This window comes from Siminovitchia acidinfaciens (assembly GCF_003605385.1).
In the GTDB taxonomy this organism is placed as follows: domain Bacteria; phylum Bacillota; class Bacilli; order Bacillales; family Bacillaceae_C; genus Siminovitchia; species Siminovitchia acidinfaciens.
This window is the reverse complement of sequence record NZ_QYTV02000003.1, coordinates 1-57346: the sequence shown is the minus strand read 5'-3', so window position 1 is coordinate 57346 and position 57346 is coordinate 1. Positions and strand designations below refer to the sequence as shown.

The 57346-nt window shown below is 43.0% G+C and carries 57 protein-coding genes, 13 tRNA genes, 2 rRNA genes and 1 riboswitch; of the genes, 14 read left to right on the top strand and 58 right to left on the bottom strand.

Translation table 11 applies throughout. From position 1 onward, the window contains the following. The first annotated feature begins 70 nt into the window (after positions 1–70). Positions 71–1429 carry an FAD-binding oxidoreductase gene (locus tag D4T97_RS07645; protein WP_126049325.1) on the top strand — a complete coding sequence of 453 codons (1359 nt, stop codon included), beginning with the start codon at positions 71–73 and terminating at the stop codon, positions 1427–1429. Between the two features lie 212 nt (positions 1430–1641). Here the strand turns inward: D4T97_RS07645 and D4T97_RS07640 are convergent, their stop codons facing one another. The 4 genes from D4T97_RS07640 to D4T97_RS07625 all read right to left on the bottom strand — a co-directional run bounded on the left by D4T97_RS07640 (position 1642) and on the right by D4T97_RS07625 (position 5800). Further along, positions 1642–2481 (bottom strand): STAS domain-containing protein, encoded by an 840-nt coding sequence (locus D4T97_RS07640; protein WP_126049323.1) that lies wholly within the window; start codon positions 2479–2481, stop codon positions 1642–1644. Positions 2482–2861: 380 nt separating this feature from the next. Beyond that, positions 2862–3071, bottom strand: a complete 210-nt coding sequence (gene copZ, locus D4T97_RS07635; protein ID WP_126049321.1) for a copper chaperone CopZ — start codon at positions 3069–3071, stop codon at positions 2862–2864. A gap of 21 nt (positions 3072–3092) precedes the next feature. Next, the gene (locus tag D4T97_RS07630; RefSeq protein WP_126049319.1) at positions 3093–5486 is read right to left on the bottom strand and encodes a heavy metal translocating P-type ATPase; all 2394 of its coding nucleotides are present in this window, start codon (positions 5484–5486) and stop codon (positions 3093–3095) included. A gap of 17 nt (positions 5487–5503) precedes the next feature. Next, positions 5504–5800, bottom strand: a complete 297-nt coding sequence (locus D4T97_RS07625; protein ID WP_126049317.1) for a metal-sensing transcriptional repressor — start codon at positions 5798–5800, stop codon at positions 5504–5506. Between the two features lie 164 nt (positions 5801–5964). Between D4T97_RS07625 and D4T97_RS07620 the strand changes: the two genes are divergently transcribed. Then, a complete protein-coding gene (locus tag D4T97_RS07620; RefSeq protein WP_126049315.1) occupies positions 5965–6057 on the top strand; it encodes a YjcZ family sporulation protein in 93 nt (30 codons plus the stop codon). 98 nt (positions 6058–6155) lie between these two features. Then, entirely contained in the window at positions 6156–6455 is a 300-nt protein-coding gene (locus D4T97_RS07615; RefSeq protein ID WP_328588765.1) for a hypothetical protein, read from the top strand. Between the two features lie 31 nt (positions 6456–6486). Here D4T97_RS07615 and D4T97_RS07610 read toward each other — a convergent pair whose 3' ends face one another. Both D4T97_RS07610 and D4T97_RS07600 read right to left on the bottom strand, forming a co-directional pair. Beyond that, on the bottom strand, positions 6487–6888 hold the full coding sequence (locus D4T97_RS07610) for a hypothetical protein (protein WP_235872185.1): 402 nt from the start codon (positions 6886–6888) through the stop codon (positions 6487–6489). A gap of 723 nt (positions 6889–7611) precedes the next feature. Further along, the gene (locus tag D4T97_RS07600) at positions 7612–9024 is read right to left on the bottom strand and encodes a SpoVR family protein (RefSeq protein WP_126049311.1); all 1413 of its coding nucleotides are present in this window, start codon (positions 9022–9024) and stop codon (positions 7612–7614) included. Between the two features lie 179 nt (positions 9025–9203). On the opposite strand from D4T97_RS07600, the gene D4T97_RS07595 reads away from it, so the two are divergent. From D4T97_RS07595 to D4T97_RS07585, 3 genes are all read left to right on the top strand, one after another. Continuing rightward, positions 9204–9485, top strand: coding sequence for a YhdB family protein (locus tag D4T97_RS07595; protein WP_126049310.1), 282 nt, complete (start codon positions 9204–9206; stop codon positions 9483–9485). Positions 9486–9617: 132 nt separating this feature from the next. Beyond that, a complete protein-coding gene (locus D4T97_RS07590; protein ID WP_126049308.1) occupies positions 9618–10067 on the top strand; it encodes a disulfide oxidoreductase in 450 nt (149 codons plus the stop codon). Continuing rightward, a complete protein-coding gene (locus tag D4T97_RS07585) occupies positions 10064–10531 on the top strand; it encodes a thioredoxin family protein (RefSeq protein WP_126049306.1) in 468 nt (155 codons plus the stop codon). The genes D4T97_RS07590 and D4T97_RS07585 overlap by 4 nt, the downstream gene beginning before the upstream one ends. A 220-nt stretch (positions 10532–10751) precedes the next feature. Here D4T97_RS07585 and D4T97_RS07580 read toward each other — a convergent pair whose 3' ends face one another. After that, positions 10752–11156, bottom strand: a complete 405-nt coding sequence (locus D4T97_RS07580; protein ID WP_126049304.1) for a DUF5365 family protein — start codon at positions 11154–11156, stop codon at positions 10752–10754. 246 nt (positions 11157–11402) lie between these two features. Next, positions 11403–12239 carry an aldo/keto reductase gene (locus tag D4T97_RS07575; protein ID WP_126049302.1) on the bottom strand — a complete coding sequence of 279 codons (837 nt, stop codon included), beginning with the start codon at positions 12237–12239 and terminating at the stop codon, positions 11403–11405. A gap of 161 nt (positions 12240–12400) precedes the next feature. Between D4T97_RS07575 and D4T97_RS07570 the strand changes: the two genes are divergently transcribed. Genes D4T97_RS07570 through D4T97_RS07560 form a run of 3 tightly spaced genes read left to right on the top strand, consistent with a single transcriptional unit; the run spans position 12401 to position 15389 of the window. Beyond that, positions 12401–13021, top strand: coding sequence for a DUF47 domain-containing protein (locus D4T97_RS07570; protein WP_126049301.1), 621 nt, complete (start codon positions 12401–12403; stop codon positions 13019–13021). A gap of 14 nt (positions 13022–13035) precedes the next feature. Continuing rightward, positions 13036–14034 (top strand): inorganic phosphate transporter, encoded by a 999-nt coding sequence (locus tag D4T97_RS07565; protein WP_126049299.1) that lies wholly within the window; start codon positions 13036–13038, stop codon positions 14032–14034. Between the two features lie 56 nt (positions 14035–14090). Continuing rightward, the gene (locus D4T97_RS07560; protein ID WP_126049297.1) at positions 14091–15389 is read left to right on the top strand and encodes an NCS2 family permease; all 1299 of its coding nucleotides are present in this window, start codon (positions 14091–14093) and stop codon (positions 15387–15389) included. Between the two features lie 228 nt (positions 15390–15617). Here the strand turns inward: D4T97_RS07560 and D4T97_RS07555 are convergent, their stop codons facing one another. The 17 genes from D4T97_RS07555 to queG all read right to left on the bottom strand — a co-directional run bounded on the left by D4T97_RS07555 (position 15618) and on the right by queG (position 34137). Continuing rightward, positions 15618–16616 (bottom strand): alpha-ketoacid dehydrogenase subunit beta, encoded by a 999-nt coding sequence (locus D4T97_RS07555; protein WP_126049295.1) that lies wholly within the window; start codon positions 16614–16616, stop codon positions 15618–15620. Beyond that, on the bottom strand, positions 16613–17683 hold the full coding sequence (gene pdhA / locus D4T97_RS07550; RefSeq protein WP_126049293.1) for a pyruvate dehydrogenase (acetyl-transferring) E1 component subunit alpha: 1071 nt from the start codon (positions 17681–17683) through the stop codon (positions 16613–16615). The genes D4T97_RS07555 and pdhA overlap by 4 nt, the downstream gene beginning before the upstream one ends. Positions 17684–17714: 31 nt before the next feature. Beyond that, complete coding sequence (locus tag D4T97_RS07545) at positions 17715–18824, bottom strand: Leu/Phe/Val dehydrogenase (protein ID WP_126049291.1); 1110 nt, start codon at positions 18822–18824, stop codon at positions 17715–17717. Positions 18825–19029: 205 nt separating this feature from the next. Then, positions 19030–19827, bottom strand: a complete 798-nt coding sequence (locus D4T97_RS07540; protein WP_126049289.1) for an ABC transporter ATP-binding protein — start codon at positions 19825–19827, stop codon at positions 19030–19032. Next, positions 19805–20854, bottom strand: a complete 1050-nt coding sequence (locus D4T97_RS07535; protein WP_126049287.1) for an ABC transporter permease — start codon at positions 20852–20854, stop codon at positions 19805–19807. Before D4T97_RS07535 ends, D4T97_RS07540 begins: the two co-directional genes overlap by 23 nt. Positions 20855–20868: 14 nt before the next feature. After that, a complete protein-coding gene (locus D4T97_RS07530; RefSeq protein ID WP_126049285.1) occupies positions 20869–21900 on the bottom strand; it encodes an ABC transporter substrate-binding protein in 1032 nt (343 codons plus the stop codon). Positions 21901–22020: 120 nt separating this feature from the next. Next, positions 22021–22794 (bottom strand): enoyl-CoA hydratase-related protein, encoded by a 774-nt coding sequence (locus D4T97_RS07525; RefSeq protein WP_126049283.1) that lies wholly within the window; start codon positions 22792–22794, stop codon positions 22021–22023. A 13-nt stretch (positions 22795–22807) separates the two neighbouring features. After that, entirely contained in the window at positions 22808–23584 is a 777-nt protein-coding gene (locus D4T97_RS07520; protein ID WP_126049281.1) for an enoyl-CoA hydratase/isomerase family protein, read from the bottom strand. Then, positions 23577–23882 (bottom strand): EthD family reductase, encoded by a 306-nt coding sequence (locus D4T97_RS07515; RefSeq protein ID WP_126049279.1) that lies wholly within the window; start codon positions 23880–23882, stop codon positions 23577–23579. Before D4T97_RS07515 ends, D4T97_RS07520 begins: the two co-directional genes overlap by 8 nt. A gap of 229 nt (positions 23883–24111) precedes the next feature. Further along, positions 24112–24486: a 1,2-phenylacetyl-CoA epoxidase subunit PaaB gene (gene paaB, locus D4T97_RS07510; protein WP_126049277.1), complete on the bottom strand. Its 375-nt coding sequence runs from the start codon at positions 24484–24486 to the stop codon at positions 24112–24114. Positions 24487–24516: 30 nt separating this feature from the next. Next, positions 24517–25458, bottom strand: a complete 942-nt coding sequence (gene paaA, locus D4T97_RS07505) for a 1,2-phenylacetyl-CoA epoxidase subunit PaaA (protein WP_126049275.1) — start codon at positions 25456–25458, stop codon at positions 24517–24519. Positions 25459–25943: 485 nt separating this feature from the next. Further along, positions 25944–27110 carry a sporulation protein YhbH gene (yhbH, locus tag D4T97_RS07500; protein WP_126049273.1) on the bottom strand — a complete coding sequence of 389 codons (1167 nt, stop codon included), beginning with the start codon at positions 27108–27110 and terminating at the stop codon, positions 25944–25946. Positions 27111–28345: 1235 nt separating this feature from the next. Next, positions 28346–30238 carry a PrkA family serine protein kinase gene (locus tag D4T97_RS07495; protein ID WP_126049271.1) on the bottom strand — a complete coding sequence of 631 codons (1893 nt, stop codon included), beginning with the start codon at positions 30236–30238 and terminating at the stop codon, positions 28346–28348. Between the two features lie 591 nt (positions 30239–30829). Further along, the gene (gene trmL / locus D4T97_RS07490; protein WP_126049269.1) at positions 30830–31303 is read right to left on the bottom strand and encodes a tRNA (uridine(34)/cytosine(34)/5-carboxymethylaminomethyluridine(34)-2'-O)-methyltransferase TrmL; all 474 of its coding nucleotides are present in this window, start codon (positions 31301–31303) and stop codon (positions 30830–30832) included. An 84-nt stretch (positions 31304–31387) separates the two neighbouring features. Next, on the bottom strand, positions 31388–32260 hold the full coding sequence (locus tag D4T97_RS07485; protein ID WP_126049267.1) for an amidase domain-containing protein: 873 nt from the start codon (positions 32258–32260) through the stop codon (positions 31388–31390). Between the two features lie 188 nt (positions 32261–32448). Further along, positions 32449–32841, bottom strand: coding sequence for a KGG domain-containing protein (locus D4T97_RS07480; protein ID WP_126049265.1), 393 nt, complete (start codon positions 32839–32841; stop codon positions 32449–32451). A 147-nt stretch (positions 32842–32988) separates the two neighbouring features. Continuing rightward, positions 32989–34137 (bottom strand): tRNA epoxyqueuosine(34) reductase QueG, encoded by a 1149-nt coding sequence (gene queG / locus D4T97_RS07475; RefSeq protein WP_126049263.1) that lies wholly within the window; start codon positions 34135–34137, stop codon positions 32989–32991. 111 nt (positions 34138–34248) lie between these two features. Between queG and D4T97_RS07470 the strand changes: the two genes are divergently transcribed. Further along, positions 34249–34926 (top strand): B3/B4 domain-containing protein, encoded by a 678-nt coding sequence (locus D4T97_RS07470; protein WP_235872184.1) that lies wholly within the window; start codon positions 34249–34251, stop codon positions 34924–34926. Between the two features lie 212 nt (positions 34927–35138). Here D4T97_RS07470 and D4T97_RS07465 read toward each other — a convergent pair whose 3' ends face one another. The 4 genes from D4T97_RS07465 to D4T97_RS07450 all read right to left on the bottom strand — a co-directional run bounded on the left by D4T97_RS07465 (position 35139) and on the right by D4T97_RS07450 (position 40527). Further along, positions 35139–36353: a dihydrolipoamide acetyltransferase family protein gene (locus D4T97_RS07465; protein WP_126049259.1), complete on the bottom strand. Its 1215-nt coding sequence runs from the start codon at positions 36351–36353 to the stop codon at positions 35139–35141. A 72-nt stretch (positions 36354–36425) separates the two neighbouring features. Further along, positions 36426–37460, bottom strand: coding sequence for an alpha-ketoacid dehydrogenase subunit beta (locus tag D4T97_RS07460; RefSeq protein WP_126049257.1), 1035 nt, complete (start codon positions 37458–37460; stop codon positions 36426–36428). A gap of 22 nt (positions 37461–37482) precedes the next feature. Continuing rightward, the gene (locus D4T97_RS07455) at positions 37483–38469 is read right to left on the bottom strand and encodes a thiamine pyrophosphate-dependent dehydrogenase E1 component subunit alpha (protein ID WP_126049256.1); all 987 of its coding nucleotides are present in this window, start codon (positions 38467–38469) and stop codon (positions 37483–37485) included. 204 nt (positions 38470–38673) lie between these two features. Continuing rightward, a complete protein-coding gene (locus tag D4T97_RS07450; RefSeq protein WP_235872183.1) occupies positions 38674–40527 on the bottom strand; it encodes a sigma-54-dependent Fis family transcriptional regulator in 1854 nt (617 codons plus the stop codon). 220 nt (positions 40528–40747) lie between these two features. Between D4T97_RS07450 and D4T97_RS07445 the strand changes: the two genes are divergently transcribed. The 3 genes from D4T97_RS07445 (at position 40748) to D4T97_RS07435 (ending at position 45278) form a co-directional block, all read left to right on the top strand. After that, entirely contained in the window at positions 40748–42076 is a 1329-nt protein-coding gene (locus tag D4T97_RS07445; protein WP_126049254.1) for a Na+/H+ antiporter family protein, read from the top strand. Between the two features lie 420 nt (positions 42077–42496). After that, a complete protein-coding gene (locus tag D4T97_RS07440) occupies positions 42497–43687 on the top strand; it encodes an MFS transporter (protein ID WP_126050208.1) in 1191 nt (396 codons plus the stop codon). A gap of 196 nt (positions 43688–43883) precedes the next feature. After that, positions 43884–45278 carry a M28 family peptidase gene (locus D4T97_RS07435; protein ID WP_126049252.1) on the top strand — a complete coding sequence of 465 codons (1395 nt, stop codon included), beginning with the start codon at positions 43884–43886 and terminating at the stop codon, positions 45276–45278. Positions 45279–45496: 218 nt separating this feature from the next. Here D4T97_RS07435 and D4T97_RS07430 read toward each other — a convergent pair whose 3' ends face one another. The 13 genes from D4T97_RS07430 to D4T97_RS07370 all read right to left on the bottom strand — a co-directional run bounded on the left by D4T97_RS07430 (position 45497) and on the right by D4T97_RS07370 (position 53639). Continuing rightward, complete coding sequence (locus D4T97_RS07430; protein ID WP_126049250.1) at positions 45497–45664, bottom strand: serine protease; 168 nt, start codon at positions 45662–45664, stop codon at positions 45497–45499. A 20-nt stretch (positions 45665–45684) separates the two neighbouring features. Then, on the bottom strand, positions 45685–47469 hold the full coding sequence (gene thiC, locus D4T97_RS07425) for a phosphomethylpyrimidine synthase ThiC (protein WP_126049248.1): 1785 nt from the start codon (positions 47467–47469) through the stop codon (positions 45685–45687). A gap of 132 nt (positions 47470–47601) precedes the next feature. After that, positions 47602–47717, bottom strand: a riboswitch (TPP riboswitch). 86 nt (positions 47718–47803) lie between these two features. After that, complete coding sequence (locus D4T97_RS07420; RefSeq protein ID WP_126049246.1) at positions 47804–48580, bottom strand: sulfite exporter TauE/SafE family protein; 777 nt, start codon at positions 48578–48580, stop codon at positions 47804–47806. Positions 48581–48720: 140 nt separating this feature from the next. Continuing rightward, positions 48721–48948 carry a sulfurtransferase TusA family protein gene (locus D4T97_RS07415; protein ID WP_126049244.1) on the bottom strand — a complete coding sequence of 76 codons (228 nt, stop codon included), beginning with the start codon at positions 48946–48948 and terminating at the stop codon, positions 48721–48723. A 23-nt stretch (positions 48949–48971) separates the two neighbouring features. Further along, entirely contained in the window at positions 48972–50096 is a 1125-nt protein-coding gene (locus D4T97_RS07410) for an MBL fold metallo-hydrolase (protein ID WP_126049242.1), read from the bottom strand. Between the two features lie 40 nt (positions 50097–50136). After that, positions 50137–50367: a glutaredoxin family protein gene (locus D4T97_RS07405; protein ID WP_126049240.1), complete on the bottom strand. Its 231-nt coding sequence runs from the start codon at positions 50365–50367 to the stop codon at positions 50137–50139. Positions 50368–50381: 14 nt separating this feature from the next. Then, positions 50382–50951 carry a sulfurtransferase TusA family protein gene (locus D4T97_RS07400; protein ID WP_126049238.1) on the bottom strand — a complete coding sequence of 190 codons (570 nt, stop codon included), beginning with the start codon at positions 50949–50951 and terminating at the stop codon, positions 50382–50384. A gap of 17 nt (positions 50952–50968) precedes the next feature. Beyond that, entirely contained in the window at positions 50969–51265 is a 297-nt protein-coding gene (locus D4T97_RS07395) for a rhodanese-like domain-containing protein (RefSeq protein WP_126049236.1), read from the bottom strand. Between the two features lie 29 nt (positions 51266–51294). Next, complete coding sequence (locus tag D4T97_RS07390) at positions 51295–51657, bottom strand: rhodanese-like domain-containing protein (protein ID WP_126049234.1); 363 nt, start codon at positions 51655–51657, stop codon at positions 51295–51297. A 19-nt stretch (positions 51658–51676) separates the two neighbouring features. Then, positions 51677–52156: a DsrE/DsrF/DrsH-like family protein gene (locus tag D4T97_RS07385; protein ID WP_126049232.1), complete on the bottom strand. Its 480-nt coding sequence runs from the start codon at positions 52154–52156 to the stop codon at positions 51677–51679. 115 nt (positions 52157–52271) lie between these two features. After that, on the bottom strand, positions 52272–52535 hold the full coding sequence (locus D4T97_RS07380; protein ID WP_126049230.1) for a metal-sensitive transcriptional regulator: 264 nt from the start codon (positions 52533–52535) through the stop codon (positions 52272–52274). 48 nt (positions 52536–52583) lie between these two features. Beyond that, on the bottom strand, positions 52584–52916 hold the full coding sequence (locus D4T97_RS07375; protein ID WP_126049227.1) for a rhodanese-like domain-containing protein: 333 nt from the start codon (positions 52914–52916) through the stop codon (positions 52584–52586). Positions 52917–53024: 108 nt separating this feature from the next. Next, positions 53025–53639 (bottom strand): AmiS/UreI family transporter, encoded by a 615-nt coding sequence (locus D4T97_RS07370; RefSeq protein WP_126049225.1) that lies wholly within the window; start codon positions 53637–53639, stop codon positions 53025–53027. A 233-nt stretch (positions 53640–53872) separates the two neighbouring features. Between D4T97_RS07370 and D4T97_RS07365 the strand changes: the two genes are divergently transcribed. Further along, complete coding sequence (locus D4T97_RS07365) at positions 53873–54727, top strand: STAS domain-containing protein (RefSeq protein ID WP_126049223.1); 855 nt, start codon at positions 53873–53875, stop codon at positions 54725–54727. Positions 54728–54785: 58 nt separating this feature from the next. Here the strand turns inward: D4T97_RS07365 and D4T97_RS07360 are convergent, their stop codons facing one another. The 16 genes from D4T97_RS07360 to D4T97_RS07285 all read right to left on the bottom strand — a co-directional run. Then, positions 54786–55367, bottom strand: coding sequence for a DUF6241 domain-containing protein (locus tag D4T97_RS07360; protein WP_126049221.1), 582 nt, complete (start codon positions 55365–55367; stop codon positions 54786–54788). Between the two features lie 437 nt (positions 55368–55804). Further along, positions 55805–55888 (bottom strand) — tRNA-Leu (locus D4T97_RS07355). 12 nt (positions 55889–55900) lie between these two features. Beyond that, positions 55901–55974, bottom strand: a tRNA-Cys gene (locus D4T97_RS07350). Positions 55975–55979: 5 nt separating this feature from the next. Continuing rightward, positions 55980–56054 (bottom strand) — tRNA-Gly (locus D4T97_RS07345). A gap of 3 nt (positions 56055–56057) precedes the next feature. Next, positions 56058–56129: transfer RNA gene (locus D4T97_RS07340), tRNA-Gln, on the bottom strand. Between the two features lie 33 nt (positions 56130–56162). Then, positions 56163–56237: transfer RNA gene (locus D4T97_RS07335), tRNA-His, on the bottom strand. 6 nt (positions 56238–56243) lie between these two features. Then, positions 56244–56317, bottom strand: a tRNA-Trp gene (locus D4T97_RS07330). A 5-nt stretch (positions 56318–56322) separates the two neighbouring features. Next, positions 56323–56407, bottom strand: a tRNA-Tyr gene (locus D4T97_RS07325). A gap of 17 nt (positions 56408–56424) precedes the next feature. Continuing rightward, a tRNA-Phe gene (locus D4T97_RS07320) sits at positions 56425–56500 on the bottom strand. Between the two features lie 16 nt (positions 56501–56516). Next, a tRNA-Asp gene (locus D4T97_RS07315) sits at positions 56517–56592 on the bottom strand. Between the two features lie 37 nt (positions 56593–56629). Then, a tRNA-Met gene (locus D4T97_RS07310) sits at positions 56630–56703 on the bottom strand. 11 nt (positions 56704–56714) lie between these two features. Continuing rightward, positions 56715–56789, bottom strand: a tRNA-Glu gene (locus tag D4T97_RS07305). Between the two features lie 9 nt (positions 56790–56798). Then, positions 56799–56891 (bottom strand) — tRNA-Ser (locus tag D4T97_RS07300). 2 nt (positions 56892–56893) lie between these two features. Beyond that, positions 56894–56968: transfer RNA gene (locus tag D4T97_RS07295), tRNA-Asn, on the bottom strand. 16 nt (positions 56969–56984) lie between these two features. Then, positions 56985–57100: ribosomal RNA gene (rrf, locus tag D4T97_RS07290) — 5S ribosomal RNA — on the bottom strand. 111 nt (positions 57101–57211) lie between these two features. Continuing rightward, positions 57212–57346: ribosomal RNA gene (locus tag D4T97_RS07285) — 23S ribosomal RNA — on the bottom strand; the annotation flags it as partial.

The following is a 57346-nucleotide window of genomic DNA, read 5'->3' as shown; positions in this document are numbered from 1 at the left end:
AAGCCCTTGCAGATTCCTGATGTTATAATAAATTAATATCAATTTTTACGAAAGAGGGAATTTCCAGCTTATGTTAAAAGATGATTTATTAAAATTTATACCAGATCATTCGCGGGTTACAGAAAATGAAACAGTACGGTTAAACCACAGCAAGGGGATTACATATCACGCACCGGTTCTTCCGGATATTGTAGTGTTTCCAAAAACCGAAGAAGAAGTTCAAAAGGTTGTCCAGTATGCGATAGACAAACAAATCCCGATTGTCCCTTTCGGTGCAGGCAGCAGCCTGGAAGGCCATATCATTCCCCTAAAAGGCGGCATCACAATGGATTTTACCCTGATGAATAAAATTATAGAGGTCCGCCCAGAGGATTTTCTTGTAAAAGTACAGCCGGGAGTTACAAGAACACAATTGAACCTTGCATTGAAAAAACACGGCATGTTTTTTCCGATTGACCCGGGAGCGGACGCTACGATCGGCGGAATGGCTGCCACGAATGCAAGTGGCACAAACGCTGTTTATTATGGAACTATGAAGCATAATATTCTTGGTCTGCGTTCGGTAATGGCAAATGGAGCGGTCATCTCCACAGGAAGCGAAACTGTTAAGACGTCTACTGGCTACAATTTGACTGAATTGCTTGTAGGGTCTGAAGGCACACTGGGTGTTTTCACAGAAATCACTTTGAAAGTGTATGGGATACCAGAACATATCGTTGCTGCTAAGGCAGTTTTTGAAAATGTGGAGCAAGCAGGGGCCGCGGCTGCACTCGTGCTGCAAGCAGGAATAAATATCGGTAGGATCGAGCTGGTTGATGGGAAAACAATCGAAGCGGTAAACGACCATGTCGGCACTGATTTCAAAGTCAAACCTACCCTTTTCCTTGAGTTCCACGGCAGTCGTGCTGCTGCGGAGGATGATTACACTGTTACAAAAGAATTGATGGAAGACTCTGGTGCACTTTCCTTTAAAGCGGAAGCCGATTCTTTAAAACGTGCACAGCTATGGGATGCTCGACATCAAGCCGCGTCAGCCATCGTAAGCCGTGAGCCCGGCAAGTTGCTTGTTGTGACGGATGTTTGCGTTCCAATATCCAAGCTGGCGGAATGTATAGGGAAAACGAGGGAACTTGCAGAAGAGCACAATATTGATGCAGCCATCCTGGGGCACGTCGGGGACGGGAATTTCCACGCTGCATTCTGTGTAGATTCAAATGATGAAAGTGAGATGGCGAATTTCAAAGATTTGAACACAAAAATAGTGGACCTTGCCTTTAAATTTGGCGGCACATGCAGCGGCGAACACGGTATTGGAATGGGCAAAAAAGAATTCCTGAAAGAGCAATACAAAGAAGCACTTCCATTTATGAAGATAATCAAAGAAAGCTTCGATCCCAATAACTTATTCAATCCCGGAAAAATCTTTTAAAGTTGGGAAGCCTTCTCCCGGACTTTCGAACTATCGTCTGTAAGGGGGCTTATCGTATTATCAGCTGGCTGTTGGGTCGCCAGCGGCCTTTTTGGCGACCCAATTCCAGCTTACTCGGAAAGATCTCTTCTATTTCATTCAAACCCTTACAGTTTATTCTTGACTGAACTCGCCTCTGACTGAATGCCCTGTCATCATATAGGCTTATAATCTTAAAAATGCAAGGGGTTCTTCATCGCCTCTTCAAGTGTTGAGGCAACTGATACGCTGCTGAAATCAATTCCCAATTGAACAGCAGTCTGGGCAATTTCCGGCCTTATCCCCGAAAGGGTACTAGTTACTCCAATCAACCCCAAAGCTTCAATCAGTTGGAAAATTTGTTGAGCAACCATTGTATCCACAACCACAACACCAGAAAGATCGATCAGCAAGTGGCTGAATTGGCCTTCGGCACATTGGTTCAATGCGTTTTCAATAAGATTCTGCGCTCGTTCCGTATCAATATCACCGACTAGCGGTAAAAGGGCCAGATCTTTGTTCAAGCGGATGACCGGTGAACCGAGTTCGTCGATCAATTCTTGCTGGGCTCGCAGCTTTTGTTGTATATATGTATGCTGCTCTTTTCTAAACCACGTGATGATTTTTGCAAAAGTTTGTACAACAAGCCGGTTCAAGGAATTCATCTTTTCAAAAGAATAATTTTCTTTCTGCAAATCCGCAAACTCGCTTAACAAATCCAAATATTGTTCTTGTGTTCTGAAAAATTCCCTTAAAATTAAATGAGGCGGAGTTTTAATATGTTCTTCATCACGGGCGGTCTTTGTCACCCATTCTTCCAATTCATTAAAGAAATGCGGTCCAGATTCAACAAAAACTTGGCAAAATTGTTTATGAAATTCATAGTTTCGCTGTTTTAAGCTATTGATTACATCAGTATTGGTTGAACTATAAACACCAGTTGTATCGCTTCTATCTAAGCTTTCGTACCATTCTTCCGTCAATTCCCACGTACGTTCCAATAAAAATTCATATAATTCCTGGTTTTGATTCAACGCCTTTCCCCCTTTGCCGAAAGAATACAGTTCATCTATTACATACATTTTACTATATTTACACACTATCTTTAACCTCTATTGTACTTTCAAAAACATAGAGGGTACTTGAAAATGATTTGAAACAGGATCCGGAAATAATACTTCTAAGCATACTTCCTATAAAAATGCAGATAAAGGAAAGGTTCATAGCGCCGAAAGAACTCAAAACCGGAAACGTCGTTGTCCGGGGCACTATCGTGCGGCCATGGTTACCAAGTATGCGGAAAAATTATTGGTTCAGAAACTATAAGGAGCCTTTCCTAAATCAAAAAATCCGATGACTGCATAAAGTCACCCGTAAAAAAATAACCCCCTAAAAGGAGGTTATTTCCTGTAAACTATACCACTACATCGTATCCCTGATCTTCTACAGCTTCTTTCATTTTGGCAGTATCGGTTTTGGAAGGTTCAAAGGAAACCTTTACGGTTCCTGATGCAAGCTCGACCTCAGCCTTTTCAACACCTTCCACCCCTGTCAATGCTTTTTCAACAGATTGTTTACAATGTCCGCATGTCATGCCTGCAACTTTTAAAATTGTTTCTTCCATGTGAAATCTCCTCCTGATTTATTATAATTTCACTCTTTTTAATCGAAGTGAGTTTGACACAACAGATACAGAACTGAAAGCCATGGCGGCTCCGGCAACCCACGGTGCAAGCAATCCTGCTGCCGCAATGGGAATTCCTGCTGAATTATAAGCAAGTGCCCAGAAAAAGTTCTGATGGATGTTTCTCATTACAGCATGGCTTAAGCGAAATGCCTTGGGAATCAGCATCAAGTCTCCGCCAAGAATAGTCAAATCTGCTGCTTCAATTGCAACATCCGTTCCGGTTCCGATGGCAATACCCACATCGGCCAATGCCAGAGCCGGAGCATCATTGATTCCATCGCCCACCATTGCAACTACTTTACCCTGCGCTTTTAGTTCTTTCACCTTTTCTGCTTTATATTCCGGTAAAACTTCGGCATATACTTGATCAATCCCGACTTGATCAGCGATCGCCTTCGCAGTTCTCTCATTGTCTCCAGTCAGCATGAGCACTTCTATGCCTTCTTCTTTTAAGCTGGAGATTGCCTCTTTTGCATGATCTTTGACCGTATCTGCGACAGCGACTATTCCGGCTAATGTTCCATCCACCGCTATAAACATGACGGTCTTCCCATGACTCTCTAAGTCTTCAGCTTGTTTCGCTTTTTCGTGATATAAAACTAAGTTGTCAGTCATCAGTTTTCTCGTTCCCACCAACACTTGGCGTCCATCTATCACTGCCCTGAGCCCATGACCTGCTATTGCCTCAAACTCGGTTACATCTTTCATTTCAGTGCCTAACTCTTTTCCATACCGGACAATAGCATCTGCTAACGGATGTTCAGATGCATTTTCTGCTGAAACAAGATAGGAAAGCACCTCATCGCGATCAACTTCAATATCAGTAACGGACGGTTTTCCTACTGTTATCGTACCTGTCTTATCCAAAATGACGCTATTTACTTTATGAGCCGTTTCCAAGTGCTCTCCGCCTTTAAAAAGTATGCCTGTTTCAGCACCTTTACCGGAACCGACCATGATCGATGTGGGGGTGGCTAATCCCAGCGCACACGGACAGGCGATAACTAAAACAGTGATCGATGATTCAAGAGCCCTTTCAACATTTCCAGGATCAATAATAAAGAACCAGGCCAAAAAAGTTAGGACAGCAATACCTACAACGATGGGAACAAATACACCCGATATCTTATCCGCAATCCGCTGGATTGGAGCTTTGCTACCCTGAGCGGCCTCCACAATTTTAATAATCCCGGCAAGGGCAGTATCTTTTCCAACTTTGGTTGCCTTTATTCGAACCATTCCCTGTTTATTGATCGTTGCTCCAATAACTTCATCGCCAGGACGTTTTCCTACAGGGATAGATTCACCCGTAATCATCGATTCATCGATGGACGTTTCGCCAAAAATCAGCTCTCCGTCAACAGGGATCTTCTCACCTGGACGGACGACGATAATATCCCCTTTTTTTACATCTTCAATAGGGACTTGCAGTTCCTCTTCCCCTCTTATCACGCTCGCGTCTTTTGCCTGCAAGCTCAACAAGTGGGACAAGGCTTCAGTTGTCCTGCCTTTAGCCCTCGTTTCAAACAGTTTTCCGAGGAGAATCAACGTGATTAGAACAGCACTCGTTTCAAAGTAAAGATGCGGTTCATAGCCGGGGTGCATCAAGGAACGGATCCCTTCAAGGACGCTGTAAAAGAAAGCGGCAGACGTTCCAAGGGCAACGAGCACATCCATATTGGCGCTCTTATTTTTTAATGATTTGTAGGCACCTTTGTAAAATTGTCCACCTATATAAAATTGGACTGGGGCTGCCAATATAAATTGAAGCCAAGGATTCATTAACATCGTCGGAACCGGAAGGGCCAAATTGCCTGGCAAGTGACCCAGCATCGTATAAAGGAGCGGCAATGAAAAAACAGCGGATAGTATGAATTTACGTTTTTGCTTCTCATATTCTTTTGACTTGAAATCTTCTTTTTCCGAGGGGGTTGTCTTCACTTTGGCATCATAGCCGAGTTTCTGAATTCTTTCTATGACCTCTGAAGCAGAAACGACTCCCTGCTCCAATTCCAAAGCGGCTGTTTCAGCAGCAAGATTGACTGATGCTGATTCAATTCCATCCATTTTATTGAGGACTTTTTCAATCTTTGCCGAACAGGCTGAACACGTCATTCCAAAAATATCCAAGTCAAGCTTTTCCGTTTTGACTCGATAGCCAAGATCTTCAATTTTCTTTGCAATATCCTGGGCTGTTACCTGTTCATCGTCGATAGCGACCGACGCCCGTTCCAAAGCCAGATTGACATTCGCCTCAACCCCAGGCATTTTGTTCAGCATTTTTTCAATCCGGTTGGAACAGGCAGCGCAAGTCATACCATCTATAGGTATATCCAACTTTTCTTTTGGCATTTACTCCCCCTCCTTCCTCATGTTTTTACAAGTTGATTGACGATTTTCATCAACTCTTCAATGGCTTCATCACCGTCTCCCGATTTGATGGCATCGGCAACACAGTGATGCGTATGTTTTTCAAGGAGCGATAAACCAACCTGCTTTAACGCTGAACTAATGGCGGTCAATTGAATAAGTATATCAGCACAATAACGATCTTCATCCACCATTTTTTGAATTCCTCGGACCTGCCCTTCAATCCGTTTCAACCGATTTTGGAGCATTTTCTTTTCATCCGGGTTTCTATGAATTAACCGTTGATCATTCTCCATAAAAATACCTCCGTATAAGTTCTTACCAATACTATACCCCCGTACAGTATAAAAAAACAAGGTTTTAGCTCGGAAATTCCATTTTTAACGGAGGCTATTTGTCCAATCAATAAGCCCTGCTTGTTCATACAATAAACCAGGACCCCATAAGGAGGTGTTCAGTCATGAGCCGTGGAGGCGGATTTGGAATGGGATTTGCTTTGATTGTTGTCCTGTTCATTTTGTTAATCATTGTAGGAACTTCCTATGTATACTAGGATGGTTGGGAAGTGCCGCTAGGGCGCTTCCTGTTTTGGATACAAATTAATAACATTTTCTTTTTAGGAAATACTATCGCATATCATCATGATAAGGCGTGATTCAAATAGAACATTTTCCAATCATACATACAAACTTTTGGGATGCAATTATCGCTGTACCTGCTGTACTCATTGTCACCGAGATTATCAAGCTTCTGCTCCCAATCCCGCGGTTTCTAATTCCAACCGTTGCCACGATTTTTGGACTGGTATTCGCTTTGTTCATCGCACACAAATTCAATTTTTGGGGAGCCATATTTATGGGACTATTTTATGGAAATGCCGCCGTTGGTGTATATGCCTCGTTAAAAACCAGTTGGCAAACATATAGATCCTCCGGAAACAATCAAAAATGACTGAGCGCACCATTGAGTGCGCCCAGTCATTTTAAGAGTGGAAGCCGATCAACTTAGCTTCTTTTCCTACACCCGGCATGTCTTTCTCAGGAAAGACGATAACAGAATCAACATAATCCCATTTTATCAATAAGTGTGTGGGACATTTCTCGGCAACCTGATCTGAAACAGGGACATCAGTACCATCGTCTTCCTTCACTTTTGTCCGTTCATAACATGGGTTTTCAATCCACATACCCATTGATTCAGTGAAAATAAGCTTGGCAATACACCACTTGTCCGGATGATAAATCCCCGTCACTTGGCCGGAAAGGGATTCGGGTAAATTTCTGAATTTAATTTGAACCTTTTGATTTACATAACTGTCCAAAAAAATGACAATCGCCTCCTCAATAGTATTAGGCGGAGATTCCTCACTTTTCATTTTCCTCATTTAATTCCCTTCAAAACATAAAAAACACACCAAATTATGGTGCGCACTTTAGAATGGGTCAATATTTTTTTGCTCAATAACATTAGCGATTGCTACGAACTGACTGAGCTATTTCACCTAATATTTGATAGCGCTCGTTTAACACCACCACTTCTCTATTCCAGATTGCGATCAGTGACTGCGTTTTCCTAGTACTCCAAGGCATAGGTTATCGAAGAAGTCAAAGTTGCACGGAGTTTACACGAAGAAGACTCACAAGATGTGAAAGATATCAGCTGCTTTCCTACGATAAATCAACAAAATCTGCTTTTGCGCCATTACTTATTCGGAGTAGTCCTGTTCCGCTCGCCGCGAAGCCGTACGAAATTCACAATATACACAAAGGAGCAAACTCATGATGCTTAAAAACAAGCTGTTGGTTCCGACTGACAAGACCGAAGACCCAGAATGTGGTGATCTGAGGCGGACTTCGTCACCGTGTTGTCCGGCTGCGACGCACACGATGTGCTAGTGCAAGCGAAGCGACAGGATGTCGCGTACTGAGCCTGCCGAGTGCCATCGGCTCGAGGTCATAAGCCAAATGCTTCTGAAGGCAAAGGACGCCTTCACCAGCTCTTGTCTTATGTTTGTCGCCGATAATCAGGCACTCTCGCACTTCCTTATCCTTTATCTCGTCAGGAGTCGTCCAGTCCGTACGTCGCTAAACAATCGCCTCCGCTTTTCTCATAAAAATTTCCGCTGCACATTCCTGCCATCGTAGCTAAAGATCATAGGCCGGTTTTCCACAACACTTTCCATATGAATTGACCTGCCCCAGAGCTGATAAATGTAAGGCAATACTTTTTCTAAATATTTTAAATCAAGTTCAACCCCCTCGTAGGAATGCTCAATATAAAGTTCGCCATTTTTCATGTAATCTCCATCATTGACAGTCAAGTACGGAAAGCCGCCATTAACCCTCATGTTGACAAGCTGGTCCCGTACTTCCTTCCATTCTTTATCGACGACCTTATAATCACGTCCCTGTTTTTGAAACAAGTACATATCTTCGCGTGTGACAAGATCCTTAGTAAGATAATTACGGAGAAAAGAAATGTCCGAATCAAGCTCCCTTACCTCAAACATCTTTTCCCTGCCTGAGTCTGGCTCGACTCCTTGTCTCTTCAATTCCTCATCCGGATTGTCCCACCGCTCTTCAATATCTTCAAAAATCTTTAAACCCAGGTAATAAGGATTTATGCTTGTTTTAGATGGCTGAATGACCCCGGCATTTAACTTTGCAAATTCAATTGCCTCATCGCTTTTTAAATCTAATTCCCTAATGATTCTTTGATGCCAATAAGACGCCCATCCCTCGTTCATGATTTTCGTTTCAAGCTGCGGCCAGAAATACAGCATTTCTTCACGAACCATCGTCATAATATCCCGTTGCCAGTCGGAAAGCTCCCGGCTGTATTGCTCAATAAAAAGCAGAAGATCTTTTTCTGGCTGAGGTGGAAATTTTTTCTTTCGTTTTTTTCTTTCCTTTGTTTGCTTCTTTTCATCCAAATCCCACAAATCATCGAACTCTGTTACCGTCTTCTCCTCTTCCTCCTCCCATTCATCTTCTTCATTCAAAGTCCAATCCAATGTCGGTCGGACTAATGAAGGATCGATATGTTCTTCAATGGAAAGGACAGCATCCAAAAACTCCTCTACTTCCCGCCTCCCGTATTCGATTTCATACTGTCTGATTCTTTCGGCGGTAGCAGCCATGCTTTCAACCATGTCTCTTTTTGTGTTTCTAAATCGGACATTATTTTTAAAGAAATCACAGTGTGCAAGGACATGGGCAACAATTAGCTTATTTTGGATTAACGAATTCGAATCAAGCAGGAATGCGTAGCAAGGATCCGAATTGATAACAAGTTCATATATCTTGCTTAAGCCGAAATCATAATGCAGCTTCATTTTAAAAAATTGCTTTCCAAAGCTCCAGTGGGAAAAACGAGTCGGCATTCCGTAAGCTCCAAATGTATATATTATATCTGCGGGACAAATTTCATAGCGCATGGGGTAAAAATCAAGTCCAAATCCGCTGGCGATCTCTGTGATTTCACTAATGGCATATTCCAACGCTTTCGTATCCGCACTCATGGCAATTCCCCTCCCTTATCCACAATGTATGAAAGAAAGGGCGCAATCATGAAAATCCAAAGCAATTCATTTTATTTTTCCGCAACTGAATTACTATATACATCTCATGAATTGGCAAGCCTGTTATATGCCAATGTCAACATTTACACCAAAAGCATTAGCTCCAACCGTCAATACTAATGGCAACTCCTAAAAAGGAGGGAGTTAAATTGCTGGATTATGACAAAGCTCTTTATTATACCCATCGTTCCGAATGGGATAATTTAATCGTCCTGATGGTCAGGACGAAAGACGATATGCTTTCAAAGAGGATAGAACGCTTTTTGCACGCATATTATTTTTCCCGTGACTATTCACTGATTGAGCGCCAGTTATTTTCGCTGCTCCGATTTTTGGAGTATGCTGCAACTGCAACAGACAATACTGAGATTTTCGAGGACTTTCCGCTTATTCGAATGTAATAAATACGGGCCGCCTGAATAATAATGGCGGCCTTTTTAAAATTAACAATACTGTTACAGTGATGCCATATCTTTTACACACAAGAGATATTAATACTATAATCAAGGTAATTCTTTAGATAAAGGCAGTGAATGCATTTGGAATCGAAATCGGTGAACAATAAGGAGAATATGCTATTTTTTGCATGGGCAATCTCATTGATTGCAACGCTTGGCAGCTTATATTTTTCCGAAATAAAGCAATTTGAGCCTTGCGAGCTTTGCTGGTACCAAAGGATTTTAATGTACCCCCTTACGATACTTTTAGGGATTGCAGCGGTTAAAAAAAATTATGGAATTGCATTGTATTCAAGTGTTTTATCAGGAATTGGAATGTGTCTTTCCTTTTACCATTACTTAATACAGAAGGTTCCTTTTTTCACTTCCAGTGCACCTGCATGCGGCCGAGTACCATGCACAGGCCAGTACATTAACTGGCTGGGCTTTATCACAATACCATTTCTGGCTCTTATTGCTTTTATCTTAGTTTTTATTGTAAGTATGCTGTTATTAAAAACAGCCAAGGGAGAGGACCGTATATGAAGAAATTGATTATTTTTTTAGTTATCATCATTGCTTTATTTGCCGCAATTGCAGGCATCACAAAGTGGCAGCAGTTGAAAAAATCGGAAGGTAATATCTATAAAAAGGAAAATCTTCATTCTGCAACCATAGACTTGCTGGATGATCCTTTATATCAGAACATTATTTTGCCTGAAGAATTAGAGAAAAAGCTAAATAATAAAGAAAATGTGACTGTTTATTTCTTTAGCCCGACTTGTCCGCATTGCATGAAAACAACACCAGAATTGATTCCGGCTGCAGAAAAGATGGGTGTTGATGTATATCAATTCAATCTGCTTGAATTCGAAGATGGATGGAACCAATACAGGATTAAATACACTCCTACACTGATACATTTTAAAAACGGGGAAGAAGATGCCAGACTTGTCGGGGGCAATCCGCAAAACGAAATTGAAACTTGGTTTGAGGAGCATGTGAAATAAGAGTTCTCCTCCTCTGGACTTGTTCATGACATATTGGACTGAGCAAAAATACCGAACCACCAAAGGGGACTGTATAAACAGCCCCCTTTCTACTTAGATTGAGTTACAATTAGGGGCAAACGGGTGATCTTCATTAATAGCTACCAACTAAAATGACATCCTTTGCGCTCTTAGTGACCTAAAAAAGGCCGTTTAGCAAATTATACTGAACGGCCTTTTTTCAGATCAAATATTCATTAGCTGGGCTCGTAAACATGCTAAACGCCAAGCCAGTATTATGAAGCGAAGCAAATTGGTTGTATGTAAAAGGAAAAGATAACCCATATTTTTCCAATATGCATTTATTCCTAAAGAATATTTTTTTATAATCCTCATTATCAACAGGAAGGGATCTTAACTCCAGCAATGAAATAAGCACTTGGAGTGCGACGATGATACGATATGCGTCATTTGCAGTTTCCAGCCACTCCTCCTGTTCGCTGGGAGTATTTAACACTTCCCAACGAATCAATTCCTTTGTTTCCACTTCATCAAAATATAAAGGGAATACGGAATGATAAAGATGGTCAATAAGGTCTTTGATCATCTTCTTTTGTTCCAAACTTGCCGCAAACACCACTCTCATTGCCTGAACCTGCCTTTAAATGTAGTAATAGGTCTTCTTAGAATAACATAGGTTGTATACCCGATTTCATGGGAATGGCAGGAAATTAAATGGAATTTTTATTCAGATAGACAAAGGTGCAGTGCTAATTCGGAGACTACTTCGGGTTACATACAGGTAGACAGCCGCGTTAAATCCCCCAGCGGCTGAGTCAAGTATCAACATGCTGGCATATCTTTTACAGTGGCCAGCATGTCCTCTATTTTCTCATGACGAAAAATTGAAATTATCAGGATCCGGACCGATCCTTTCATTCATATTCAAGGCATTAATTTCATTCATCTCGTTCTTCGTTAATTCAAAATTGAATAAATCGGCGTTTTCACGGATTCTTTCTTCATGAACAGATTTTGGAATAACGACAACGTCATTTTGCAAATGCCAGCGCAAGATAATCTGTGCGGTGGTTTTTCCGTGCTTTTGAGCCAGATGCTGCAATGTCGGCTCTTCTAAGAGACGGCCTTGTGCTATTGGTGACCAAGCTTCAACAGCAATTTTATGTTGCTCACAATATTCCCTTAACGGCTCCTGGTTTAATCTAGGATGCAGTTCCACCTGATTGATTACCGGCTTTTCATTGCTGTTAGTTGCCAGATCTTCCAGATGATGGATCTGAAAATTGCAGACGCCTATGGCTTTTACAACTTTTTCATCATACAGCCTTTCCAAAGCACGCCATGTTTCCTTGTATTTATCCTTTACAGCCCAGTGGATCAAATAAAGGTCGAGATAGTCCATGTCCAGTTTTTTCAGGCTTTGTTCGAAGGCCCTTAATGTAGAATCATACCCCTGGTCCGTATTCCACACTTTTGTTGTGATAAACAGCTCTTCCCTGGGAATCTCGGTTTCCTTGATTGCCCTGCCGACAATGTGTTCATTCTCATAAATGTGAGCCGTATCAATTGATCTATAACCATGATTAATGGCATATTTAATGGCTGCAATCGCTTCTGTTTCCTTTTTCATCTTGTATACCCCAAGACCTATGTAAGGAATCTTAACCCCGTTATGCAGTGTTTTCACTTCTTTTAAACTGTTAATCATTTTCCATCCCTCCTCCATTTTCTTCATTGTATCCGTTACCGCGTTTGAAAACGAATAATTTGTTCACAATATTTATTCGACAGAAACTTTTATCTTTCTTGAATATGAGCTAAAATAAAAACGTTTGATACAATAACCTTGGAAAAGGGTGGGAATTAAAAATGGTCTTTAACAGGAAAAAAGATAAGTTTGCCACATTATTGGAGAAAATTGCGGCAAACTTAAAGGTGAGCGCTGATTATTTTGCAGACTATAAACTTGGCAATGCAGATGATACAAAAATTTTCGCCGAAAAAATGAAGGAATATGAAAACATCGGAGATTCGCTTGTACATGAAATGATCACAGAATTGAACAACTCCTTCATCACCCCGATAGAACGGGAAGATCTTTGGGACCTTTCCATGGCTATGGATGATGTACTTGATGGCATGGAACATACTGCCGGTCTTTTTGAAATGTACCAGATTGTAAAAGCGGACGAATATGTAGTCAAATTTGTAGAAACCATTCGCAAATGTTCGGTAGAAATTGAAACAGCCATCGGTTTGTTATTCAGTAAAAAGCTGCCGGATGTCCGTCCTCATGCTATCAAAATAAAAGAATACGAATCCGTATGCGATGATGTATTGCGTGAATCCATGACAAACCTTTTTGCAACCGAAAAAGACCCAATTCAATTGATTAAATATAAAGAAGTGTATGAGCATATGGAGCAGATCGCGGACGATTGCCAAGGCGTCGCCAATACACTTGAAAGCATTGTGATGAAAAACGCTTAAGGGAGTCTAAATATATGGATTCATTATTACTGATTACTATACTGATCGTTATTCTTGCTCTTTCTTTCGACTTTATTAACGGCTTTCACGATACAGCAAACGCCATTGCAACGGCTGTTTCAACGAAGGCATTGAGACCGCGTGTCGCAATCGCTCTTGCTGCCATAATGAACTTTTTAGGCGCGATGACTTTTACGGGTGTCGCTAAGACAATTACAAAAGATATCGTGGACCCATTCACATTGCAAAATGGGTCAATTGTCATCATGGCAGCCCTGATTGCAGCTATCGCATGGAACTTGATTACATGGTATTTTGGAATTCCTAGCAGTTCCTCACATGCCTTAATCGGATCAATCGCGGGAGCCGCGATTGCATCAGCAGGAATAGCATCAATTAACTTTAAAGGTTTTACTAAAATACTTGAAGCGCTGATTTTCTCGCCACTCATCGCATTTGTAGTAGGATTTATCATTTATTCAATTTTCAAGACCAGCTTCAAGAACTTCAATCTTGCTAAAACGAATAAACGATTTCGCTACTTCCAAATATTAACGGCATCCATGCAAGCATACACACACGGTATGAACGATGCTCAGAAAGCGATGGGGATTATCACAATGGCTCTCATTGCCAATAACCTTCATACAACGGATGACATCCCTTTTTGGGTTCAGCTGTCCTGTGCGACGGCAATGGGTCTAGGAACCTCAGTTGGCGGATGGAAGATCATCAAAACAGTTGGCGGAAAAATTATGAAAATTCGTCCGGTGAATGGCGTTGCTGCAGATTTAAGTTCGGCCTTGATTATATTTGGTGCAACATATATTCATTTACCTGTAAGTACCACTCATGTCATTTCGTCATCCATCCTAGGGGTTGGCACATCCCACCGTGTAAGGGGAGTCAAATGGGACACAGCCAAAACGATGCTACTCACATGGGTTATCACTTTGCCGATTACAAGTTTACTTGCGGCATTTACTTTCTACGTTTTAAATTTGTTTATGTAATTGGCGGCAATCCTGAGCCCAGGATTGCCTTTTAACAGTTCACTGGAGGTCCCTAAATGTTCAAGTTAAAAGAAAATCGTACAGACGTTAAAACTGAAGTTTTGGCAGGGGTCACTACCTTTCTTACGATGGTTTATATCGTGGTAGTCAATCCAATCATTTTAAAAGACGCTGGAGTTCCTTTCGAGCAGGTGTTTACGGCCACCATCATTGCCACTGTAATTGGTACACTTTGGATGGCACTTGCTGCCAATTATCCGATTGCCATAGCGCCTGGCATGGGATTGAATGCGTATTTTGCCTACTCAGTTGTAGGAGCGCACAACATATCCTATACAACTGCGTTCGCTGCTGTATTTGTCGCTGGGGTAATCTTTATCATTTTATCCCTGACCCCCTTTAGAAAAGTATTGATCGAAGCGATACCGGCCAATTTGAAACATGGAATTACAGCAGGCATCGGGTTATTCATCGCATTCATCGGCATGAGATTAACAGGTATCATCGTAGCACATCCATCAAACCTTGTTGCTCTGGGCGATCTTCACTCTCCCGGAGTATTACTGGCTTTGCTAGGTCTTGCGGTTACTCTTATTTTGATGGCACTTAACGTACATGGAGCATTGTTCATCGGTATGATTATTACGGCCACCGTTGCTTACTTCACTGGACACTTGTCATTTGAGCATGGTTTTATCGAAAAACCGTCCTTGCCGGAAGGGTTGCTCGTCACTAACCCTATTGCAGCATTCGGCGATGTATTCGAACATTTTCTTTTTGCCGTCGTTTTCTCGTTCTTGCTAGTCACCATTTTTGATACGACCGGAACGATGATTGGCGTTGCACAGCAGGCAGGACTAATGAAAGGAAACTCATTTCCGCGTGCACGTCAGGCTCTGCTTGCAGATTCAGTGGCTACAACGGTAGGAGCAATGTTCGGTACAAGCCCGACAAGCGCTTATATCGAATCTTCATCAGGAGTCGCTGCCGGAGGCCGGACAGGCTTGACAACTGTGACGGTTGCAGTCTTATTCATTATCGCAGCATTCTTTGGACCGCTTGTCAGCGCGGTTTCCGGGCTTTCCGCCATTACGGCGCCCGCTCTCATCATTGTCGGCAGCTTAATGATCGGAACTGTCTCGGAAATTAATTGGAAAGAGATGGACGAGGCATTTCCTGCCTTTCTAATCATTTTAAGCATGCCTCTTACATCAAGCATCGCTACAGGAATCGCCCTTGGATTCATTTCTTATCCGTTATTAAAAATTTTCAAAGGGAAATGGCGCGATGTCCATCCACTTGTATATATATTTGCAGTATTGTTCTTCTACCAACTGGCGTTCATACCTCATTAAAAAATGGGATGGGAGAGTTAACAACCAGGTTGGAAATACAACGGAACGGTCATCATTTGTTTGATGATCGTTTTTTTCGTCAGCGATAAAACAGGCATATGCTGACTATTTTTTTTGACGGGGACCATTGATTTATACTGTCTTTTTATACATTCGGCCCTTGTTCTTTAGAAAAAACTGAACACAAAAAGTCTAATCTGCAGTGATTAGACCTTTTTAATATCCCCGTTAAAAACTAACTGTTTTTTCAATTGCTCTGGCTACGCGGTCGGGCGTCGGTAAATAATGTTGCTCTAAAGAGTAAAATGGAACTGGGACATCGAAACCTGTGACCCTTTCAATTGGTGATTTTAAATAGAGAAAAGAAGTGTCATTGATCAAAGCAATGATTTCTGTTCCCAGCCCGCTCGTAGCATGGGCTTCATGAACGATAACCGCCCTGCCGGTTTTTTGCACCGACTCGGCAATTGCGTCACGATCAAGCGGATACAATGTCCGTAAATCCAGAACATCGCAGTGAATCCCTTTTTCCTTCATCTTTTCGGCAGCCTGGACTGCAACTGGCACCATCGCCCCCCAAGCAATCACTGTTGCATCATCACCAGTTGCCAGTTTCTTCGCCTTGCCGATCTCCACTATATATTTTTCTGCCGGTACATCTTCTCTAAATGTCCGGTACGATCGCATGGACTCCAGAAAAAGAACTGGGTCAGGATCCTCAATACTAGCAATGAGCAACCCTTTTGCATCATATGGATTCGCCGGACAGACAACTTTTATGCCCGGCATATGCGTAAAGAATGCCTCTACACTATCTGAATGGATTTCAGGAGCCCGAATTCCCGCACCATATGGAGCGCGAATGACGAGGGGAACATGGAAATGACCATTTGTTCTCATCCTGAGTCTCGTGGCCTGGGACATGATTTGTTCAAACGCGGGATAAATGAATCCAAGAAATTGCATCTCTATTACCGGGATCAAACCGTTGACTGCCATTCCAATAGCGGTACCTGCAATTCCGGATTCGCTGATCGGGGTATCAATGACACGGCGCTCCCCAAATTCCTCAATTAAACCATCTGTCGCTCGGAAAACACCGCCATTTATTCCGATGTCTTCCCCCATTAAAATGATTTCACTGCGTTCCTTCATCATTGTCCTTAAACCATCTGTAACCGCCTGTACTAACGTCAGTTTTTGAGAAGCAGGTGCTGAAATACTCATGATTGAACACCTCGCAAATAATCAAGATATTTGTCTTTTTGCTCCTGGATGGTCCACGTCTTCTCCTCAAACACATGATCAAATAAATCATTCACATCGGCTTCTGGATAAGCTTCCATTTTCCGTACGGCCTTTTCAATCGTTTCAGCTGCCTCTTCCTTAATCGCCTCATTCCATTCCTCATCCCAAATACCTTGATTTTTCATGTATCTCTCAAGCCGCAAAATAGGATCTCCAGCTTCGCGCTTTTGCTCACTCAATGACTGATCACGGTATTTGGTGGGATCATCCGCAGTAGTATGCGCACCATAACGCCATGTAACGGCTTCAATCAGTGTCGGACCTTCCCCCGTGCGTGCTCTTTCCAAAGCTTTTTTCGTTTCAAAATACGCAGCAAATACATCATTTCCGTCAATTCGCACCCCTGGGATTTCATAAGCAACTGCTTTTTGAGCAATTGTCTTTGAATTCATTTGCCGTTCAATCGGAACTGAAATGGCATATTTATTATTTTGGTTGAAAAAGATGACTGGTGCTTTAAAAATGCTGGCAAAGTTTACTCCTTCATGGAAATCCCCTTCTGAAGTCGAGCCGTCTCCGAAATAAACGATTGCCGCATGGTCAGTTCCTTTGTATTGTTCGGCCATGGCTGCTCCTGCCGCGTGGGGCAGCTGTGTTGCAAGAGGCACTGCCGGGGGAAAGATTCTTTTCCCTTCAGGAGGGATACAGCCTTCTGCTCTCCCATTCCAATAAAGCAGTACGGTTTCCATCGGCATACCGAACGTCATTGTAGCTGCATGGTCCCTATAGGTCGGAAATATCCAATCTGCCGGCCGCAAAGCATGAGCGCTGCCAACCTGTGCAGCTTCCTGCCCTTCAAACGGTGCATAGGTTCCAAGCCTTCCCTGTCGTTGCATATTAATCGCTTTCCGATCAAAAGTCCTCATCAAAACCATCTGACGGTAAAATTTCTGAACAAGTTCTTCTGATAACTCGTTCTCTATTTCTTCCCTTACAAGATCTCCATTTCCGTCCACATAAACAACCTTAGGAAATTTCTCCTCCATGCTACTCCTCCTTTTAGATGATCACACGGATTTAATGCCTGAACTTCCATTTCGGCCGGGTATACCTTGAGAAAAAACTGCTTCCGGCTTTTCTTGCTTCGATTTTCTTTTCACAGAAACGGTTGGATGCTTCCAATGTTGAAATACTTTCACTCTCTGATACTTCGAATATTTCTAAAAGAGAATCATAAATTGCTTTCGTTTTATTCATCACACGCTGTTTGTTCGCACCGTATAACTCGTCCGTCACCTGTATTAATCCTCCGGCATTTACAATATAATCCGGAGCATATAAAATGCCTTTTTCCTTCAACTTGATACAGTGGCGATCCTCTTTCAATTGGTTATTAGCCGAACCAACGACAGCTTTCACTTTCATATTGCCGATTGTTTCATCGTTCAACACACCGCCGATTGCACAAGGAATAAATACATCCGCTGCTACTCCATATATATCTTCGCCGGACACAACCTTAATGGAAGTATTCCCGATGACTTCCCCGCGCTGAAGCAAATCAGCGACAGCCTGATCACTAGGCTCCGTCACATATAGACTTGCACCTTCTTGCAAAAGTCGTTCCGCCACTTTGAAGCCGACTTTTCCTAGCCCTTGAACCGCATACGTTTTATCACTCAAACTAATGCAACCGCTTACAATTAGGTTGGTAGCCTGGATTCCGTAAATGACGCCCAGTGCAGTCGGGATGGATGAATCTCCTCCTCCGCCATATTCCTCGGGCAGCCCGATGACGCAGCTGGTCTCCTTCATTGCATGAACAAAGTCTTCCGCTATGGTCCCCATATCTGTTCCTGTATAAAACCGTCCATTCAATGATTCAACAAATCTTCCGAATGCCCGAAATAATTCCGGTGATTTATCTCTTTTCGGGTCTCCGATAATGACCGATTTTTCCCCACCAAAATCCACATCTGCCGCGGCACATTTATACGTCATGCCCCTCGACAGCCGAAGTACATCCTCTAGGGCATCCTCGACAGTTGCGTAAGGGTACATCCTGCAGCCCCCTGTCGCAGGTCCGAGTACTGTACTATGGATGGCAATGATCGCTTTCAATCCCGTATCCGGATCGTTGCAGAAAACTACCTGCTCATGTTCATGAATTTGATCAAATAAATCCACGGGCCTTCTCCCTTTCAGGCTATTTTTTTGAAAAAAAAAGGAGTTCAGTTGAACCAAAACTCCCGTGAGGCGCTTTCAGTTGTTGAATCCGGCATGTTTGGGGCAATATAATCCATTAGTATCACACAGCCCCGCCGGCGTTTTCGGTACAGCATTCAATTGAAGACCACGTAGTATAAGTGCCGTAAATTTGAATGATTTTAATTTAGCTGGTTAACAACGCTTTGTCACTTGCAAACTGCTCACCGCGGATTCGCTGGAACTCGGCTAAAAGCTTCTCAATGGTTAATTCCTTCTTCTTTTCTTCATCCACTTCAAGAATGATTTGGCCTTTGTCCATCATGATCAACCGGTTTCCAAGATCAAGCGCCTGCTGCATGTTATGCGTAACCATCAAAGTTGTCAGGTTATCTTTTTCCACCAGTTCCTTTGTCAAGTTCGTGATCAATTCGGCTCTTGCCGGATCAAGTGCTGCCGTATGTTCATCGAGTAGTAGGATCGATGGTTGGGTAAAGGTAGCCATCAGCAAAGACAATGCCTGCCTTTCCCCTCCGGATAGCAGTCCAACTTTGGCGTTTAAGCGATTTTCCAAATTAAGATGAAGAGTCTCCAACGAAGTTCGGAAAAAATCTTTTCTCTTCCGGTCAACACCTTTTTTCAACCCGCGCTTCTTATCTCGGGAATAAGCCATCGCTAGATTTTCTTCAATTGTCATCGTTGGCGCGGTGCCCGCCATTGGATCCTGGAACACTCTCCCGATAAAGCGGGAGCGTTTATATTCCGGTAGCCTAGTCACATTTTTTGAGTCTATTTCCACTGTACCGACATCCGGGGTCAGAACGCCTGAAATCATGTTCATCAAAGTAGATTTGCCAGCACCGTTACTGCCGATCACTGTGACGAAATCGCCTTTTTTTAATGAATGATTCACTCGATCCAGGGCTACTTTTTCATCCGGTGTGCCTTCATTGAAGATTTTGCTAATCTGTTCGAGCTTCAGCAACGGTTTCTACCTCCTTGTTTTTGGCTGCTTCCAAAGCCGCCATTCGTTCGGCATGCCGCTTCACTTTTCTTCTGCCTTCTCTTCTTTTCTCAATAAATTGAGGCATGACAAGAGCTGCTATTACAATCACAGCAGTAATAAGCTTCATATCGCCTGTATCCAACAATTTAATTCTTAAAGCCAACCCTAGGACAATTCGGTAAATGATGGCACCGGCCACCACAGCAAGTGTTGTCCTTACAATCGTCTTCGTGCCGAAGATAGCTTCCCCGATAATGACAGATGCAAGTCCGATGATAATCATCCCGATTCCCATACCGATATCAGAGAATTTGGCATATTGAGCGATCAACGCACCTGATAAAGCTACCATTGCGTTGGAAATTCCAAGTCCTATAATTACTAAATTATCCGTATTAGCTGAAAAACTTCTGATCATCCGCTTATTATCCCCAGTTGCTCTGATGGCCAGCCCCACTTCAGTTTGCAAGAACCAATCAGCAGCAAACTTAATGATCAATGTGAGAATTGCCATGAGGATGAGCGTACCCCAAGTGGACGGAAGGTGCTGGATGCCGATAGCTCCCAACATATTGTTCAATGCCGCGTCAATGCCTAGGTTTCCCCAGAATGCCTGGAATTTTGAAAAAATGGTTTCCGCATTCAATAGTGGAATATTCGGTCTGCCAACAGAATTATCGGAAGTTACTCCCATAATCCGTAAATTTATGGAATATAAGGCAATCATCATTAATATCCCTGACAGTAGGGGGTTGATCTTTCCTTTTGTATGCAATAATCCAGTAATACAGCCGGCAAGGAACCCGACAACGAGTGCAACAGCCGTGGCTGCTGCTGGATGATATCCGAAGAATATCATCGTAGCAGCAACCGCAGCACCTGTTACAAAACTTCCATCGACGGTAAGATCCGGAAAATCAAGAACTCGGAAAGAAAGGTACACCCCAAGGGCCATAATCGCATAGATGATTCCTTGCTCAACGGAGCCAAACAAAGCTGCAAACATGAAGAATCATCTCCTTATTTTTCTAGATCTTTAACGTCTTCTGCGTTCCAATCATCTTTAATTTCCAATCCAATGGCTTCAGCAGTATCCTTATTAATTACAAATTTCAGATTTTGAGGATATTGGACCGGCATTTCTGCAGGTTCGCCTTCACCTTTTAAGATTTTTACAGCCATTTCCCCAGCCTCATAACCAATGTCATAGTACTCAAAACCGTATGCTCCAAGTCCGCCTCTATCAACTGAGTCGAATTCTCCGACCATCATCGGCAGTTTATTGTCATTTGCTACAGATACAACAGACTCAAGTGCGGATACTACTGTGTTATCTGTGATTGTATACATGGAATCGACTTTACCGACAAGTGATTCTGCTGCCTGTTTTACATCAGCAGATGTTGCAACAGAAGCCTCAACGATTTCAAGGCCTAGCCCTTCATCTTTAATAAGTTTTTTAATAGAGTCCACTTGCGCACGTGAGTTTTGCTCACCAGAGTTGAATACCATTCCAACTTTCTTGGCACCAAGGTCGTCTTTCAAAAACTTCAATGTGCTTGGAATCGCATCTGGATGAGTATCAACTGTACCAGTTACGTTACCGCCCGGCTTTTCATTTGAATCTACCAATTCCGCTCCTTCCGCATCAGTTACAGATGTAAAAATAATCGGAATATCGCTTGTAGCGCTTGCCGCTGCCTGTGCACTTGGTGTAGAGTTGGCGAAAATCAGATCTACTCCGCCGCTGACAAGGTTATTTGCGATTGATGTGTTTGCACTGTTGTCACCCTGTGCAATCTGTACATCATATTCAGCCTTGATGCCTGCATCCTCAAGTGCTGCTTTGAACCCGTCAAATGCTGCATTCAACGATGGATGCTCAACAATTTGGGTAACCCCGATGTTGTAAGTCTTTGCTTCTTCCTGCTGGGCCGGCTCATCTTTTTTCTCCTCTTTTTCCGGTGCTGCAGAATTGCTGCCGCATGCAGCAAGCATTAATACTGCACCGCTGAATAAAGCCAATGCACTTTTCTTCCACTTACTTCTCATTTATTTTCCCCCTCTTTACTATTTTACCGCTTTTTTAAAAAGAGCGATAATTATCGTAATGGTACAATGGTTGGGCTTGTTAGTCAATAAGTTTCAAAGGTTAGTGGTCTGATAGGTCTATTAAACTCCTTTGAATTCTGGTTTTCTTTTTTCGAGAAACGCTGTTACGCCTTCCTGATGGTCACTGGAGTGTCCTGCTAGATTCTGTGCATGAGCTTCTCCTTCCAAAACCTCCGCCAGGGAAGCCCCCCATGACTGTACCAGGCCTTCTTTGATTAAGGCAATAGCTTTTGTCGGCATGGATGCAAGCCTTCCTACAAAAGAAGAAATCTGCTTATTCCAATCTTCCTCAGCTATTACTTTTGTAGCAAGTCCAAGCCTGCCGGCTTCCTCAGCTCCAAGCTTTTCCCCAAGTACCATTAATTCAAGTGCTTTGGCATGGCCGACCATTCGCGGCAAATAATATGTATTGCCTGAATCAGGTACAAGGCCAATATGAATAAATGCATTTAAAAAATTGGCTTTTTCAGATACTAACCTAAAGTCCGCAGCCAATGCCAGGCTGAACCCGGCTCCGGCAGCTGTCCCGTTTACAGCAGCTATAATCGGCTTTCCAATTCCAGACATTTTTTGAATGATCGGATTATAGCGTGATCTTAGCAATTCCCCATAATCTGTAGATTGATCGACTTCAGCCAAATCCTGGCCCGCAGAAAAGGCTCTTCCTGCTCCTGTAATGACGATAGCCCTTGCCCCATCATCATTTTCCGCATCTTCAAGTGCCTTCAGCAATTCTGAATGCATCGCTTCATTAAATGAGTTCAATTTTTCTGGTCGGTTTAACGTTATCCACGCTGCCGAGTCTTTTACTTCATATAGAATTGTATCAAACATATTATCCCCCCTTTTAACGACCTTTGAAATCCGGTTTTCTCTTTTCAATAAATGCTTTCATACCCTCTTTTTGATCATCAGAAGAAAATAGAAGATAAAAGTTCTTTCTTTCAAAGAACATTCCCTCCTGAAGTGGATAATCAACGGCTTTATTGACAGCTTCCTTGATCAGGCGAACGGCAAGCGGTGGCTTTTCCGCAAGCTCCTTTGCATATTTGGCCACTTCTTCTATCAGTACATCTTTAGGGTACAGCTTGTTAACAATTCCTAATTCTCTGGCTTCTTCGGCAGGTCTCATTTCACCGCTCCAAATCCATTCGAGCGCTTTAGTCTTTCCGATCAGTTTGGTCAGCCTTTGTGTGCCTCCAGCGCCGGGCATGACCGCAAGATTAATTTCAGGAAAGGCGAATTTTGTATCATCTGCCGCAAATAGCAGGTCACATACCAAAGCAAGTTCAAAGCCGCCGCCGAGACAAAAACCATGGACTGCTCCAATTATCGGCTTTTTGACAAGACTTAACCGATCCCAATCGGCAAACTGGTTCAAAAGTTCCATTGAAACCGAATCATCTTCTGCCATTTCATCGATATCGGCACCCGCTGCAAAAGCCCTACCCTTTCCGGCAAGGAAGATTACCCGTATATCATCATTTCGGTCATATTCTTCAAAGGCAGCGAGAATTTCATTGATCATTGGCCTGTTCAATGCATTTAAGACATCTGGCCTGTTCAGCCAGACCTTTCCTACCCGGCCAACAACCTCTGTTTGAATGAACCTGTAATCACTCATTTACTTCTTCACCGAACATGAATGTAACAATATCTCCGGCAAATTTCATGACATCTTTTCCTGACGCCTTCGATTCCTCTGTTTTGGATGAATCCTTAAAGGCCTCAAAGCTGTCATAGTACATTTCACACATCAGATAATATGGACTTTCCCCCATGGGAGAACCTGTGAACTTTGTAATCTCCACTTTGCGAAGACCTGGAATTTTTTCCGTCAGTGGAATATGAGTTTCAAAATAGTACTTATCAAACTCCTCAGTGTTTTCCGGTTTCTTGAATAACGCGATCATTTTAAACATTTGTCATTTCCCCTTTTTAGATGTGATAAAGAAAAGCGCAAGGCGTGTAGCCTTAGGCGACAAGCACAAGACGAATTTTGATGAGGGAGCTTTTTTAACCGCCACAGCAAAGCTGCCTACTTATTACATCGTGAGTCAGCATCTTTGAGGCAGCCTCTTGCAGCTTTGCGACAAGGCGAGTTTTTACACTTACTTATTCTACAAAGTTAGACACGTCCCGCAAGAATTTTTATTGAGTTTTTTTTCCTTGTGCTTTGCCGTCTTCTCCCCAGGACATGATTTCCTTTTCATCCAGCATATTCTGCTCGTATTGGCGCCATTTCTTCCGCAGGTAGCCGTAACCTTTCGTCAAACGGTAATCTTTATTATCCAAACGATTGACAATTTGCCGCTCTTCCGGCTGCATCATGCGGATATCGTCACGCTTGACTACCCAAATATCAACAACTGGCTCCCTGCGCATGAAATTTTCCTGGGCCATGATAAATGCCATTTCCTTATTCGGAGCGAGCAAACTGAATTGATGTTGAAAGTCCCCTTTGTGATTCCGCTTGCTGAACACTTCATATATTTCATAAAATCCGTCTGTGTTTGCTTTGCTCATCGCAGTCCTCCTCCTCTCGCTTACACTTCTTCAGCTCAGGGCCCTCCTTACCCATTCATGTTCTTTATAAGCTGTTCTCCTTAATTGCAGTCTGCTTTGAGATTTAGGCCCCCGATTGGAAATGATTTTTTTGAATTCCTTCCAGTCAGGCTGTTTGTATATCCATTCCTTCTTTTCTTCGTCGAACTTGAACGTCTCATCGGGTATTGTCAATCCCAACGATAAAACCCTCGGTATATATTTCGAGAGGAAGTCCTGTCGAAGCTGCTCATTCGTTTTTGTCCTGATTTTATATTTAATCGTTATATCCTGCTTCGACGACCCTGTGGTTGCAGCCGTAGCTGGACCAAAAAACATAAGCAGGGAAGGCCACCATCTGTTAATTGCATCCTGGATCATATTTTTTTGTTCTTGTGTCCCCTCCGCAAGTGCCAATATGATTGACTCTCCATGCTGCGCATGGAACACTTCCTCGGCGCAAATCCTTTGAAGAGCCCGGGCATATGGACCATAAGAGGCACCAAGCATGTTTGTCTGTGTAATAATAGCCGCTCCGTCGACAAGCCATCCGATCAATCCAGCATCTGCCCACGTCGGAGCTTCCATGTGGAAAACATTATGAAACTTCAAATCTCCATTTAAGAGATCATTCATAATATCATCCCGGCCTTTTCCCAGAGGAGCCAATAAATCTTCTACTACACGCAAAAGAAGTTGGCCGTGCCCCATTTCATCCTGGACTTTCGCCATGATACCAAGCTTTCTGCGAAGAGAAGGTGCTTTGGGAACCCATTCCTTTTCCGGCAGCGCCCCCATGATCTCACTTATTCCATGCATGGAAATCAATTTGATCAAGGCCGTCCGGTAATCATCAGGCATCCAGTCATTCGCCTCTATTTTTTCCCCGGCTTCTATTCTTTCCATGAAACGCTCCAATTTTCCCTCATAAGAGAGCTCTGCAGCCACATCCATCAAACGCACTCCTTTCAAAAGCAACGTTTACTTTGTAGGCGCTTTCATTGTAATGTTAATTTTTATATAACAGAAAAACAACTAAATGGATGAATTCCGTTATATTTACCTAAAGGATACTTTTATTTCTTCATGCTGTCAACTATAAAATCAGAAAATTATTTGTTGACTGAACAAAAGCAGAAGCGCCTTGATAAGCGCGGGCAATCAAGGGAATCTCCCGAGCAGTCCCCAGCCACCATGCTCACCATATTCGTGTATTGCGGCGGTTGGCCAATTACCAGTTTCTGCGGACTCCCCTTTTATGGGCAGCAAGACCAACCGCTTACACTGTGATATTCTTCGTTTCGTAAGCATCAGCATCTTCAATCCGTGTAGCTGAATGTAGTACAAAATCTTTTCCTAACCACGACTTTTATTTATGCTCAAAAGTAATAGGGAGGATTCACTCTATAACTGAGCTATCCTCCCGTCTTTTCACCTATTCATACTGTCGTTGCCTCAGCTTCTTTTTTGAAGAAGCTTTTCATGGCATGGTACACATCGGCTTTCTGTTTTAATATATAATATTGGAATTTCTCATCTTTAATATTTTTATAGGCTGACATCAATGTAGAGTTCCTTTGGTATTGATTGACCTCTCCGTACCCGAACATATTCGATTTCTCCATCAGCTCGCCGACAAGTTTGATGCATCTTGCGTTATCTGAGGTGAGATTATCGCCATCGGAAAAGTGAAATGGATAAATATTGAAGCGTGCAGGATCATATTTATCTCCGATGATCTCCAGTGCTTTTCTGTATACGGATGAGCAGATTGTTCCCCCGCTCTCCCCTTTGGAGAAAAAGTCCTCTTCCGATACCACTCTCGCCTCTGTATGGTGGGCAATGAATTCAATGGTAACTTTTTCATATTTTGTTCTTAAAAATCTGGTCATCCAGAAGAAAAAGCTGCGGGCCATATATTTTTCCCAAACGCCCATCGAACCACTGGTATCCATCATCGCTATCACAACTGCATTTGATTCGGGCTTCTGTACTTCATTCCATGTCCTGAACTTCAAATCTTCCGGAAAAATCGGATAAAAATTCGGGTCACCTTTCATTGCATTTCGTTTAAATGCGCTCATCATTGTCCTTTTCTTATCAATATTGCCCATCAGACCGGTTTTTCTGACATCATTGTACTCAATATGCGTCACCTGATTGGCATCCTGCTCTTTTCTCTTCAAATTCGGCAGTTCAAGCTCCTTGAACAATGCTTCTTCCAAGTCCAACATTGAAACTTCCGCCTCGTAAAAATCTTCGCCCGGCTGATCGCCTGCTCCCTGACCTTTTCCAGGTCCAGGTTTCTGGGATCCGTCCCTGGCAACAACATCTCCCACCTGACTGTCTCCGTCACCTTGGCCGACATGTTTATTTTTATCATAATTATATCTGATTTTATATTCATCTAAAGATCGGATCGGTATCTTAACAACATCACGGCCATCGGACATTATGATACTCTCTTCGGTAATCAAGTCTGGCAAATTATTTCGAATGGCCTCCTGAACCTTTTCCTGATGCCGCTGTTGATCATCATAACCTTTTCGATGGAGGGACCAATCTTCTTGAGAGACAGCAAACTGTTGATATTGTGAGTTTGACATGTTAACGACGCCCCCCTTACATTTTATATAGCTGGTCGGGTACAAAATGAATTTGTACACTTACCATTTATTACTCTATCTTATGCAGAATAACAGATTTATTTACAGAAGTTTGCGAGAATGGGACAAATTCAAAAGTGGAAGCGCCTGGTCATCGACGTACAGACTGGATAGAAAAGCGGAAGCCGGCAGCTTAGGGGCGACAAGCGCTGGCAGGCTCAGAACGCGACATCCTGTCGCTTCGCTTGCACTAGCACATCCTGTGCGTCGGAGGGGAAGCCAGTGAAGTCGTTCTTTGACATCATTGGCTTGACCGAGGCGACTTCGAGCCCCTGCTGGCTGCAGCTAGACAGCCGAAATGCGAAAACGCCTTGGTCAGCCCCGACAAGCACAAGACGATTCCCGAGGAGGCAGAACCTCAGCCACCACAGGGAAGCTACTGATTTCAATCACATCGTGTAGAGCTTCCCTGAATCTGCTTCATGTAGCTTTGCGACGAGCTGAACAGTTACCTCCTCGAATAGTCTATGGCGCAGGAGCACAATCTTCCTGAATTCGCTTCTTTGCAGGCTTGTGACCTCGAGGGGCTAGGCGTTGCAGCTAGACAAGAGTGACTCCAACGAGATAAAGGATAAGGAAGTGCGAGAGTGCCTGCTTATCGGCGACAAGCATAAGTCAAGCGCTGGCGAAGGCGACCTTTGCCTTCAGAAGCGATTGACTTATGACCTCGAGCTGATGGCACTCGGCTGGCTCAGGGCAGCGACATCCTGTCGCTTCGCCTGCACTAGCACATCCTCTGCGTCGCAGCCGGACACCCCGGAGACGTAGGCAGCCTCAGACCGCCACATCCTCGAAAAAGCTGACGCTTTTTCTTCGTGCGATGTAACGCTGCCGAAGCTTTCCTTGTCCTGTGGCTTCGGGCACTAGTACTTCCTGTACGTCGGTGGCACTAGGACGTCCTGTACGTCGGAGCCAAGCGGCTTACTTCCAAGCGTCGTGATTTGCTTCTTGAATACGCTTCGTGCGCTATGCGACAAGCTGAACAAGGCTTCTTCGAATTAACTATGGCGCAGGAGCACCAGAGGCGCAAAGTCTGCTAGTCGATAGGCGCTGGAACTGGACGGAGTTAAACCTTTAAATTAAAGTTAATCCTCACTATTGATTTTAAAAACAGAAAAAGCCCCCTTCGCCATTGGGAACATTGATGTTCTCTCTTTCGGAAGGGGTCCCGCATGTTATCTGTTCAGTAGGCTGCCGACGTAGCGGAGCAATTCGTTCGCTGATGTTGAGTTATAACCATGTTCATCAATCAAACGGGCGACAACTTCATTTATCTTTTTCAACTGCTGCTCATCTGGCGTTTTTGCAGATGTAGTGATTTTGACTACGTCCTTCAGATCAGCAAATAGCTTTTTCTGGATGGCTTCCCGCAAGCGTGCATGGGATCTGTAGTCAAAACGTTTCCCCTTGCGTGCAAGTGCCGAAATCCGTATTAAAATTTCTTCACGGAAAGCTTTTTTTGCATTTTCAGAAATACCGATCTGTTCCTCGATAGAGCGCATCAGTTTTTCATCAGGATTGATTTCCTCACCTGTCAGAGGATCGCGCAGCTTAGATTTGTTGCAAAATGCCTCAACATTATCCAGGTAATTGTCCATCAAAGTCTTGGCGGACTCTTCATAAGAGTAGACAAATGCTTTCTGTACTTCCTTTTTCGCCATTTCGTCATATTCTTTCCGTGCAACGGAAATGAAATTCAAGTATTTCTCACGCAGCTCCTGCGTAATGGATGGATGCTGATCAAGGCCTTCCTTCAGGGAGCGCAGCACGTCCAGTGCATTAATGGACGGTATTTTTTTTCGGATGATGGTAGAGGAGATCCTGTTGATTACATACCTCGGATCGATGCCGCTCATTCCTTCATCCTGATATTCTTTTTTCAGCTCATTCAAATCTGATGAATTATAGCCCTCTACATTCTCGCCGTCATACAGCCGCATTTTTTTCAAAAGATCGATATCTCCGCGTTTCGGTTCTTTCAATCTCGTCAGCACCGTAAACATGGCTGCAACCCTTAATGTATGTGGGGCAATATGGACATCTGCCACATCGCTGTCACGGATCATCTTTTCATAGATCCGCTCTTCCTGAGACACTTTCAGATTGTATGGAACAGGCATCACAATGATTCTGGAGTGTAATGCTTCATTCTTTTTATTTGAGATGAAAGAACGATATTCCGTTTCGTTCGTATGTGCAACTATCAATTCATCCGCTGAGATAAGAGCAAATCTTCCAGCTTTAAAATTTCCTTCCTGAGTCAAAGAAAGCAAATGCCAAAGGAATTTTTCATCACACTTTAACATTTCCTGGAACTCCATCAGTCCGCGATTCGCCTTGTTCAATTCGCCGTCAAACCGGTACGCCCTAGGATCCGATTCTGATCCATATTCAGCAATGGTGGAAAAATCTATGCTGCCGGTCAAATCGGCAATGTCCTGGGATTTCGGATCGGACGGACTGAACGTGCCGATACCTACCCTCTTATCCTCAGAAAGGAAAATGCGTTCCACAAGCACATCTTCAATCCTGCCTCCATAATCTTCTTCCACCCTCATCGTGTTCAATGGAGACAGATTACCTTCCACTTTGATCCCATATTCCTTATGGAAGTCATCGCGTAAATGCTGCGGTATCAAATGAAGCGGATCTTCATGCATCGGACAGCCCTTGATGGCATACACCGCTCCCCCATCTGTTCTGGAATATGCTTCAAGACCTCTTTTTAACATTGTAACAAGCGTTGATTTCCCGCCGCTAACAGGCCCCATCAGCAACAGGATTCTCTTTCTTACATCAAGGCGTTTAGCCGCCGGATGGAAATATTCTTCAACCAGCTTTTCCAGGGCTTCCTCCAACCCAAACATCTCATGACTGAAAAAGCGATATGTTTTATGTCCATTTTCTTCAACACCCGCATCCCTGATCATATTATATATACGGGAGTGTGCTGACTGCGCTACCCAAGGCTTTTCTTTGACTAGTTTCAAATAATCGGCGAAGGTGCCTTCCCACCTTAACTTCTCCTCTTGAGACCTGTATTGTTCAATCTTTTTTAGAATATCCATATGGACCTCCCTGTTTGCTTGATGAGGAATGTTTAATAAACCATATGCAGGCAGTTGGTCGAACATGTCTTTAATAAGACAACACCGCCTCTAGCCGACAATTATTTTTTTCAACGTACCGTCATATTTCCAATACAGGTGTTCCATTCACATTTTAGGGAATTTCGGATATAATAAACTTCGGGACAACTATGATATTAAAGGAGGCTTACATAAAATGAGAACAATTTTGATGTTAGGCGTTGCCATTGCATTCTTGTCTGCAATTTTCGCATCAGGCCGTGAGGATAAGCCTGGAGTATTTAAAAAGTAAAACCAAAAGCGCAAGTGCCTTGATCAGCCCCGACAAGCACAAGAAGATTCCCGAGGAAGCAGCTCTTCAACCACCACGTGAAAGCGGCTTGTGACCTCGAGGGGCTAGGCGCTGGCCGCCTCCGATCGCCACCTCCTGTGGCGCCGGTGGCACTAGGACATCCTGTCCGTCGGAGCTGGACGTAACACAATAAGATGATAAGTTTTAGCACTTATGTGTTTACTTATTTCAGCAAAAAAGGAAGCTGCATGACAGCTTCCTTTTTTATATCAATTAAATTAATCAAGAGTTGGATAGTCCTGTTGGCGCAGTGCCTCGTAAACCAGAATGGCTGCGGCATTGGATAAATTGAGCGATCTCACATTGTCATTCATCGGGATCCTTAAGCATTTCTCTTTATTTTTTTCCAATAGTTCCTTCGGAAGGCCGGTCGTTTCCCGCCCGAAGATAAAATAATAATCTTTTTCCGGGTTATCATATGCAAAAGATGTGTGCGGTTTATCCCCGTACTTGGTCAAAAAGAAATATTGCCCTCCTTGGCTTGAGGAAAAAAAGTCATCCAAGGAATCATGATAAACAATTTTTACAAATTCCCAATAATCGAGTCCTGCCCGTTTTAACATTTTGTCATCTGTTGAAAAGCCGAGAGGCCGGATGAGGTGCAGGCATGTATCAGTTGCTGCACAGGTCCTGGCAATATTCCCTGTATTGGCAGGAATTTCGGGCTGGTATAGTACCACATGTATGGCCAAAGATGTCACCTCATTCATCAAAATACCGTGTCATTATAACACCTTGAAGAGTGAAATGCCATAAGGATAGAAAGAATAGGAATGTTAAGAACTGTCATCAATAATATGGAACATTTTATACTTTATGTTTGGAGTGTAGGCCGAGGAATCTTCATATGCCCAATACCTCATACGACTGTTATACGTATGTGCGTTTACAAGCGGCATGCCATTCGCGTCTTTTCCAGTCACCACTGTATTATGATCAAACCGCCCGTCGCCTTGGAAGTCATAGCAAATGACATCTCCATGCTGAAGTTCAAGTGGATCATGCACTTCTTTCGCCCTCAGTCCGGCGGTTGAATTTTGCAGGTAGTTTTTCAGTGAATGCGCAACCGCCCAGCTAAAGCTCCAATTTTTACCCGTGTACCACCAGCCCCTGTTTCGATTAGGATGTCCTCTCATGGGTGCCCCGCCTGCACGGATACACTGTGAAACAAAATTTGTGCAGTCCACTTCAAATTTCTTATATGCTGGATTATAGTCATTCCACCATCTTTCCGCATACTGGACAACCTGAAGCCGATCATATGTGTACCTCTCCATTCCAGGTTCCCGATCTTCATCGTAAAATGAAATCTCCGGGGCATCTAAAGGGAACTCAACAGTAAGTTCTTCATCATCATATAATAGTTCCTTTTGTGTAAAAGAAGCTCTCCGCCTTTCCACCTCCTCCTCCACATAGAAAAAGTCCCCCTGCCTTATTAAATATTTCAAATGTACGATATAATAAAGATGATTCATTCCATCTCTTTTTTCAACCTTCAAAATTTTCCCGGTCCCATTTGCCTTAACGATATCCGCTTCTCTTACGGACATTAACTCCCTTTTTCTTATAACCTTTTCATCTTTTGTTTTCTTTTCTCCTACAAACTCCCTTACTCTGTTTTCAAGCGATTTTTGCAGCCGCTCTTTCACTTCATCCCTCCTCGCCGATATATATGCATAGAAGTGGGCATTTATCTTTTTTAAATGCAAAAAGAGGGAGACGCATCACTTACGTCTCCCTCTTTGTAAAGTTATATGTCTAGCTCCGACGGATAGGATGTCCTAGTGCCGCCGGCGCCATAGAACGTGGCGATTTAAGCGTGCGCCTTGCGCCTATCTTATTTATCATCACGTTGTCTGGCACGAGCGTTTCCGCCTTTTTCCCCGATTTCTTCATAGAAGTCGCGGTCATGATTTTTAGACGTAGCCTCTCCGCCTTTTCGGCCAATTTCCTCGTAAAAGTCCCTGTCATGATTTTCGGCTGTGGCTTCTCCGCCCTTACGGCCGATTTCCTCATAGAAGTCCCTATCATGGTTTTTCGCAGTGGCTTCCCCGCCTTTGCGTCCAATCTCTTCGTAGAATTCTCTGTCATGGCTTTCTGCTGTCGCTTCTCCGCCCTTACGGCCAATTTCTTCATAGAAGTCTCGATCATGATTTTTTGAAGTCGCTTCTCCGCCTTTACGGCCTGCTTCCTCTAGTGTCATTTTACGATCATTGTCTTTGTTAGCCATTATTAAAATCCTCCTTCAAAGATTATTTCCTCTTACACTACTACTTCGTTCCCGCTTTAAATTTTTTAAAACATAACTAGACAAAAAATGCGAAACTCCATTTATTTTTTTATACAAAAAAAACGGACAAACACTTTGTCCGCTTGATTACTTTATGTTTTCATGGGATTCAAAAAACCGAAGCCCCTTATTAATCTCTTCTAATACTTCCGGATGCTCTTCCTTGGACTTTGCATGAATCAGTGCTTTTTCAGCCTGATTGCCTCCGATTTTCCCGAGTGACCAAGCAGCTGTTCCCCTGATCTCTGGTCTCACATCTTCATTTAATACTTTGATCAAATCCTCGACAGCCGGTTGTTCTTTAAAATGCGCCAAAGCTAAAATTGCATTACGTTGAATAGGCTTCTTGCCACGCCATGAAGCTGAAACCTCTCCAAATTTTCCTTTGAATTCCCGGTTCGAGATTTCTAGCAATGGCTGAAGCAAAGGCTTCGCAATTTCAGGATCCGGCTTCATTTGCTCATGCCAATCTGAATCAATCCCTTTATTCTTGGGACAGACAACCTGACATGTGTCACATCCATATAGACGGTTTCCAATTTTATCCCGAAATTCATCAGGCAGAAGGCCTTTCGTCTGTGTCAAAAATGCAATGCAACTTTGTGCATCAAGCTGTCCCGGCTGAATAAGTGCGCCCGTCGGACATGCATCTAGACACTTTGTGCATTCACCGCATTGATCCTCCATCGGCTCGTCTGGTGCCAAAGGGAGGTTTGTGATCATCTCGCCAAGATAAACATACGAGCCGAATTCAGGGGTGATGATCGAACAGTTTTTTCCGCTCCAGCCAATCCCTGCCCGTTCCGCCACGGCTCTGTCGACCAGTTCTCCTGTATCTACCATAAGCTTAAACCTGGCATCCTGAACTTTATTGTCAATAAAGGAAGCCAGCTGCTCCAGTTTTTCACGAACGAGTACGTGATAATCCACACCCCAGGACGCCTTGCAGAAAATGCCTCTTCTTGCACCGCGTTCACCGCGTGGCGCATCTTTCATTTTTGAAGGGTAGGCAAGTGCAATGGCGATAATGGATCGTGGTTCATCAAAAATAAGTTCCGGATGTGTACGTTCTTCAATATTTTTATGTTCAAAACCTGATTGATAGCCCAGCTCTTCCTGCCTGATCAACAGGTTCTTCATTTCAACAAATGGATCCGCACTCGTAAATCCGATTTTATCAATACCGATCTTTTTGCTGTATTCAATAATCTCATTCTTTAATTTTCCATAATCCACAGTTCGATCCTCCTTTCAATTAAACTTTATATTTAAATGCCGGTTTGGCTTAACTGTACTAACCGCAACTATATGATAAACTATTTGAAAAGAAAATTGGAGGTGAAAACGTTGGAAGTATTCATAGACTCATCACTCCATGAAGTGATTCCCGATTTGAAAATCGGAGTCATCCAATATGACAATATAACAGTTGGGGACTCTCCGCAAATGTTAAAAGGCAGGCTGCAGCTGTTTCAAGAATCCGCGTATTTTGAGCTAGAAAATAAAAATGTGACTGATTATGAAGAAATCAGGGAATGGAGATCCATCTTCAAGAAGCTCGGCAAGGACCCAAACCGCTATAGACATTCTGCGGAGGCACTTTATAGAAGGGTAAAAAAACAAAACTACCTTTCATCGATGAATTCAGCGACTGATTTGAATAATTTCTTTTCGATGGAATATAGAATTCCCCTCGGAATTTATGACAGTGAACATATTAAAGGCAATGTCATGCTTCGAACCGGGGAACCGGAAGAGTTTTATGAAGGTTTGAATGGCCGAAAAAACAATGCGGAAAACCTGCTTGTCACTGCTGACAATGATGGTCCGTTTGGCAGCCCGTTCGTGGATTCAACAAGAACAGCTGTCACATCAAAGACAACAAGCGCGCTTCAAATAGTTTATCTTTCACCGAAGATAGAATTACATAATGCGGAGAAATTGGTTGAATCATTAGCCTCTATGTTCACTCATGTAAACGGAGGGAATGCGCAGACATCCATCCTGTCAAGAGCCATGATATAAAATGGAAAAACGCAGTGCTTCGTCCTTCATTGGAACGAAACACTGCGTTAGTAAATGGTTGTGTATGGAGCAGTTTATGGGGTTGCCCCCACGCAGATAGTAAACTACTCTACATACATTTCGTTGCATGCAAAAATTATTATACAAAACTCGACATGAATCGGCAATGGTTGTCACCGAATGTTCACATTTATCAGGTTTAGAAATGAGTATTATTTTATCAACATTTGGTATGGACTCTCCAGCAGCCCTTTGATTGTTGTCAGAAATTCACTAGCGGGTACTCCGTCAATTGCCCGGTGATCGAATGTCAAACTCAAAGGAAGCAGTGACTGTCTTTGTAGCTCGTCTCCTACATACACTGGTGTATCCGTTATTAATCCAACACCTAGAATACCCACTTCAGGCGGATTTAAAATTGGGGTGAAAAACTCGACTCCAGATGCACCCAGGCTCGTAATTGTAAAAGTGGAACCTTTCAGTTCAATACTATCAAGCGATCCTTCTCTAGCCTTTTTGCTAAACTGCTTTATTCGATTGGAAAGCCCCTCCATTGTATGCTGCTCTGCCTGACGGATGACAGGGACAACCAATCCATTTACCAATGCTACGGCAATACCGAGATGAACTGAATCATAGGATTTAATCTGATTGTCCACATATGTGCTGTTCATATTTTTATGTTTTTGCAATGCCTGGATGACTGCTTTAGCAATAAAGTCTGTCACAGTTAGATTAGTGTGTTCGTGACCGGAATTGATCCTCTTGCGTAGTGCGAGCATTTCCGTCACATTCGCACGCATATGGATTGTCAGCTGCGCACTCTGTTGAATGCTGGTAAACATCCTTTCCGCAATGACCTTCCTCATCCCTGTAATTTGTTTTACAGATGCAGGTTCAAACTTCTCCAGTTCTGCGGGCGGTGAAACAGCTGTCTCCTTCTCTCTCTTGTTTTTAATCGCTTTTTCTATATCCTCTCTCGTCACTCTCCCCTGCGGGCCTGTGCCCTGTACTGAATTCACATCGATTCCTTCCGCCTTCGCCAGCTTTCTGGCAGCTGGAGATATCCTCACTTTTATCTGCATGTTTAATGGCGGACGTTCGATGACTTTTTCAGCTGCGGCAGCCGTTTCTTTAGCTGCAGCAACAGGCTTGAAATCACTTTTTGAAGCACTCTCCACTTTTTCTCCGGACTCGCCGATGAATCCGATGGCTTCTCCCACAGCCACCGTCTCATCTTCTGTTGCGGCAACTTCCAGCAGTACCCCGCTGTCAGGTGCCTCAATATCTTTTTCAATTTTATCGGAACTGATAACTGCTATTGATTCTCCTTTTTCAACCTTGTCACCTATCTTCTTAAGCCACTCAACAACCGTTCCTTCTTCCATTCCCATTCCAAGCTTAGGCATAATAATTTGTACAGCCATATTCCAACCTCCCTGTATTTATATGGAAAGGAGCGTGCCGGCATTAAATGCACAACACGCATCCAGTATTAATTATTTGATTGCCATTGTTTCGTCACCGATCATTTCCGCCACTACCTGTAGGACTTTTTCCGCCGATGGCAAGTACAGGTCTTCCAGTATCGGTGAAAATGGTACCGGGCTATGAGGTGCTGTGATCATTTTGATTGGAGCATCCAAATAATCGAATCCCTTATCTGCCACTAGCGCCGAAATGTCAGTAGCCGCGTTACACCTTGGGTTGGCTTCATCGATGATGATTAAGCGGCTTGTTTTGGCAACAGAGTTTAATATTGTCTCTTCATCTAATGGGGACAGGCTTCGTGGATCAACCACCTCAGCTTCTATTCCTCTTTCAGCAAGCTTTTGCGCTGCTTCCAATGCGGTGTGAACCTGTTTTCCGATGGCAACGATTGTAAGATCACTGCCTTCACGCTTAATATCCGCCTTCCCGAGCGGAATGGTGAAGAATCCTTCCTCCACTTCTCCCTTCATATTGTAGAGCGTCTTATCTTCAAAAAAGATTACGGGATCATCATCGAATATGGAGGCCAATAGAAGTCCCTTAGCATCCCGCGGTGTGGAAGGCACAACCACTTTTAACCCGGGTATATGGGTGAAGAGAGCATAAAGGCTTTGTGAATGCTGCGCCGCCGCTCGAAAACCCGCGCCATGCATCGTGCGGATTGTCAGTGGAACCTTTGCTTTTCCTCCAAACATATAACGCAGTTTGGCCCCTTGATTCATAACTTCATCCAGACAGCTGCCAATAAAATCATTAAACATAAGCTCAGCAATAGGACGCAGTCCTGTTGCTGCTGCAGTGACAGATGCACCGATAAACCCTGCTTCTGCAATAGGGGTGTCCAACACCCTGTTTCTTCCGAACTCCGTCACAAGCCCCTTCGTTACACCCATGACTCCGCCCCAAGCGTCTTCATCCTGCAAATGATCGACCTCAGCCCCTCCGGCTACGTCCTCCCCCATCAAAATAACCGTTTCATCCTGTCTCATCGCAAGTTTCATGGCTTCATTTATTGCGTTTGAATATGATATTTTTCTTGTCATCTTCTATTCCACCTCCATCATTTTAATAAGAAACATAGACATCTCTTAACAAGTCTTCTTCATTCGGAAAAGGACTTTCCTCAGAAAACTTAACGGCCTTTTCAACTGCTTCTTTTACCTGGTTATCAATTTGATTCAGCTCTTTTTCACTTATTAGATCATTTGATAGGGCGTATTCACGGAACATCACAATGGCATCCAATTCATTCAAATGCTTTTCTTTATCTTCGGAAGTTTTATATGTTTGGGCATCTCCCTCAAAGTGTCCGTAATTACGGTAAGTAACACATTCTATTAATGTAGGGCCTTCTCCATTTCTGGCACGTTTGACCGCACGCTCTGCTGCAGCGTAAACAGCCATGATATCCTTGCCGTCCACCTTTTCCCCAGGTATGTTATAGGCAGCTGCCCTATCCGCAATGTTGGAACAACTTGAGGCATAATGGAAAGGTGTCGCCTCGGCATAGCCATTATTTTCTGCAACAAACACAACAGGAAGATTCCAAATTGCCGCCATATTGATCCCTTCATGGAAAGTCCCATGGTTATTGGCACCATCGCCGAAAAAACAGACGGCTACTGCATCCGTGTTCAATGTCTTTGCCGTCAAAGCAGCCCCGACCGCCAATGGAAAACCACCGCCGACGATTCCGTTCGCACCGAGCATCCCTTTTTCTACATCGGCGATATGCATGGAACCTCCCTTGCCTTTACACAAGCCTGTCACTTTCCCATAAATCTCAGCCATCATCCCATCCAGATCACAGCCCTTGGCAATGCAGTGCCCATGGCCTCTATGCGTGCTAGTGATACTGTCCTTATCATCCAGGTGGGCACAAACTCCGACAGCTACAGCTTCCTGGCCTGCATACAGATGCACAAATCCCGGCAAGACTCCCGTTTGAAAAACTTCATGGACCTTGTCTTCGAACTGGCGGATTTCACACATTTTCTCATACATCCACTTGGCTTTTTGCTTCGTTAAATTGGCTACTGCTGAAAGCGTCATTCCCTCTCCTCCTATCAAATTATAAAATATTGGTAGATTCACATTTAAATAGTGCAAATTATATGCCAATTCGTAAACCTCTTTTAAAAAGCTGATGATACGGCCGCTCAACAAAAAACAATCAGATAGCTATCAAGCATCTGATTGTTTTGAAATTGGGACTCTTTCATACACCGTCTCAATTTGTCTCATTTTTTCTCATGATTATAAATTGAATTTCTTTAACTTCCTATAAAATGTGCTCCTTGATATATTAAGTTTTGCAGCAGCTTTCGTTACATTTCCTTCTGAGGTAAGCAGGGCATCCATCATCTTTGCCTTTTCAATCTGCTCCCTGTATGTCATGGCTTCCTGCTGTTTTGATTTGTTCAGGCCATTGGGATTCGTTATCGGATTTATGAGCGATTTCATTTCTTCCAATATAGGAGACCTGTTTTCAAACTCAATTCGAAGACGGTCAAGAACGTTTTGAAGCTCCCTTATGTTTCCCGGCCATTGGTAAGCCTGTAAAAATTCCACCACTTCCGGAAGCAAGGTCACATTCCACTGATACTTTCTGCGATAATGATAGATAAAAGTTGGTATGTCTTCTGGACGGTCTCTTAAAGGAGGCAATTGGATCGGATAGACATATATCCTATAAAAGAAATCCTCCCTCATGTCTCCATTTCTCACTAATTCGGTTAAGTCATTATGAGTAGCAGTAATGATTCTTACATCCACTGGGAAAGGTTTAGTCCCCCCGATAGGCACGACCTGTTTTTCTTCTAGGACTCTGAGCAGTGCCACTTGCATTTCCTGTGATATTTCAGCAATTTCATCCAAAAATAGCGTTCCGCTATTTGCCTGCTGGAATTTTCCTTGATGCCCTTTACGTTTAGCTCCGGTAAAAGCTCCGCTGACATAGCCAAACAATTCACTGGAAATCAAATCCTTGGGAATAGTACCACAATTCACTGCCACAAACGGTCCGTCTTTCCTCGCGCTGTTCAAATGAATGGAACGGGCCATTACTTCCTTTCCTGTTCCCGTTTCTCCATTGATATGAACAGTGATATTTGTTCTGGATGCCCTTTCGGCCTGAAGCAGTACCATTTGGAAGCTTTCACTATTTCCATATACGCCATCAAATTGAAAATCCGGGTTCCGAGAAACCATTTTTGCTCTATCTGTCAGCTCCACCTTTTTCAATGAGATTTTATACCCTAGCAAATCGGATGATGTTGGAGAGTATATTGGCTGCTTTTCAACCACAGTGTAATTTTCATTCAAGAAGGCCTTTAAGTCCATTGAATGCCAGCTTTTAATTTCCTTTTGCAAATGGACGCTTGACCAAATGATCTCCTCTTTAATATTGCAAACGAGTGTAAGTGCATCTTGGGGGTTAGTAAGGGAGGCACATTGCATCAATTCAAGTTCTTTGTCTTTTGCTATATTGACCAGCTTCTGTTCGATTGCGTAAGCTGCGGATGCAACAGCCGGGAGCATGTGTTCATGGATGCCATGTTCCAATGGATAAGAGATGTTCAACACACCTGCAATCTGTCCATCTTCGTTGAGGATTGGTGAAGAAGCGCACCCCCATGACTGGGAAGCGACTGCATAATGTTCGGCTCCTATGACAGTAATCGGCTCCTTTGTCCGAAGCGCTGTTCCAACAGCATTTGTCCCTACCTCTTTCTCGGTCCACTTCACGCCTTCAATAAAGTTAATCGCACCTGCTCTTTCCAATGCCGTTGGATCGCCATTCATATAAAGCACATAACCATCTGAATCCACGAGTAAAAATAGTGATTTTGTATGAGCGAAAAATTTCTGGAGCTTTTTCATCAAAGGGAGAGCAGCACGCAACAATTGGCCATTGGCATTTTTTCGTTGAAGAAACTGGTTTTGCTGCAGAACCTCTACACCTTTTCCATTGTAAGGATTAACTCCATCCCGACGACAAATATACCAAGACTCCGAAATTCTTTTATTCATCCTGCTTTCATCAAGAACACCTTCCTGAACAAACCGGCTCCATACAGAGTTTTTTAGAGAGTCTTGCACCTCCAGCACCCGTTAGCTCCCGCCTTTCTTCATAATTTTTAATGGATATAAAAATGATTTCGCTATAAACGATAAAATTCCTGTCACTTATTTAATAATGGATGAAAAGTAGGGTCCTAACTTTTTACCGGTTTAAGGAAGAAATAACTTCTATAATTTAACGTTGACATTTTTCCATCTCATATGGATGATAGAGTATGGTAGAAATTTATAGAAATGAGGTAAAGTCATGTTGACGAATGCTGTCATAATTAGTGTCATCGTGATGGTTGCGTTAAGTCTCCTTCGAGTGAACGTCTTGTTCGCAATCATTATTGCCGCCCTGACTGCAGGCCTCGTATCAGGGATGAATTTCTCTGATTCTGTGAGTCTGATGATTTCAGGAATGGGCGGACAAGCCAATACAGCCCTCAGTTATATCTTGCTGGGAATATTTGCTGTAATGATTGGTTTATCTGGGATTACTCAGCTTCTTGTTAATAAGATGCTGAAGGTATTTAGTGGAAAGAAAACAGCGCTCGCCTTATCAATAGCAGGAATCGCTTGTTTGTCCCAAAATGTCATACCTGTCCACATTGCATTCATCCCTATTTTAATTCCCCCGCTTCTAGGGCTGTTTGACCGTCTCAAATTGGATAGAAGAGCCGTTGCAACTGCTTTGACATTTGGACTGAAAGCCCCTTATATCTTGATTCCCGCGGGATTCGGATTAATTTTTAAAGGGATCATCCAAGACGAAATGGTTTCCAATAATATGAGCATCACACTGAACGAAGTGAATCTGGCCATGTTGATCCCTGGAGCAGGTATGATTGTTGGTTTATTTATTGCTATTTTCATCTCTTACAGAAAAGAACGGGTCTCCAAGCCTGCAGGACAACAAGAATTCGCAGAATTGGATATGGCTGAAGGCATAACAGATGAGCCAAGCCCTGCAGCATGGAAAACTGGCCATACATTTACCGTCATTGCCATTGTTGCGGCATTAGTTGTTCAGCTTACTTCTGAGTCTCTTGTATTAGGTGCATTGACAGGTATCATTATTCTATTCATCACTAAAGTTGTTAAATTTCACGATGGAGATAAGGTTGTCCAAGAAGGTATCGGCATGATGGGCATGATTGCATTTGTTATGCTTGTTGCATCAGGCTATGCGACCGTATTGAAAGAAACAGGATCAGTCACTGAACTGGTGGAGAAAACGACAGGAGTTGTAGGCAACTCTCCAATGCTGCTTGCATTCTTTATGCTGCTTCTCGGATTGATCATTACGATGGGAATCGGTTCATCTTTCGGCACGATTCCGATTTTGGCTGCACTTTATGTTCCTCTTTGCGCGGCAGCTGGATTGTCCCCGCTTGCAACGGCTGCACTGATTGGAACTGCCGGAGCACTCGGTGATGCAGGATCCCCGGCATCCGACAGCACACTTGGACCTACTTCCGGTCTGAATGCAGACGGACGCCACCACCATATTTGGGATACTTGTGTACCAACATTCCTTCACTATAATATTCCACTGTTCATTTTTGGATTGATTGCTGCGTTCGTGCTTTAATTAGCTAATGTGCTAAACGATCATTTTAAGACGGATTTGAATATTATATGGTAGCAACTTAGGAATTTTTTCATTTCCCAACCACGAAAAAGCGGCTGCATCATTTTATGCGGCCGCTTTTTTCTTTAAGGTTAATCTTACACCCAATCTCTTCAACCTGATGTAACCGTTTTGGATGAAGACTACAAATGACGAGCATCTCTCCACTCACCTTTGTCGTTTAGAGCCACAGATCCCGGTTATCAATCATACCTAAGAAAACATCTCGTTCCCCCTCAAACTGATTGATAAAACAAGCCCCATTGCTTTTAATATTTTAGGTAATTCCCACAAGCAAATTGTTGTTGACATTCACTTGAAAATATTGTTATATTGAATAGTTACTGTTTTAATGAATAGTTATAGAAAGTGGGGATTGTTGTGCAGCCTGATCAGAAAAGAAAAATGTTTATTTTAATGATCAATATGTTTATTGCCATTGGAAGCTTCGGGATTATCATTCCAATTCTACCTGCCTATTTGATGTCCATAGGCCAGGGCGGTACAGCCGCCGGATTAATGATCGCCATTTTTGCAGGTGCGCAGTTTATCATGTCCCCTATTGCAGGCAAATGGACGGACCAATATGGCAGAAGAAAAATGATTATCTATGGATTGAGTGGATTAGCACTTTCCATGTTCATCTTCTACTTTTCTCATTCAATTGGTGTTTTATATTTTTCCCGTGTAATCGGAGGTATTGGAGCCGCATTGTTGATACCTGCCATTTTCGCCTATGTGGCTGACATCACAACGATAGAACAGCGTGCCAAGGGGAACAGCTACATCTCCGCTGCCATGTCTCTCGGCATTGTAGTCGGTCCCGGCGTTGGAGGATTTCTGGCAGATTTTGGACTAAAGATGCCATTGCTTGTTTCTGCCATCGTAGGTGTCGCTGCCGTAGTATTCTCGGTCATTGTTTTAAAAGAAAGCAAAGAGGGGGGGTTTCAGCCTGCTGAAGCTACATCCGACCCCATGGTAAAAAAATTGGCCCAGTCCGTGTATAAGCCTTATTTTATTCCATTAATCATCGTCCTTGTCATGAGCTTCGGATTGATGGCATACGAATCGATTATCGGGCTTTATCTCGACAACGCTTTTGGTGCGACGCCTCAGGAAATTGCGGTCATGGTAACTGTGTCGGGGGTAATCAGTGTCATCGTTCAGCTGTTTGTCGTCGATCGCCTTGTTTCTTTTTTAGGTGAAGGCAAAGTGATGAATATCTTTTTAGCTATTACAGCTGCCGGATTTTTATTCTCAACCTTCGCTTCAAGCTATGTTCTTTTTTTCATCGTCACACTGATCATTTTCATGGCAACTTCCATTTTAAGACCTGTTCTGAACACGCTCATCTCCAAGTTAGCCGGAAATGAACAGGGGTTTGCTATGGGAATGAACAATGCCTATATGAGTATTGGCAACGTCCTTGGACCGCTCACCGCGGGTCTGATTTATGATATTCACATGATTTATCCTTTCTTGCTTGGTTTAATTGTTCTTGTATTAACGATGATTGTTTCAATTTCCTGGCAAAAAAGACAACGACTGACAAAAAAGGCAACAATCATATAAAAAGCATTATTAGCTGAAATAACTCGATTGATCTAGTTATTTCAGCTTATTTTTTTGGACCCCCCCTGCCATTCTACCTATTTTCCGAATATTTTAAATCATGTCTTTGTTCTCTACTTAAAACTTTTATCCTGTGATATTTTATATATACCTAAGTTAATAGGTAAAAATCCATACCAGAAAATGGAGGGTAAAAATGAGAAAAAACTCTAAAATTGTTTTGAGTTGTATGATGGCCACGGGCTTGATCTTCGCTCCTGCAGCTGCTGCACAGGAAGGACCGCCAAATCAACAGGCTGCACAGGCTTTTGACAACAAAGTTGTTAAAAAGATCGACAAAGAGAGAATTTATCAGCACGTATACGATTTATCGGTGGATATTGGGATTCGTGTAGCCGGTACAGAAGGAGAAATGGCTGCAGTTAAATACATAGCTGATCAATACCGTTCACTGGGCTTGGAAGTTGAAATTCAGCCGTTTGAATTGCAGACATATCAAAACCCAACATCAGTATCAGTAAGCATTCAGGGTTCTAACCTTGCACTTTCACCACGGGTTTTCTCATATTCCCCTTCTACAGCTGCTGAAGGAATTACAGGGGAAGTAGTATACGCCGGTTTAGGCGGTGTTGAAGACTTCGAGAAGGTTGATGTAAATGGAAAAATTGCCCTAATCGAACGCGGTACCCATACCTTTGTTCAAAAAGTGGAAAATGCAGCTGCTGCAGGAGCAATAGCAGTTGTTATGTATAACAATACATCCGGAATATTAAGCTCCAGCCTATCAGGTGCCGGAAAGGTTGTCCCAACTGTCGGACTGACTAGGGATGAAGGGCTATCCATAAAGAGCCTTCTTGATGATGGTCAATCCGTCGAAGCAACTGTAAAAGTAATTGGAGGCGGATTAAGTACAAGGACTTCACACAACGTTATTGCAACGAAGAAAGCCCATAAAAATCATGACACTGGACAAATCATTTATGTCGGCTCGCACCATGATTCCGTTCCAGGAGCGCCTGGTGCAAGTGACAATGCTTCAGGTGTCAGCGTAAACCTTGAAATTGCTCGTGTAATCAGCGACATGCCCACAGATACTGAAATCCGCTTCTTGACTTTCGGTGCTGAAGAATTGGGATTGTTGGGGTCCCGCCATTATGTTTCTACGTTAACGGAAGACGAAAAGGACCGCTCTGTCGGGATGTTCAACTTTGATATGGTGGGTAGCAAAAACGCTGGAGATATGATCATGTTCACTGTGGACGGCAAGCGTAATGTCATCACTGACACTGCAGCCTCTGCAAGTGTCAGGGTGTCCAAGCCGCTTACTTACGGACAAGTTGGCCGAAGTGACCATCAGTCATTCCATGATGCTGGAATCCCAGCTGCAGTATACAGCTATGCACCCCTTGAGCCGCAATACCACCAGCCAACAGATACTATTGAGCACATCAGTAAAGAAAAAATGGAAAACATGGCTCGAATAGTCACAGCCGCTGTCTATCAAATCGCACGCAAGGATACACCGGCACTTGAAAAATCGAGAGTGGCTCCGCAACCTGTAGAACCTGAGTTTGAAAACAGGCCTTTGTAATAGGAGATTGAAAAACCCACGAAATTGCTTTTCGTGGGTTTTTCGGGGTACTCTTTGAATCGCGGAGATACTCTTGGAGGGTCAGGAAATACTCTGCAGTTTCCGCAAATACTCGCCAAAAAAGAAATTACTCTTCAATTTTCAGTAGTACTGCCCGAAAACATAACAGAATCTCCGGCTTTCCAAAACACCATCCTAATTCGGATTCTATTCTCCATTTAGTAATACAGTACATTCACTTTGCTGCACTTCGTACAGGTTTCAAAATATTCATTTCCGCTGAATTGATGATCGCATGCCTGCTGAATTTTCCCTGCCTGTATTTTTAACACTTTGATGCGAAGTTCCAGCTGCTTAATTTCCTCTTTTATTTTTTCTACACTCATTTAATAACCTCCAGAGAAAATCATTGATAGATTTTGCTTCCGGCTTGCTTGAATTCAGCCGCTTTTTCCTTCATTCCTTTTTCAATGGCCTCATCCGTTTCGAGATCATTCTCTTCGGCATATCTTCGGATATCATGCGAAATTCTCATGCTGCAAAATTTTGGTCCGCACATGGAACAGAAATGAGCAGTCTTTGCCGCATCAGCCGGCAAGGTTTCGTCATGATATTCCATAGCACGTTCCGGGTCCAATGATAAATTGAACTGGTCTTCCCAACGAAATTCAAAACGGGCTTTTGATAGTGCATCATCTCTCACTTGAGCGCCTGGATGGCCTTTTGCCAAGTCAGCGGCATGTGCGGCAATTTTATAAGTAATGACTCCCTCACGTACGTCGTCTTTATTAGGCAGCCCTAAATGTTCTTTCGGTGTAACATAGCAGAGCATGGCCGTTCCAAACCAGCCGATCATCGCTGCACCGATTGCAGAAGTGATATGATCATAGCCTGGAGCAATATCTGTCGTCAGGGGGCCTAGAGTATAAAATGGCGCCTCATGACATGCCTTCAACTGCCTGTCCATATTTTCCTTGATCAAATGCATCGGCACATGCCCAGGTCCCTCAATCATCACCTGAACATCGTGCTTCCATGCAATCTTTGTGAGCTCTCCCAGCGTTTCCAGTTCAGCAAATTGGGCCTCATCATTGGCATCTGCAATCGACCCGGGACGCAAACCATCTCCTAAAGAAAAAGCGATATCATATGCCTTCATTATTTCACAGATTTCTTCAAAGTGCGTATACAGGAAGCTTTCTTTATGATGATACAAGCACCATTGCGCCATGATTGAGCCGCCCCGTGAAACTATACCTGTTACACGTTTAGCCGTCAATGGAACATACCTCAATAGTACACCCGCATGGATGGTAAAATAATCGACACCCTGCTCCGCCTGCTCAATCAACGTATCGCGGTAAACCTCCCACGTGAGGGCCTCAGCAACCCCATTCACCTTTTCCAGCGCCTGATATATAGGAACAGTACCTATCGGTACCGGGGAGTTCCTGATGATCCATTCCCGGGTAGTATGTATGTTTTTACCTGTAGACAAATCCATGATCGTGTCTGCACCCCACCGGGTGGCCCAAGTCATTTTTTCCACCTCTTCGTCAATGGAGGAAGTGACAGCGGAGTTCCCAATATTCGCATTTATCTTAACGTGGAAATTTCGTCCGATGATCATAGGCTCCGCTTCGGGATGGTTAATGTTTGAAGGTATGATCGCACGTCCGCTGGCAACTTCATCGCGCACAAACTCCGGCTTTAAATTTTCCCTTATGGCGATAAATTCCATTTCGGGTGTGATTAACCCCTTTCTGGCATAATGCAGCTGTGTGACATTCCTGCCTTTTTTTGCTCGAAGCGGTTTCCGCTTTAGCCTGGGAAAAACATTTTTGTCTGCACGTGGATCAGTGCTCATTTTAAAACCATTGTCCTCAGGCTTTAACTCACGTCCAGCATATTCTTCCACGTCCCCGCGTTCTTGGATCCACCCGCTTCGAAGTGCAGGAAGCCCCTTTGTTATGTCTACAAAATAGTCTGAGTCCGTGTACGGGCCGCTAGTATCATATACACGAACCGGCGCGTTGGCCTCCGCTCTAACTTCCATCTTTGTTGGATGTAATTCGATTTCCCGCATAGGAACTTTGATGTCGTACCTGGAACCTTCCACATATACTTTTTTGCTTCCCGGAAAATTGGACATGATAGCAATACTCTTCTGATCTTTCATTGACATAGACATAAAAAAACCTCTCCTTCACTTTTTGATGGAAGGACGAGACCTGATTTTTTGGCAGCATTTTTGGGTCGTATTAAACATTAAAAGCCGGGTCCAAAAAATGCATGGATGGACCCGGCTTAAGTGTCATGTTAATAAGTACACTGCTAACTTCCCTACGCTGGCATTAACCAGATCAGGTCCAAAGGGTCAAGAAACTTCATCGTGCTTCCTCTCTCAGCCCAACTCATTGGGCTCCCCTAGTTATCGCTATTCGATTTGAAGTGAGTATACAAGACATGTTATAAAAACACAAGTAGTATTTTTAAAAATGAATCTTTTAGCCTAAAAAACCCGATTACAATATATCTGCCCATATTTTAAGAGCTGTAGCAAATATCAATATAGCTAGAATGACTTGCAATATTTTTGTATTCACTTTTTTACCTGCCATCGCGCCGAGCGGTGAGGCAATCAGACTGGCAATGATCATAATGAATGCCGGAAAATAATCCACTTGACCTGTGGTAACTTTGCCTACAGTCGCTCCGATTGAGGAAATGAAAGTAATGGCCAAAGAGGAGGCAATCGTCATGCGTGTTGGTATTTTCAATACGACAAGCATGATGGGTACAAGCAAAAACGCTCCTGCTGCTCCAACGATGCCGGCTCCCAAACCAACAATCAATGCCAGCAAAGCTGCCAGCCATTTATTAAATTTCACTTGGTCAAATGGTATATCATCAATCCCTTTTTTGGGAACAAACATCATAACCGCAGCTATCAAGGCCAAAATCCCATAAATTAAGTTAATTCCACCCTCAGACATCATTTTGGATCCGTATCCTCCGATAAAGCTCCCAATCAAAATGCTGACTCCCATATATCCAATCAATGTTTTATTTAAATAGCCGCCCTTCCGGTATGCCCAAACACCACCAATTGTTGCAAAGAACACTTGCACGGCACTGATACCGGAAACCTCGTGAGCACTGAAGGCCGCCAGGCCGAATAATGGAGGGATATATAAAAGCATTGGATATTTGATGATGGAACCGCCAATTCCAAGCATTCCGGAAATATAGGAGCCGATAAAGCCTATAAAAAAAATGACAATTATAAATGTAATGTCCATCGCTCAACCTCCCTTTAAAAATACACTGGCAGCATCAGGGCCTCCGTCAAAGGGACCTTGAGTCTCTGCCGCCTAAACAGAAAAAATCAGTTCATGCGCATTCTTTTGGAAAAAGGGAACCTTTCCGGTTCCCTTTTTTATCACGCTTTTTGAATCCAAAATTTAAATACGCCATTTTCTTCTTCATCTTTCAACAATGCATGACCCCCGGATTTGGCCCATGCTGTCAAGTCACTCTTCGAGCCTTTATCAGTCGCATGAACTTCCAGCACTTGACCGGATTCCATATCATTCATCGCCTTTTTCACTCTTACAATCGGCATTGGACATGCCAGCCCTTTTGCATCTAAAAATTTTGTTGCTTCCATTTTCAGTTCCTCCTAATATTTTATTATCTTACCGCACAGCGGTTTGGTCCTATTTCCATTTCACGCTGTTTGTCAAGATCAGGATTGATTATTCCCATGTTCGTTTCACGGATCTCCTGATACGCATTTGGCTGTGGCGGCAGATTTTCAGTTACAAGCTTTCTGAACTCTTCTTCACTTTCAATGTTCAATCCATGGTTTTCGGCAAACAGGGTTCCTAATTTTTCAGAAACACTGCCGTCCTCATTCAATTCATCCATAATCATGAAATGAGCCGGTAAAACAATTAATTCATCTGAGAGCTTTTTATAACGGGAATACAATGTTTCCCGCAAATCTCCTACCCAGTCTTCTGCCAAACCGGCTAGGTCAGGCCTTCCAATCGAATCAACAAATAGAATATCGCCTGAAAGCAAGTATTTCTCGTCTACAATGAACGATGTTGATCCAATCGTATGCCCAGGTGAATAAAGTGCATGAATATCAATTGCAGTATCACCGATAGTAATCACATTTCCATCTTCCAGTGGTTCAAATGCAAAGGTAACTTCTCCTGCATCTTTCGGAGGTAGCCAATATGAGGCGTGTGTCTGCTCTGCGATTTTTCTGCCTCCTGAAATATGATCCGCGTGAAGGTGAGTGTCAAGAACGTGGGTAATCTTCGCATTTTTGCTTTGTGCAAATTCAGTAAACACATCTGTCATACGTGTCGCATCGATCACTGCCGCTTCCCCATTGGAAATGACCATGTATGACAGGCAGCCTTTCCCGATCCGGACAAACTGATAGATTTCACCGCCATCATCGAGATCTCCTATTTTTACAGGCTCCAAATGTTCGCTCCAAGCCTTCATTCCACCTTGAAGATATGAAACATCCAAACCTTCTTCAGCCAGCATTTCAGCCACCATCACAGATGAGCCTTCTTTTGCACAGACCACCAGCACTTCTTTATCATTCGGAAGTTTATCTAAAATCCCCTCCACACCGTCAAGCAGTTCAAAGTATGGGATGTTCAGGTATTCCAAATTCTTTCCTTCAATTTTCCAATCTTGGAAGTCAGTTTCATTCCGGACATCTAAGATGAACATTTTTTCATTATTGAAGATTTTTTTTGTTACTTCTTTTGAGGAAATAGCTTTAACCATTCAACTTACCCCCCTAGGTATAATCTTATTTAAAAAAATATTATTGTTTCAAGGCCATCATAATGCTGTTTGGATCGAACCCAATTACCCATTGTCCATTGATTTCGGTCTGTGGAACACCCATTTGTCCTGTTTTATTGATTAACTCTTGCATTTTTTCTGGATCACTTTCAACATTTACTTCATTAAAAGGAATTTCTCTTTCCATTAGAAAGTTTTTCAGCATGACGCAGTATGGACATCTAGTTGTAGTATAGACAGTTACTGACATTACCTTTTACCTCCTTAATTTATTCCTTCAGTTTTACCCGACCATTCACTCATACCTGGAATAACATTGAACACTTTTTCAAAGCCTTTTTCAGTAAGTTTTTGAGCGGCCAGGTCGCTTCTGTTGCCAGTACGGCATACGACGAAGATTTCCTGCTCTTTTCCTAATTCATTCGATCTTTCATCCAATTCTCCCATTGGGATGGAGACAGCACCTGAAATATGATTAAACGTATATTCTGCCGCTTCTCTGACATCCAACACAACAATGCTGTCATCAGACTCTATTTTATCCATCAGTTCATTATTTGAGATGACGTGGGGATAATTTTTCTCCGTTGTTTCATCATCGGAAGACTTTCTTAGAAAATGTTTTAATATGTCGGCTTCTTCCAAAGTCCCCAAGTATTGATGGCCTGTGCTCTCAGCCCATGCTTTAAGATCGGCTTTAGACCCTTTATCAGTTGCCTGAACCTCAAGGACCTTCCCGGGCTCCAATTCATTCATCGCTTTTTTTGTTTTAACAATCGGCATCGGACAGGCTAAACCTTTTGCATCCAAAATGACATCTGCTTTCAAATTCATGCTTTTGCCTCCATTCGTTATTCTATATTTCCTTCCCAATCAAGCATACCGCCTGCCATATTAACAGCTTTGTATCCTTGGTTCTCCAGAAATTGTGTTGCTCGGCCGCTTCTTCCGCCTGAACGGCAAACCATGATATACTCCTTGGATTTATCAAGCTCATTCATTTTAAATTCAATCAATCCCAATGGTATATGGATAGCTTCAGGGATTTTCCCTGCTGCCACTTCATCCGCTTCGCGTACATCAATAATATTTAACTTTTCACCTTGTTCAAGTCTTTGCTCCACTTCTTTTGCAGTGATTTCTTTCATTAATTTTTCCCCCTTATGAAAAGTAGTTTCTATGACCAAGCACTTATGCCGCCTCGTACATTTAGGACATTCGTAAATCCCTTCTTCTTTAAAATCCTGCAGGCCTTTTGGCTTCTCATGCCGCTTTGGCAAATCACAATGATCTCTTTATCTTTTGAGAGCTTGGTGTCAGCAAACTGCGCCAAAGTATGAAGAGGGATATTTTGAAATCCTTTTATATGGTTCGCTTTATATTCCGCCGGCGTTCGTACATCAACAAACTGTTTGCTGCTGTCCTTCAATATTGCTTTCATTTCACTTGCTGAAAGCTGACGAACTCCTCTAGCCGGAAGGGTTCGTTGGACAATAAATACAATCAAGAGCGCGAAGACAATAAGTTTCATATATTCCATTTTTCTTCATATCCTTCAGTTAAATAAACAGATTGACATGGCCAATTTCCGCATCAGCAAGGTATGCGGCCACACCAGCATACTCGATTCCATCCAAGAGCTCCTCTTGATGCAGGCCTAGCAAATCCATTGTCATTGTGCAGGCCACAAGCTTAATGTCCTGCTCCTGTGCCATTTCAATCAACTGAGGGAGTGGGATGGCATTATGCTTTTTCATGATATCTTTGATCATCTTGGGGCCCATACCGGCGAAGTTCATTTTCGATAGTCCCATCCGATCTGCTCCTCTCGGCATCATTTTGCCGAACATTTTTTCCATGAAGCCTTTCTTCACTTGAATGTCTTCATCTTTCCTTAGAGCATTTAGTCCCCAAAATGTGTGGAAAATTGTTACCTCGTGGTCATATGCTGCTGCACCGTTGGCGATAATATACGCAGCCATCGCTTTATCGTAATCACCGCTGAACAAAACAATCGTTGTTTTTTTCTTTTCACTCATTGTTTTTCCTCCAACCCTCCATACCCATTAGGGTATTATTTTAGTCATAAAAAAATTACCTCTACCCCTACGGGTATTATATTATTAAATAAAAGAGTATGTCAACTCTTTTTTATTAACGACTTTTCACCAGTAAATTTACTGCTTCTTTCACCAATTCTTCTGTATTTCCACTTCCGGACTCATTTGCTTTTTGCACGCACTCGACTAGGTTAGAACTTACTACCACTCCAATTGTGCGGTCGATCGCTGTTCTGGCTGCCGACAATTGAGTAATTACATCTTTACAGTCTTTTCCTTCTTCCATCATTCTTAATATTCCTCTAAGCTGCCCTTCGATCCGCTTTACTCTGTTTTTCATTTGATCATCGTAATTCATTTGGTTTACCTCCTTTATTATTTTCCATGCTTATCGTACTTTTCTTTCTCAAACAAAGCTCTTTTTCTCAGGTATTGAATAACTGCATACATGGAAACCTTTTTCACGCAAGACCCTAGCTCCCATATTTTTCTCCACTTTATTTGACGCGATAATATGAAGGTTATCACGTGGAATCTCTTGATGATACCTTTTTAAATAGGCTACTGGAATATTCAACGCACCAGTAATTGGAGTTTTATATGATTCATTGAAGTCCCTTAAATCAATAACCGTCTTATTCTCCGGTTTCTCGCCAACAGGCTCAATCCCCGCTACTGGAATATATCTTCTATAAATAAAGACAGCCGCCGCTGCCGCGATTAATGTCATTAAGATCATATAAACTATCTTCCCCCTTACCAGTTATCATTATATACCCCGAAGGGTATGTTGTCAACTAAAAAATGTTAAAGCCTGCTTATATTAAAGCAGGCTCATCTTTATACTTTAAGATGCAACATTTTCCTGACCAACCGTTGACGGCTTGCTGGTAAAATAACCTGCAATAAAGTAAAGCGCTGCCAGGCCGGCAACGATTACAGCAATTGTGTTACTTACATCATTCCATACATTCGCCAACCCCAAAAAAGCCGGTATTGTACAAGTAATCCATGCCATTACAAAGGTTACTTTACCGACGTATCGTGCTATATCCATATTTTTTGCCAAAACTAAATAGAACAAAAACCATAAATATGACCAAAAAAGCCAGATGATGCCGAACTTAATATCTGATGAATGAAAGAAACTGACATAAGAAAATCCAAGCGCCAGTACTGCTACCCAAAGACAATACCATCCCAATCCGCTTGTTTCAAGACCAAACCAGTTTGTCAGCCCTACATACAAATATGTGAATCCAAAGAGAAAAATGCCGGCTGCTCCGAATATTTCCTGTTGATTGCCATCTGCTTTAATTATTAAATATATAGGTGTAATTACCTGGAGCAGACCAACAAATACGTTAAATACCGATGCACTTTTTCCATCAATCCTTCCTAACAGCATTAATGAATTGATAAATAAAACCCCGCCCACATAAAGAAGCCCGACATTAGACAATTGATGCCCCTCCTTTTTCAAAGTGTTTTTCTCTCCATTGGCTCCGGAAACGGGATTAATAATAATCTTTTTAGAAAAAGGAAAGTCATGGAACACCTCCTGTCCAACTATTTTGAATATTATATTAAATGAAAAATATTGTCAATCATATTTGCTTGAAAAACAAATACCCTTTACAATTAAATAGTATGAAACCCTTGCGGGGAAAACGCTCTTTATGAGGAGGGACCTATATGAAGAATGAATTGCAATATTTGGGGGAGACCATATTAAAAAACAAAGGTTTCATCGCTCAAGAAATTCATGAAAAAAGATTTGCCGAGGTCTCAATGACATCATCAGAACAAAAGGCATTCCAACAAATAGAACAGCAGATCATCAAAATTCGCGCAGATTTTGTTGCACTTTTCGGAGAAGCCCTAGTTGATTCATCAGACATTCATAAGGCTAATGATAAGGTGCGTATATGGGGAGAAAAAACCGGCCAATACATATTCGGTCTTGGTGTTCCTTTGGATGAAGCCCTTAAAGATACAAGCTATTACAGAAGTGGTATCTGGCAACACCTTAAAGAAGAAGTAATGAAGAACAATTTGTCTGCCAGAATAGTTTTCGAACTTATATCAATCATTGATCCGCTTATGGATAAGGCTGTACATGATTTCAGCCTTACGTATGTTAAAGAGTTTCAAAGATCGCTCGAGAGTGCCAAAACATCTTTTCTAGAATTATCAGTGCCTGTTGTTCCCCTCGTTCCAGGCGTAGGTGTCCTGCCACTGATTGGGAATATGGATACAGAAAGGGCACACCTTCTAATGGAAGAAACTTTAAAGCAGGCTGGAAAGCTGGAATTAACCCATCTTGTCCTAGACATATCTGGAGTGCTTATCGTCGATACGATGGTTGCAGATCAACTTTTCAAGGTGATTGGTGCCTTGTCCCTGATTGGTGTCAAAACCATCATTACTGGAATACGTCCGGAAGTCGCGCAAACTATTGTAACTCTGGGGCTTGACTTAAATCATATAACAGTAAAAGCAAACCTGCATCAGGCGTTCAAGGAAATTCAATTAATAAAAAATTTATAGACCTAAATCAAAGACATAAAAAAAGTACCAAAAGGCAATCATTGCTTTTGGTACTGCATTATTTCTGTTTATCGTTGAAATAATTCTGAATGTAGTATTGCTCCTCTACCCTGCTTTTCACGGTAACTTCTTCGCCATCATACTGACCATAAGGCTTTGAGATAAGGCTTATCAGGAATTTTGCTTCATCACCGATATGCTCAAAGTTCCCTTCCAACCACCTGTTTAAAATGCTTTCGTATGAATAGCCTTTTCCATTTTTGTTTCTTGAAATATCAATCGATTCAAGCTTGTATATTAAAAAATATATATTGCCTTTTGTCATTTGAATCCGATGTAGGGATCCAGAGGCTACTCCAGCCGGTAGGTTCTCCCCGGGTATATTCACCTTTTGCATGGACATCTCTATCATTCTAGTGATTAAGGTCAGTTCATCAGCTACTTCACCAACTTCATTTTCTGCTGCTGCTTTTTCGTCCTTAGTCGCTATATACTCAATCGGTTTCGCAATTTCCAGACTCAATTCCTTTTCTTTACTTGTAATTGCACCTATTTGATTATCGCTTGATGCAAAGACAAAATACAGGCCTAAAGGAATCGTAACCAGTCCGGCTATACTGAACGCGAAATTCTTTCTCATTAAGTTTTCCTCCAGTTGCAATCTTCATCATTGAGGCCTCCAGAAACTCTGGACGGTCCTTATTGAAAGTAATTCTGAATAAGGGCTCATGAAGTTAAGGTCACGGTTGTTAACCGCTTTTTAGAACCGTATATCGTTAATACGGAAGGGCTAACTTCTTATGTGACTACTACGGTAAAAAACAATTACCAGGAATTGCCTAAAGATACCCTGTTTTTTTGCTGGTAAGGTCATGGTGATCTATCTAGGCTAGCGATATTCGTTTAGCATTTGATAAATAGAGACTTATTAGTCAGCCTCATCTTCCTTATTTGATAATCCGAGGCAAAAAGAAAAGCGCAGGCACAGAATCTCTCCTTGCACAGAATAAAAGTAATTTGCGCTTTTCCATAAAAAAGATAAAGGACTTTCAACCAGTCGTTGAAAGTCCTTTTTGATACCTGAGGTGGGATTCGAACCCACAAGCCCGTGAAGGCATTGGATTTTGAGTCCAACGTGTATGCCAGTTCCACCACTCAGGCATGGAATAAAGATGGAGGCGGCAACCGGATTCGAACCGGTGGTAAGGGTGTTGCAGACCCGTGCCTTACCACTTGGCTATGCCGCCAAATTTGGAGCGGAAGACGGGGTTCGAACCCGCGACCCCCACCTTGGCAAGGTGGTGTTCTACCACTGAACTACTTCCGCATACTGGGCTAGCTGGATTCGAACCAACGAATGACGGAGTCAAAGTCCGTTGCCTTACCGCTTGGCTATAGCCCATTGAAATATAATTAAATTATACTACATTTACAATGGGGCGACTAGTGGGAATCGAACCCACGATGTCGGAGCCACAATCCGATGCGTTAACCACTTCGCCATAGCCGCCACGATTGGCAGGGGCAGTAGGAATCGAACCCACACTAGAGGTTTTGGAGACCTCTGTTCTACCGTTAAACTATGCCCCTATAAATGGTGGTGGGGGACGGATTCGAACCGCCGAACCCTGAGGGAGCGGATTTACAGTCCGCCGCGTTTAGCCACTTCGCTACCCCACCACAGCTAATATTTCAAATGGTGGCTCAGGACGGAATCGAACCGCCGACACAAGGATTTTCAGTCCTTTGCTCTACCGACTGAGCTACTGAGCCGTTTAACTAAATAAAATGGCGGTCCCGACGGGAATCGAACCCGCGATCTCCTGCGTGACAGGCAGGCATGTTAACCGCTACACCACGGGACCTTATGAATATTACATCCTAAGATGTTATGTAGAAAAATTGCGGGGGCAGGATTTGAACCTGCGACCTTCGGGTTATGAGCCCGACGAGCTGCCGAACTGCTCCACCCCGCGATAATAAAAGTTGGTGACCCCTACGGGATTCGAACCCGTGTTACCGCCGTGAAAGGGCGGTGTCTTAACCGCTTGACCAAGGGGCCATTATGATATGGCGGAGAGCAAGGGATTTGAACCCTTGAGACGGCGGTAGCCGCCTACACGATTTCCAATCGTGCTCCTTCGGCCAGCTCGGACAGCTCTCCAATGGCTCCGCAGGTAGGATTCGAACCTACGACCGATCGGTTAACAGCCGATAGCTCTACCACTGAGCTACTGCGGAAAAATTAAAACCTTTCGCCTGGCGACGTCCTGCTCTCACAAGGGGAAGCCCCTCACTACCATCGGCGCTGAAGAGCTTAACTTCCGTGTTCGGGATGGGAACGGGTGTGACCTCTTCGCTATCGCCACCAGACATTTTTCAACAACATCTTTTATTATACTTACTTTTATGTAATTTTCAAGAGAAATTTTTCATTCCCTCAAAACCAGATAAGAGAAGATACCGAAAATCATTGTTCATATTAAGATTAAGTCCTCGATCGATTAGTATCCGTCAGCTCCATGTGTCGCCACACTTCCACACCGGACCTATCTACCTGATCGTCTTTCAGGGATCTTACCTGCCTGGCAAGCCAGGCAATGGGAAATCTCATCTTGA

What these genes read in the sequence shown, in the direction of transcription:
- D4T97_RS07645 (WP_126049325.1), top strand. Translation starts at nt 71, where the DNA reads ATGTTAAAAGATGATTTATTAAAATTTATACCAGATCATTCGCGGGTT.
- copZ (WP_126049321.1), bottom strand. Translation starts at nt 3,071, where the DNA reads ATGGAAGAAACAATTTTAAAAGTTGCAGGCATGACATGCGGACATTGT.
- D4T97_RS07630 (WP_126049319.1), bottom strand. Translation starts at nt 5,486, where the DNA reads ATGCCAAAAGAAAAGTTGGATATACCTATAGATGGTATGACTTGCGCT.
- D4T97_RS07625 (WP_126049317.1), bottom strand. Translation starts at nt 5,800, where the DNA reads ATGGAGAATGATCAACGGTTAATTCATAGAAACCCGGATGAAAAGAAA.
- D4T97_RS07620 (WP_126049315.1), top strand. Translation starts at nt 5,965, where the DNA reads ATGAGCCGTGGAGGCGGATTTGGAATGGGATTTGCTTTGATTGTTGTC.
- D4T97_RS07610 (WP_235872185.1), bottom strand. Translation starts at nt 6,888, where the DNA reads ATGAGGAAAATGAAAAGTGAGGAATCTCCGCCTAATACTATTGAGGAG.
- D4T97_RS07600 (WP_126049311.1), bottom strand. Translation starts at nt 9,024, where the DNA reads ATGAGTGCGGATACGAAAGCGTTGGAATATGCCATTAGTGAAATCACA.
- D4T97_RS07595 (WP_126049310.1), top strand. Translation starts at nt 9,204, where the DNA reads ATGGCAACTCCTAAAAAGGAGGGAGTTAAATTGCTGGATTATGACAAA.
- D4T97_RS07590 (WP_126049308.1), top strand. Translation starts at nt 9,618, where the DNA reads ATGCATTTGGAATCGAAATCGGTGAACAATAAGGAGAATATGCTATTT.
- D4T97_RS07585 (WP_126049306.1), top strand. Translation starts at nt 10,064, where the DNA reads ATGAAGAAATTGATTATTTTTTTAGTTATCATCATTGCTTTATTTGCC.
- D4T97_RS07580 (WP_126049304.1), bottom strand. Translation starts at nt 11,156, where the DNA reads ATGAGAGTGGTGTTTGCGGCAAGTTTGGAACAAAAGAAGATGATCAAA.
- D4T97_RS07575 (WP_126049302.1), bottom strand. Translation starts at nt 12,239, where the DNA reads ATGATTAACAGTTTAAAAGAAGTGAAAACACTGCATAACGGGGTTAAG.
- D4T97_RS07570 (WP_126049301.1), top strand. Translation starts at nt 12,401, where the DNA reads ATGGTCTTTAACAGGAAAAAAGATAAGTTTGCCACATTATTGGAGAAA.
- D4T97_RS07565 (WP_126049299.1), top strand. Translation starts at nt 13,036, where the DNA reads ATGGATTCATTATTACTGATTACTATACTGATCGTTATTCTTGCTCTT.
- D4T97_RS07560 (WP_126049297.1), top strand. Translation starts at nt 14,091, where the DNA reads ATGTTCAAGTTAAAAGAAAATCGTACAGACGTTAAAACTGAAGTTTTG.
- D4T97_RS07555 (WP_126049295.1), bottom strand. Translation starts at nt 16,616, where the DNA reads ATGAGTATTTCAGCACCTGCTTCTCAAAAACTGACGTTAGTACAGGCG.
- pdhA (WP_126049293.1), bottom strand. Translation starts at nt 17,683, where the DNA reads ATGGAGGAGAAATTTCCTAAGGTTGTTTATGTGGACGGAAATGGAGAT.
- D4T97_RS07535 (WP_126049287.1), bottom strand. Translation starts at nt 20,854, where the DNA reads ATGTTTGCAGCTTTGTTTGGCTCCGTTGAGCAAGGAATCATCTATGCG.
- D4T97_RS07530 (WP_126049285.1), bottom strand. Translation starts at nt 21,900, where the DNA reads ATGAGAAGTAAGTGGAAGAAAAGTGCATTGGCTTTATTCAGCGGTGCA.
- D4T97_RS07525 (WP_126049283.1), bottom strand. Translation starts at nt 22,794, where the DNA reads ATGTTTGATACAATTCTATATGAAGTAAAAGACTCGGCAGCGTGGATA.
- D4T97_RS07520 (WP_126049281.1), bottom strand. Translation starts at nt 23,584, where the DNA reads ATGAGTGATTACAGGTTCATTCAAACAGAGGTTGTTGGCCGGGTAGGA.
- D4T97_RS07515 (WP_126049279.1), bottom strand. Translation starts at nt 23,882, where the DNA reads ATGTTTAAAATGATCGCGTTATTCAAGAAACCGGAAAACACTGAGGAG.
- paaB (WP_126049277.1), bottom strand. Translation starts at nt 24,486, where the DNA reads ATGAGCAAAGCAAACACAGACGGATTTTATGAAATATATGAAGTGTTC.
- paaA (WP_126049275.1), bottom strand. Translation starts at nt 25,458, where the DNA reads ATGGATGTGGCTGCAGAGCTCTCTTATGAGGGAAAATTGGAGCGTTTC.
- yhbH (WP_126049273.1), bottom strand. Translation starts at nt 27,110, where the DNA reads ATGTCAAACTCACAATATCAACAGTTTGCTGTCTCTCAAGAAGATTGG.
- D4T97_RS07495 (WP_126049271.1), bottom strand. Translation starts at nt 30,238, where the DNA reads ATGGATATTCTAAAAAAGATTGAACAATACAGGTCTCAAGAGGAGAAG.
- D4T97_RS07480 (WP_126049265.1), bottom strand. Translation starts at nt 32,841, where the DNA reads ATGGCTAACAAAGACAATGATCGTAAAATGACACTAGAGGAAGCAGGC.
- D4T97_RS07465 (WP_126049259.1), bottom strand. Translation starts at nt 36,353, where the DNA reads ATGGCTGTACAAATTATTATGCCTAAGCTTGGAATGGGAATGGAAGAA.
- D4T97_RS07460 (WP_126049257.1), bottom strand. Translation starts at nt 37,460, where the DNA reads ATGACAAGAAAAATATCATATTCAAACGCAATAAATGAAGCCATGAAA.
- D4T97_RS07455 (WP_126049256.1), bottom strand. Translation starts at nt 38,469, where the DNA reads ATGACGCTTTCAGCAGTAGCCAATTTAACGAAGCAAAAAGCCAAGTGG.
- D4T97_RS07445 (WP_126049254.1), top strand. Translation starts at nt 40,748, where the DNA reads ATGTTGACGAATGCTGTCATAATTAGTGTCATCGTGATGGTTGCGTTA.
- D4T97_RS07435 (WP_126049252.1), top strand. Translation starts at nt 43,884, where the DNA reads ATGAGAAAAAACTCTAAAATTGTTTTGAGTTGTATGATGGCCACGGGC.
- D4T97_RS07430 (WP_126049250.1), bottom strand. Translation starts at nt 45,664, where the DNA reads ATGAGTGTAGAAAAAATAAAAGAGGAAATTAAGCAGCTGGAACTTCGC.
- thiC (WP_126049248.1), bottom strand. Translation starts at nt 47,469, where the DNA reads ATGTCTATGTCAATGAAAGATCAGAAGAGTATTGCTATCATGTCCAAT.
- D4T97_RS07420 (WP_126049246.1), bottom strand. Translation starts at nt 48,580, where the DNA reads ATGGACATTACATTTATAATTGTCATTTTTTTTATAGGCTTTATCGGC.
- D4T97_RS07415 (WP_126049244.1), bottom strand. Translation starts at nt 48,948, where the DNA reads ATGGAAGCAACAAAATTTTTAGATGCAAAAGGGCTGGCATGTCCAATG.
- D4T97_RS07410 (WP_126049242.1), bottom strand. Translation starts at nt 50,096, where the DNA reads ATGGTTAAAGCTATTTCCTCAAAAGAAGTAACAAAAAAAATCTTCAAT.
- D4T97_RS07405 (WP_126049240.1), bottom strand. Translation starts at nt 50,367, where the DNA reads ATGTCAGTAACTGTCTATACTACAACTAGATGTCCATACTGCGTCATG.
- D4T97_RS07400 (WP_126049238.1), bottom strand. Translation starts at nt 50,951, where the DNA reads ATGAATTTGAAAGCAGATGTCATTTTGGATGCAAAAGGTTTAGCCTGT.
- D4T97_RS07395 (WP_126049236.1), bottom strand. Translation starts at nt 51,265, where the DNA reads ATGAAAGAAATCACTGCAAAAGAAGTGGAGCAAAGACTTGAACAAGGT.
- D4T97_RS07390 (WP_126049234.1), bottom strand. Translation starts at nt 51,657, where the DNA reads ATGGAATATATGAAACTTATTGTCTTCGCGCTCTTGATTGTATTTATT.
- D4T97_RS07385 (WP_126049232.1), bottom strand. Translation starts at nt 52,156, where the DNA reads ATGAGTGAAAAGAAAAAAACAACGATTGTTTTGTTCAGCGGTGATTAC.
- D4T97_RS07380 (WP_126049230.1), bottom strand. Translation starts at nt 52,535, where the DNA reads ATGAATTACGATGATCAAATGAAAAACAGAGTAAAGCGGATCGAAGGG.
- D4T97_RS07375 (WP_126049227.1), bottom strand. Translation starts at nt 52,916, where the DNA reads ATGATCTTAATGACATTAATCGCGGCAGCGGCGGCTGTCTTTATTTAT.
- D4T97_RS07365 (WP_126049223.1), top strand. Translation starts at nt 53,873, where the DNA reads ATGAAGAATGAATTGCAATATTTGGGGGAGACCATATTAAAAAACAAA.
- D4T97_RS07360 (WP_126049221.1), bottom strand. Translation starts at nt 55,367, where the DNA reads ATGAGAAAGAATTTCGCGTTCAGTATAGCCGGACTGGTTACGATTCCT.